The following is a 47,810-nucleotide window of genomic DNA, read 5'->3' as shown; positions in this document are numbered from 1 at the left end:
GTCGGCCGTGTCGCAGAAGAAGAAGGGTCGCCACGGGACCACCCTATGACCTGGCCCCCGAGCCGGGCCGTCGACAGATCGGCTCAGGTGGCGTCGATGGTGCCGGTCAGCAGCAGGGCCAGGACCAGGGTGCCCAGCGCGACCCGGTACAGCACGAAGACGTACAGGGTGTGGTGGGCGACGTAACGCAGCAGCCAGGCGATGGCCGCGTACCCGATGCCGAACGCGATGAGGGTGGCCACGATCGTCTGAGCCACTGTGGGCACCGACGTGCCCGGGGCGGACGGTTCGAAGACGTCCCCGAGACTGAACACGCCGGACATCACCACCGCCGGGATGGCCAGCAGGAACGAGTACCGTGCCGCCGCCTCCCGGGTCAGGTTGAGCAGCAGGCCGGCGGTGAGCGTGCCGCCGGAGCGGGACACCCCGGGGACCAGCGCCATGGCCTGGGCGAAGCCCATCACGATGCCGTCCTTCATCCGGAAGTTCTCCAGGGTGCGGGTCTGCCGCCCCCAGTACTCGGCGAAGGCCAACACGAAGGCGAACACGATCAGCGTGGTCGCCACCACCCACAGGTTGCGCCCGGCGGTCTTGATCTGGTCCTTGAACACGAAACCGAACAGCCCGATCGGGATCGAGCCGACGATCACGTACCAGCCCATGCGGTAGTCGAGGCTGGAGCGGACCGACTTGTCCCGGATGCCCACCAGCCAGGTCCGGGTGATCCGCCAGATGTCCTTGGCGAAGTAGATCAGCACGGCCGCTTCGGTGCCGAGCTGGGTGACCGCTGTGAACGACGCGCCGGCGTCCCGGTCGAAGAAGATCGCCGAGGTGATCCGCAGATGCCCCGACGAGCTGACCGGAAGGAACTCGGTCAGTCCCTGGACGATGCCCAGGACGATGGCCTCGACCCAGGTCACTCGCCGACTCCCGAGAGGTCGAGAGCCTCGGCGACGGTACGCAGGGTCTGCACACCGCTGTCCCGGTCGGCAACGAAGAGGGTCACCGACAGCGTGGTGACGCCGGCCGCCGCATACTCCCGCATCCGCTCGGCGATGCGCTCCTTCGGGCCGAGCAGCGAGGTGCGGTCGATGAACTCCATGGGTACGGCGGCGGCGGCGTCGCGCTGCCGCTTGGCCAGGTACAGGTCCTGCACCTCGCGGGCGGCGTCGCCGTAGCCCATCCGGGTGGCGAGCTGGTTGTAGAAGTTCTGCTGCCGGCTGCCCATGCCGCCCACGTAGAGCGCGGCGTACCAGCGGACGAGTTCGGCGCAGGAGGCCACGTCGTCGCCGATCACCACGGGCACCGACGGCACCACGTCGAACCCGGCCAGCTCCTTGCCGACCTTGGCCCGCCCGGCGCGCACCGAGGCCAGCTGCTCCTCGGCGAACTCCGGGGCGTAGAACACTGCCAGCCAGCCGTCGGCGATCTCGCCGGCCAGCTCCAGGTTCTTCGGGCCGACAGCGGCGAGGTAGATCGGTATGTGCTCGCGGGGTGGGTGGAAGCCCAGACGCAGGGCCTTGCCCGGGCCGTCCGGCAGCGGCAGCGTGTAGTGCTCGCCGTCGTACGCCACCTCCTTGCGGGCGATGGCCAGCTTGACGATGTCGACGAACTCGCGGGTCCGGGCGAGCGGCTTGGCGAAACGCACGCCGTGCCAGCCCTCGGACACCTGCGGGCCGGAGACACCCAGGCCGAGCCGGAACCGGCCGCCGGAGAGCGCGTCGATCGTGGCGGCGGTCATGGCGGTGGCCGCCGGCGTACGGGCGGGGATCTGCATCACCGCGGCGCCGACGTCGATCCGTTCGGTCTGCCCGGCCATCCAGGCGAGCATGCTGGGCGAGTCGGAGCCGTATGCCTCCGCCGCCCACACCACCGAATAGCCCAGCCGGTCCGCCTCCTGGGCCAGCGCCAGGTGGTCGGCCGGTGTGCTCCACGCCGTCTGGTATCCGAGACTGAGCCCGAGTCGCACTGGTCCTCCCCCATCCGTGGCACAGGTCGCCCCAGGTTACGCAATGCCGATAACGGACTCGATCACCGGCTCGACACCTTTGGTCCCCCCTCCATCGGGGCAGCCCGGGGCGGCGGAACCGGCAGAACCGGCAGAGATACGGGAGCGAGGATATCGGTGGCGGCAGGTTCGAAATAAGGTTCACCCATGCAACAGCGACCGCTCGGCCGAAGCGGGCTGGCGGTTTCGCGGCTCGCGCTCGGCACCATGACCTGGGGCCGGGACACCGACGCCGACGATGCGGCCGCTCAGCTGAAGAGTTACCTCGACGCGGGCGGCAACCTGATCGACACCGCCGACGTGTACGGCGACGGCGACGCCGAGTCGGTGATCGGCTCGCTGCTGGGTTCCCTCGTGCCCCGCGAGGATCTGCTGATCGCCACCAAGGCCGGTTTGCGCCCCGGCAGTGGCCGCCGTCGGGACGGCTCCCGGGGGCATCTGCTGCGCACGTTGGACGCGTCGCTGCGCCGGCTCGGCACCGACCACGTCGACCTGTTCCAGGTGCACGGGTACGACCCGGACACCCCGCTGGAGGAGACCCTGGCCGCCCTGGACCACGCGGTGGCCAGCGGCAAGGTCCGCTACGTCGGCGTGTCGAACTTCTCCGGCTGGCAGACCGCGCGGGCCGCCGCCTGGCAGACCGCCTGGCCGGGGCGGGCGCCAGTGGTCGCGTCCCAGGTGGAGTACTCGCTGCTGGAGCGCGGGGTGGAGCGGGAGGTGCTGCCCGCGTGCGACGCGCTCGGCCTCGGCGTGCTGCCCTGGTCGCCGCTGGGCCGGGGCGTGCTCACCGGCAAGTACCGGCACGGCCGCCCGGCCGACTCCCGGGCCGCGTCGCCGCACTTCGAACGGTTCGTCTCGACGTACCTGGAGCCGCGCTGCTCCAGCATCGTGGAGGCGGTGGCGACAGCGGCCGGTGGGCTGGGGGTGTCGCCGCTGGAGGTGGCGTTGGCCTGGATCCGGGACCGGCCGGGCGTGACCGCGCCGATCCTCGGTGCCCGCACGGTCGGGCAGCTGCTCGGCGCGCTCGCTGTGGAACGGATCACCCTGCCCGAGGAGATCACCACAGCGCTGGACGACGTGTCCGCGGTGCCGGTCGGCTACCCCGAACGCGACGGCTGACCGGCGCACCGGGCACGGCTGGCCGGCACGCCGGCCTGCTGCTGACCCGCTGGCCGGGTCACCGTTGAGCGGCGCCCCGGGTCACGGCGTCGGGCGCTGTCCGGGCAGGTCCTGGATGGCGGTCAGGAAGCGCGACTGGTCGTCGCGCAGCGCGGGCTGGGTGAGCCGGACCCACGAGCCGTCGTCGAAGACGATGGTGGAGGTGAGCTGCACCAGGCCGCTCGCCCCACGCTCGGAGTCGACCCGGGCCACCCGGTCGCGGCGCACACTCCACAGCACCCGCGGCTGACGGCGGTCGGGCCGGTCGGCGTCCGGGCGGGGGCCCATCCGCAGCAGGTGCAGGTGGGTGTCGGTCACCGCCAGCGGGGTGCCGCTGTAGCGCTCCAGGAAGAGCAGCAGGCTGCCGGCGAGGGTGGCGAGGTCGCCGCTGAAGACGTACCGGCGGCGGTAGGCGATCTCGGCGAGCTGGTCGGCCAGCGGACGGTACAGGCTCAGCCGGAACAGCGCGCGGAACGCCTCCTGCTCCTCGGTCAGTGGGATCGGCTCCCGCTGCGCGGGTTGGTGGGGCAGGCTCGGCTCCGGCGCGGCCAACTCCGGCACCCCGGCGGCGATGGCGCCCGCCTTGCCCGGCAGCAGCAGCACACCCGCGGCCAGCCGCACCGGCGCCAGCACCGCGTCGACCCAGACCACCGGGTTGACGATGTTGAGCAGCCCGAACAGCACCTTCGGGTCGAGCGCGTCGGCCAACTCGGCGCCGACCTCGTCGGCGAGCTGCCGACCGGCCTGGTGGGTCTGCGACAGGCGCACCGGCCCGAGCCCCACGTAGCGGAGGTCCTGCCCGGCCAGCAGCGGCGCCACCAGGGCGCGCTCCGGCTCGTCGCTGGTGCGGAACTCGTCCCGCAGCTCGCGGGCCTTGTCCCGGGCGGCCCGCGCGCCGCCGAGCACCGCGTCGGTGAACCGGCCCAGCCGACCCCGCTCCCCTGACATCACCCGTCGCCTCCTAGCGGCCCGCCGGCTGACCTGCCGGCGGCTGCCCGAAGACATTCTGGTCGATCCAGTCCGCGCCGCCCTGCACCGCCTGGTCGATCTGGTCACCGACCTGTTCGCTGCCCGGCACGGAGAGCCCGCTGGTCAACGCCACAGTCCCCCAGGTGACACCGTGGACGACGGAGTTCGGCACGTTCCACGGCAGGTGGGTCGCCCAGTCCCGGGCGATCACCCGGGCCCCGTCGGCGACCCCGTGCGCCCGCAGCGCGGCGGCCCGGTCGAGGGCGCCCATGTCGAACGGGGAACCGGACTTGCCCAGCTTGTAGGTGCCCTTGGACGGGTCGAGGAACTTGTGGTGCCACTTGTCGAGCTTGCCGGCGGCGCGGCGCTTGTCGGCGTACTTCTTGCCGGTGCGCAGCGCCTTCTGCATGTCGACCAGCTTGTCCAGGTGGGTGCGCAGCTTGCGCAGGTACAGCATGACCCGTTGCAGCAGCCGGATGACCTTCTGCAGGTGCACGGCGAGCGGCCGGATGACCTTCAACATCCGGGTGACCACGATCAGGCCCCTGGTGACGGCCACGCCCACGCCGGCAGCCCAGGACGCGCCCATGGTCACCGGCGCCATCAGCAACGCCGTCACCAGCGTCACCAGGAGGAAGTTCACGAACTCCACGCAGAGGTCCACCAGCACGTCGTGGACGGTCTGCAGGCCGTCGGCGACGCTGCGCAGGTACTCCGCGGTCGCGGCGAACTGCTCGGCGACGTCGAGGAGCTGCTGCTCCACCTCTGCCAACCGCTGGCCGTACGCCACACCGGACGGTGAGCGCCAGCCGGCCTGCGAGGACTCCCGGGTGCCGCGGTGCCCCTGGGCCAGGTCGCGCACCTGCGCGGCCAGCGCGTCCCACTCGGCGGCCTTCGCGCGCAGCACGGCGGGCTCGCCGTCGACCAGGTCGACGAGTTGGATCAGTGGCCACGCCAGGGTCCGGCAGACACTGTCGACGGCGTCCTGCACCCCGGAGAGCGCGCTGTCCAGGCCGTTCCACAGTTGGACGGCGCTGCCGGCCGGGCCGCTCATCCGGGCAACCCCGACTGGATGGCCTTGAACCCGGCGTCGAGGTCCCGTTCGTTGTGCTCGTACGCCTCGGCCGTGTCGGCCAGCGCCGTGGCGACCCGGCCGAACGCGGCGTTCGCCGCGGCGAACAACTCCTTGCCGCCGGTGACCTGCTCGGCGTACTTGTCGCGGAGCATGTCGCTGGCGAACGGCAGGTGGCCGAAGGCGTCCGACGGCACGTCGCCGGCCGAGACGATCTGCCCCTCCAGCGCGGCCAGCGAGCTGGCGACCTGCTTGGCGGCCGTCTCCAGTCGACGGACCGCCTGCACGTCGACATCGATATCCGGTGGCATGCCGTTCCTCCCCCATGAGTCGAGCGCACCGACGATACGATCTCCCGGCCACCGGGCACCACCCGGTCGCACGATCCACGGGGAGGAATCTCATGACGGACCCGACGTCCGCGTTCGACGCGCTCGCCGGGCGGATCGCCGACATCGAACGCCGGTTCGCGGGCCTCCGCGACGACCTGGCCGAGCTGTCCGGCACCGCGGCCGACGAGAGCGGGCTGGTCTCGGCGACAGTCGACGCCACCGGCGCGCTGATCGGGCTCACCCTCGCGCCCGCCGCCCTGCGGATCGGCACGGAGGGGGTGGCCGAGCTGGTGCTCGACGCGTACCGGCGGGCTCGCGAGGTCGCCTCCGGGCACGTCGACGAGCACACCGAGGGGTTGGACGTCGCGCTCGGCGCGGGGCTCGGCGACCTGTTCGGCACGCCGGGGGACTTCTCGGCGCTGGGCCGGCTGGAGGAGACCGTGGCCAAGCTCGGGCGGCTGGACGACCGCCTGCCGGGCGCGCCGGCGTGACGTCGCCGTCGCCGACCTGGCCGGAGATCGCCGCTCGGCTGCGGGACACCGTCGCCCGCTGCGACCGGGACACCGACCTGGAGCTCTCCGCCGGTCCGCGCGAGATCCGGCTGCTGGTGCGCCGCCAGGTGGTGCGGGTGATCTGCCCCGGCCACGACGAGGCACGCCTGGCCGCGCTCGGCTGGCACCGCCCGACCGCCGACGAGGGCTGGTGGTACGAGGCGGCGCGCACTCCGGAGCAGGTGGAGCGGCTCAGTGTGTTCGTGACCCGTACCGCCGCCGAGGTGTTGACCGACGAGCCCGGCACGCTCTCCTGCCGGGCGCTGCCGCCGGCCGCGCGCCCCGGCCCGGCGGCGGTGCCGGCCGCGCGCCCTGGACCGGCGGTGCCGGCTGCTCGGCCTGGGCCGGCGGTGCCGGCTGCGCATCCTGGGCCGGCGGTGCCGGCTGCGCGACCTGGATCGGCGCCAGCCGTGGACGCGGAGCCGGCGGTGGTGGCGGTGCTCGCGGCGGCCGTCGACCGGCGTGACCTGCCCGGCTACCTCGGAGTGCTGGCCGGCGCCACCGTGTGCGTCCCCCTCTCCGGGGAACCGACGCCGGATGCCGACTTTCCGTGGACGGTGGTCGGCGACGCGACCGGCGCGCCGCTGCTGCCGGTCTTCACCTCGCCGGGCGCGCTCACCGCGTTCACCGGGGACGGGGTGCCGTTCGTCGCGCTGCCCTGCGCCGAACTGTTCGAGGACTGGCCGGACAAGTCCTGGGGGCTGGCTGTCGACCCGGGCAGCGCCCGAGCGGTCGCCCTGGCCGCGCCAGCCCTAGCCGCCCTGCTGACAGCAAACGTCCCCACAGCCTGACGCCCTACCCAGCCGGGCCGCGACGACGCCCCGCCCTTTCTCCCGCGATCTTGCACTTGCTGTCGCGACATAAGGGGCATGCCACTCATTTCGGCGACAGAAACCGCAAGATCGGCGCGACGGGGCGCGACGGGGGCACGGGGGACGCGGCGGGACGGTGGCGTCGTTGGTCACTCCGGAGGGGGTGGCGAACGGCCGCTGGGCTGGGCAGCATGGAGGACATGGACTACGAGTACGCGCCACTGCGGCTGCCGCCGAACGTCGACCGGTTGACCGCCGCGGCGCAGTTGGCGATCCAGGCGGAGTTCTCCGGATGGGAGTTGGCCCGGGTGCGGCTGTACCGGGACGGCACGCGGCAGGTGGTGCTGCGTCGTCGGCGGGTCAACCAGCCGCAGCCGGGTCTGTCGTACTGACGACCGGGCGGTGCCGCCCGAGGCCGGAGTCGGCCCCGGGCGGCACCCGGCCTAGTGCTGGTGCCCGGCGTGGTCGTGGTCGTCGTCGAGCTCCAGGAACGGGTGCTCGTCGAGCCGACCGACCAGCCGGTCGTCGGCAGCCGGCTGGAACGGGCCGACCGCGTCGTCGTCGTCGAACGACTCCAGGTCGACAGGGGTGCCCACCTCGCTGACCATGACCACCCCGTCGAGCGGTTCCAGCTCGGGGACGTCCAGCGCGCCGAGCGAGCCGTCACCGCTCTGCAGCAGCTCCAGCACCGCCTCGCCGACGCCCTCCACCGGCGCGGGCTCGTCGTCCTCCGGGGTGCCCTCGCGGCGGGCCGCCTCGGCCACCCGCAGCAGCGCGGCGACGCTCGGCACCCGGTAGTCACGACGCTGACGCACCGAGATCACCCGGGGGTGCGGGTCGCTGGCCTCGGCTCCCTCGCCGCCGCCGAAACGCTCGTCGGCCTCGTCCGGGTCGATCGAGTCGACATCCCACGGCGTCACCTCGCCGAAGGCGTCGAGCAGTCGCTCGTCGTACGCGAAGGAGGCGTTGTTCAACGCCACGTACGCCTGCCAGACGTCGTCGTCGTCGACGCGGCCCTGTGCGGCGCGTACGGCGGCCAGGTGGTGGCGGGCCGCTTCGATCACCCGCTCGAGAGCGGCGTCCAGCTCACCATGCTGGTCGGTCATGTGGGGCAGTCCCTTCACGATGGGGAGGTTGCGCGCCGGCGGGCACCGCCGGACACGACTAGGAGGTGCGGAGGAACCGGTCGAGAACCCGCACGCCGAACTGTAGTCCGTCGACCGGAACGCGCTCGTCGATGCCGTGGAACAACGCCGAGAAGTTCAGGTCGGCGGGCAGCCGCAGCGGGGCGAACCCGAAGCAGCGGATGCCGAGCTGCGAGAACGCCTTGGCGTCGGTGCCACCGGAGAGCATGTACGGGACGGGCCGCGCCCCCGGGTCCTCAGCGCGCAGGGCCGCCGACATGGCCTCGACCAGGTCACCGTCGAAGGTGGTCTCCAGCGCCGGCTGCCGCTGGACGTACTCGATCGCGATGTCCGGGCCGACCAGCTCGCGCAGCTGTCGCTCCAGCAGCTCGGACTGGCCGGGCAGGCTGCGGCAGTCGATGGTGGCGGTGGCCCGGCCGGGGATGACGTTGTCCTTGTAGCCGGCGCTCAACCGGGTCGGGTTGGCGGTGTTGCGGATGGTCGCGCCGATGATGTTGGCGATGGGGCCGAGCTTCGCGATGGCCGTCTCCGGGTCGTCCGGGTCCAACTCGATGCCGAGCAGGTCGGAGACCTCGGTCAGGAAGGCCCGCACGGTGTCGGTGACGACCACCGGGAAGCGGTGCCGGCCGATCCGGGCGACCGCCTCGGCGAGCGCGGTGACGGCGTTGTCGTCGTGCATCATCGAGCCGTGCCCGGGGCGGCCCTTGGCGTGCAGCCGCAGCCAGTCGATGCCCTTCTCGGCGGTCTCGATGAGGTAGAGCCGCTGGTTGTCGTTGACCGAGTAGGAGAAGCCACCGACCTCACCGATCGCCTCGGTGCAGCCGTCGAAGAGGCCCCGGTGGTTGTCGACCAGGAAACGCGCGCCGTAGTCGCTGCCCGCCTCCTCGTCGGCGGTGTACGCCAGCACGATGTCGCGCGGGGGGCGCACGCCGGTGCGCTGCCAGTGCCGCACCACGGCGAGCACCATCGCGTCGAAGTCCTTCATGTCGATCGCGCCCCGGCCCCAGAGGTAGCCGTCGCGCAGCTCGCCGGAGAACGGGTCCACCGACCACTCGTCGGCGTCGGCGGGCACCACGTCCAGGTGGCCGTGCACCAGCAGCGCGCCCCGGCTCGGGTCGGTGCCCGGGATGCGGGCCACCACGTTCGCCCGGCCCGGAGCGGACTCGTGCAGGACGGACTCCACGCCCACCTCGGCGAGCTTCTCCGCCACGTACTCGGCCGCGCGGCGCTCGCCGACGCTGGTGTCGTTGTCACCCGTGTTGGTGGTGTCGATGCGCAGCAGGTCGCGGCAGAGGTCCACGACCTCTGCGGTGGGGTCGGGTCGGGCGGAGGCGGCATCGCTCGTCATCGCCTCTTCATACCAGCCCGGGCTGCTCGACAGGCCGGCGCGGGGGGACGCATCGACGGCTCGGTTTCGCCGTGGCCGCGTTCGGGTACCGCCGCCCACGACCGTACGTCCCTGCCGGAGCTTCCGCCCGCCAGTCGAGGAGGGCACCATGTCCGCTGTTCCCCTGCCGCCGCTGCCGCCCGCGCCCGCACCCGAGGAGGGCTACCGACCCGCTGGTCGCAGCATCGCCGACATCGTCGACCGGGAGCACAAGCAGCTGCTGGCGCTACTGGACCAGCTTTCCGGCCCGGGCACCACGCCGCAGGAGGGGCTGGCGGTGCTGACCGCCGCGCTGTCGCGGCACCTGTCCGCCGAGGAGCAGTACCTGCTGCCGGCGGTCCGCGCGGCGCTGCCGGCGGCCACCGAGCGGGTGGACGCGGAGATCAACGCCGATGCGGCCCTGCTGAGCGCCCTGAAGGGGCTGACGGACGAGGCGCTGACCGGTGTCGCCGAGCGGGTCCGCCGGCACGTCGACGGGGTGGGTGCGCTGGTCACCGAGCTGCGCGCTGTCGCGACCGAGGAGGAGCTGATCCGGCTCGGCAACCGGTTGGAGATCGCCGAGGAGGCCGCTCCGACCCGACCGCACCCGGGCACGCCGGCCACCCCTCCGTGGAACCGGATCGTGGAGCCGGCGGTCGGCGTGGTGGACAAGGTCCTCGACGCGGTGACCCGCCGGCCGACGTACCTGGCGGACCTGCCGGAGCCACCGCGCGACCGGTGACCCGGCGACCACCGGCAATGCATTCATTATCACCGATCCGCTTGGGCTATTCCGCCAGCAGACGCGTAGTCCTACCGTCACCCTATGAACCTGGAGCTGCGTCACCTGCGGGTGGTCTGCGCGATCGCGGAGACGGGAAGTGTGACGAAGGCGGCCTCGGCGCTCGGCCTGGCCCAACCGGCGCTCACCGCCCAGCTCCAACGCATCGAACGGACGCTGGGCGGCCCGCTGTTCGACCGGGACCGGCGCGGGGCTCGGCCCACCGCGCTCGGTGAGCTGGTGCTGGCCCGCGCCCGGGTGCTGCTGCCGGCGATGAAGGGCCTGCAGGACGAGGCCGCTCGACTGGCCGGGGCGGGCGACACGTTGCCGTCCTACCGCTTCGGCGGGGTGAACAGCCCGATCCTGGGTCGGCTGGTGCACCGGTTGGCGGCCGAGCAGCCGCCCGCCCAGATCACCACGTACGCGTCCTGGTCGGTCGACGAGTTGGCGCAGTTGGTGGCCGGCGGTCGACTGGACTTCGCGCTGGCCGGTGTGTGCGGCGACGCCAGCCCGTCGGCCGGGTTCGGGTTGAGCTGGCAGGAGGTGGCCGTCGACCCGGTGCTGGTGCTGCTGCCGGAGACTCATCCCCTCGCGGCGCAGGACGAGGTGCGCCTGGCCGACCTGCGCCACGAGCAGTGGGTCGCCGCGCCGGGCGACGGCTGCTTCGCCGACTGCTTCGCCGCCGCCTGCGCCCGCGCCGGCTTCACCCCCCGCAAGGTGTACGAGACCGACATCCGCGGCTGCGTCGACCTGGTGGAGGCCGGCGTGGCGGTGGCCCTGTGCCAGGCGACGTTCCGCCCGGTGAGCGGTCTGGTCACCCGTCAACTCGCCGGGACGCCGCTGCGCTGGCGGCTGCTGCTCGGCTGGCATCCGGACTCCCCCGCCGCCCAGGGCGCGGAGCTGGTGCTGGAGACGGCCAAGGCGGCGTACGTCGACTCGTTGGCGCCGCATCCGGCGTACCTGGCCTGGCTGCCCCGCAACCCGGGTTTCGGCGTCCGGCAGCCCACCGGGGTCCGGCCGGGCTGAGCTGCCGGTATTCCCGGCCGCTGGCGGTGCGAACCGCCGTGGGCCGGGTATCTGGCGGACATGACCGACCTCTACCCGCCCGCCGACGACCGCGAACTGCTGCGCCAGGCGGCTGCCGCGCACACCGCCGCCACCCGCGAGGTGGAGGCGTTCCTGCGCCGCCTGCCGACGGTGCCCGATCCGGCCGACGTGACCGAGTACGCGAACCTGCTCACCCGGGAGGACCAGACCCGCGGCGACCGGGACGCCGCCGCCGACGCGGCGGGCCTGACCATCGCAAGCCTGGAGCCCGACCAGGGCCAGTAGTGCGCCGCGACGGTGCCGTCCCGGGTTCGGGACGGCACCGTCGCGGGTGAACCTCGCTCAGAGTTCGACGAGCGGGTCGTGACCCAGGTCCAGCAGGGAGTGCCGCCAGCTGTCGTCGGCGTTGCCGCGCGACGGCTTGGCGTCCATCAGCTCGCGGATCCGCTCGACCGCCTCCCGCATCACCTCGATGTCCTCCGGGGTGAGGTCCACCTTGCGCTTGTTGAGCACCTTGAGGATCTCCCGGCCGGGCTGGGGCAGGTCCAGGTTCGGGTTCGGGCTGAACGACTCCTCCCCCGAACCCCGGGTCAGCAGCCAGGTCCGCAGCTGCTCGGACGGGACGTTGACCTCGGCGTGGAAGTCCTCCCAGAGCACTTCCACCTCGGGGTCGAGCCGCGCTTCGCGTACCATCAGGTCTCCTCTCCGGGCGGCGGCCCGGACGTCTCCGGGTCGTCCTGGTCGGTCTTCGGATGCAGGCCCTCCGCGGGCACCCGCGTGCGGCGGGGGTTGGCGGTGGGCGGCGCCAGGATCGGGTCGGGATGGTCGTCCTCGTCCCGGGGTTTCCCGGACTCCGCGGGCTGGTGCGGGTCCTCGTGGTCGTCCCTTCGCGCCGACCCGCTCATCGCGGGTGTGTTGTCGTGGCGGCGGTGTACCCCCGCTCGCCCGCTGTCACGTCGAAGGTGAGAGCGCCGTCGCGGACGTCCACAGTGACCTTCTGCCCCGGCGAGATCGCCGACTCCAGCAGCATCCGGGACAGGTGGTTGTCCACCTCCCGCTGGATCACCCGCCGCAGCGGGCGGGCGCCGAACTCCGGCTGGTAGCCGTGCTCGGCGAGCCAGTCGATGCCGGCGGTGGTGAACTCGACCTGGAGGTCCTGGGCGTGCATCCGGCGGCGGGTCTCCTCCAGCAGCAGCGCGGTGATGTCGCGCAGCTGCTCGGCCTCCAGCCGGCGGAAGATGATCACCTCGTCGATGCGGTTGAGGAACTCCGGGCGGAAGTTCTCCTGGAGGCGGCGCATGAGCCTTTCCCGCAGCTCGTTGCTCTCCTGCTCGCTGCCCACGTCCCCGGTGCCGAAGCCGACCGAGCGCTGGGCGCCGGTGATCAGCTCGGAGCCGAGGTTGCTCGTCATGATCAGGACGGTGTTCTTGAAGTTCACAGTGCGACCCTGGCTGTCGGTGAGCCGCCCGTCGTCGAGCACCTGGAGCAGGATGTTGAACACGTCCGGGTGGGCCTTCTCGATCTCGTCGAGCAGCACCACCGCGTACGGGCGGCGACGCACCGCCTCGGTGAGCTGACCGGCCTCCTCGTAACCGACGTATCCGGGCGGAGCGCCGACCAACCGGCTGACGGTGTGCCGCTCCTGGAACTCGCTCATGTCCACCCGGACCATCCGGTCCGCCTCGCCGAACAACGCCTCGGCCAGGGCCCGCGCCAACTCGGTCTTGCCGACGCCGGTCGGGCCGAGGAAGAGGAAGCTGCCCATCGGTCGCTCCGGGTCGGCCAGCCCGGCACGGGAACGGCGCACGGCCTCGGCGACAGCGGTGACCGCGTCGTCCTGACCGACCACCTTCTGGTGCAGGTGACCCTCCAGGCGCAGCAGTCGGTCGCGCTCCTCCTCGGTGAGCTGGCTGACCGGGATGCCGGTGGCCCGGGAGACCACCTCGGCGATCTCCTTGGGGCCCACCTCGGGCACCTGGGATCCGGACGAGCCGTCCTCGCCGTTCGCGCGTCGGATGTCCTCCTCCAACTCGGAGATCCGGTCCCGCAGCGCGGAGGCCCGCTCGTACTGCTCGTCGGTGACGGCCTGTTCCTTGTCCCGGCGTACCTCGTCGAGTTCCTGCTCCAGCTCCCGCACGTCGGACGCGGGGGTGCGGGTCCGCAACCGCACCCGGGCGCCGGCCTGGTCGATGAGGTCGATCGCCTTGTCCGGCAGGAACCGGTCGGTGACGTACCGGTCGGACAGCTCGGCGGCCGAGACCAGCGCCTCGTCGGTGAAGCGCACCTGGTGGTGGGCCTCGTACCGGTCGCGCAGCCCGCGCAGGATGGCGATGGTGTCGTCGACGCTGGGCTCGGGCACCAGCACCGGCTGGAAGCGCCGGGCCAGGGCGGCGTCCTTCTCGATGCTCTTGCGGTACTCGTCCAGCGTCGTCGCGCCGATCACCCGCAGCTCGCCCCGGGCGAGGGCGGGTTTGAGCATGTTGGACGCGTCCATTCCGCCCTCGCTGCCGGCGCCACCGGCGCCGACCAGCGTGTGGATCTCGTCCATGAAGATGATCAGCTCGTCCCGGTGCGCCCGGATTTCGTCGATCACCTTCTTTAGCCGTTCCTCGAAGTCGCCCCGGTAACGGGTGCCGGCGACCAGGCCGGCCAGGTCGAGTTGGACGACCCGTTTGCCGAGCAGGGTCTGCGGCACGTCGCCGTCGCAGATCCGTTCGGCCAGCCCCTCGACGATGGCGGTCTTGCCGACGCCCGCCTCACCGATCAGCACCGGGTTGTTCTTGGTACGCCGGGACAGGATCTCGATGGCCTGCTCGATTTCGTCGGCGCGTCCGACCACCGGGTCGATCTGGTCCATCCGCGCCAGTTCGGTGAGGTCCTGCCCGTACTGGTCCAGGGTGGGCGTGCCGCGATCGGGCTTGGGCCCGGTCATCGGCCCGCGCTCGGCGTTGGCGGCCTGCAACGACTCGGGTTGGATCCGGCCGGCGGCGAGCATCCGACCGGCCGGCGACTCCGGGTTGAGCGGCAACGCCATCAGGATGTGCTCGGGGCCGATGTAGTTGGCGCCCATCGCCCGGGACAACTGGTGGGCGTCGAGCAGCGCCCGCTTGGCCGCCGGGGTCAACGACAGGTTGGGCGGCACCTCGCCGCGCGGCGCGCCGTCGCCCTTCCCGCCGAGGGCGTTGAGCAGGGTGTCCGGGTCGGCGCCGGCCCGGCGTACCAGGTCACGAAGCGGTTCGCGTTGCAGCGCCGCCCAGAGCAGGTGGTCGGTGTCCAGGTCGCTGCTGTGGCGTTGCGCGGCCCGCCGGGCCGCGTCGGCCAGCATCTCCCGGGCGTCGGCCGTCATCAGGCGGGTGATGTCGACCCGGTGCGGCGGTCGGCGTCCTCCCTCGCCCCGACCGAAGTATCTGGCCAGGAATTCGTCCCACGGGTCGGAGCCGGTGTCACCGGGTCCCATCATGTCTGTCCTCCGCAGTAGGGCGCGGCACGGTCGGCAGGGGCTACCCGGCGCGCGGCCCGACAAACGCCGCAGGTGGCGGAGGACCGGCATTCCGGGAGTGGCGTCGGGTCAGGGCCGGCCGATGGTGGCAGGCTGACGGAATGGATGAGACCCCGCTGCTGATCGTGGATGGCGCCAACGTGGTGGGCTCGCGCCCGAACGGCTGGTGGCGTGACCGTGCCGGGGCCGCGGCCCGGTTGCGCGACTCGCTCGCCCCGGTGGCGAGCGTCGGGTTGCCGGCCCGGCTGACCGCCCCGGTGGAGGTGGTCCTGGTGGTCGAGGGGGCCGCGCGGGACGTGCCGGGCACCGAGGGCGTCCGGGTGGTCTCCGCCGCCGGCTCCGGCGACGACACCGTGGTCGAGCTGGTGGAGGGCGCGCCGCGGCGTCGGCGGCTGGTGGTCACCGCCGACCGGGAGTTGCGCGGGCGGGTGACGGCGCTGGGCGCCGAGGTGTACGGCCCGCGGTGGCTCCGGGAGAACCCGACCAGCAACTGAGAAATTCTCGCACTGGGACTCCCACAGATCGGACTCCCGGCACTTGCGAGGGCCTTCCGGACAGGCGGGCAGGAACACCGACAGGGCGGATGTTCTTTAGGAACCGCCGATAGGCTCTAATGGAGATCTCCCCGCCCCCAGGAGGTTCCGCCGTGGCGAGCGTCGCCGAGCTGAAGGCTGCCATCGATGTCGCCCTCCAACAGATCGGGGACGGGCAGACAGCCGTGCAGGCGGCCGGCGAAAAACTGTCCGAGGCGCAGCAGACACTGGCCGGGGCGCTGGAGGGCAGCGGGCACGAGACGGTGGAGGCGGCCCAGGCGTCGCTGACCCAGGCCAGCCAGGAGCTGGAGGAGTGTCTCGCCGCGACACTTGTCGCGGTGGAGCAGGCGCAGCTCTACGTCTCCACCCTGTAGGCCGCCATGTCCATCATCGAGGACGTCGGCGGGCAGGTCCGTGCCGCCACCGAAGAGTTCCCGGTGGCCCTGCTCGGGCAGGCGCTGGAGAAGTTCGGCCTGGCCGCGGAGCGCCTGCGCTGGGTCCGACAGGAGTCGGCCAACCCGATGGGGGTGCCCGAGCTGTCCGCCGCCACCGAGCACGCCGAGAGCGCCGGCTACGCGCTGCGGGTGGCACAGGAACAGCTGTCGTCCTACCTGACGGCGATCGGGCTCGGCGCGGACGGCGCCCCGGTGCCCCGCCCTGAACAACGCGCTCCCCGACACGACACACCACCGGCGTCCGGGGACACCGCGGTCACGCCGGAGCCGGCCGAGCAGGTGCGGATGCGCCGCTGGTGGTCGGTGCGGGTGGCCGAGCTGACCGGCGGGCGCGAGGGCGCCGACGACGAGCCCGACGAGCGGGTGGACGACTCCCAGGAGTTGCTGCGCCGGGTGGTGGGTGGTGTCCGCTCCGGCGACCGGGACCGGCTCCGCAAGGAGCTGCGCCGGGCCCCGGCCGACGTGGGGCTGGGCATGGCCGCGCTGGCGCCGCCGCTGCTGCGTGAGCTGGCCGGTGAGCTGCTCGGGCACCCGCCGCGCGCCACCGACCTCGGGCGGCTGCGCGGCGAGTTGGACGGGCGGGTCCGCGACCTGCTGCCCGGGCTGCCGCCGCCGGTGCTGGAGACGCTGCTGACCCGGATGTGCCGGATGCCGCCGCCGCGCGCCTCCGGGGAGCCACCGCACGCCGCCGACTCCGCGGTGACCGCCGGGGTGGCGACCGGGCTGCTACTCGCCCGCCTCGGCCGGGACCTGCCGGCCGGCGGTGCGAGAGAACCGGCGGGCGCCAGAGAACCGGCGGGCGCGGGGCAATCGGCGCGGGCCGGGCAACCGGCGGGTGCGCAGCAACCGGGCGGGACCGGGCGACCGGGCGCGGTTCCCCGCGCCGGCGGTGCGGCCCAGCGGCCGGGCAGCGCCGCAGCGCAGCGCTCCGGTGGCCTGCCGCCGCGCGCGGATGGGCCGCTGCCGCGCCCCGGTGGGCTGCCCCCGCGCTCGGGCAGCCCCTGGCGGGACGCGCCGACGCGTCGGGGCTCCGATGGCTGACCGGCGCGGTCAGCTGGCCAGCCGGGTCCGGGACACCCTCGCCGAGGCGTTGGGCGCCACCCGTACCCGGCTGTCCGCCGCCCAGGCCGACCTGACCGCCGGGCGGGAACGACTGGCCCGCGTGCAGCGGGCGGCCGCCGCCGTACCGGCGCGGGTGGGCGCCCAACGAGACCGCCGTATCGCCGAGATCGACGGCCGCTACTCCACCCGGATCGCCGAGCTGGCCCGGCTGGCTGCCGACGCGGCCCGCCAGGAGGCGCCCGGCTGCGCGGGAGCCGACTGGGCCGGATGGACGCCGACGCCCGCGCGCCGGGCCGAGCCGCCCGGTGCGCTGCGGGTCGGCACGGTCCGGATCGACGGCGTCGACCCGGTGCCCGCGCTGGTGCCGCTGCTCGACGCCGGGCACGTCCACCTCTCCGGAGACGACCGCGCCGGCTGCGACGCTGTGGTGTCCGCGTTGCTGCTGCGGGCCGCCGGCCGCGCCGACCCCGGGGCGGTACGACTGATCGGGTACGACCCGGATCAGCTCGGCGGCGGGCTGGCCGGGTTCGCCCCGTTGGGCACGGCGGGGCTGCTCACCTTCGTCGGCCCGGGCGGGCTGGGCCCGCTGCTCGACGACCTGGTGGAGCAGATCCGCCGGATCAACGAGACGGTCCTCGCCGGCGAGTACGCGTCGCTGCGCGAACTGGCGGCGGCGACCGGCCGGCGACCCGAGCCGTGGCGGGTGGCGGTGCTGCTCGGTGGTGAGGAGCTCAACCGGCACGAGCGCGGGCAACTGGACCGGGTGGTGCGGGCGGGCGCGGCCTGCGGCGTACACCTGGTGGTGCTCGGTGTGCCGTTGCCGGAGGATCCGACGGTGACCCGGGTGGTGGCCGGGGTCTCCGGCGCGCGGATCGGCGGCTCGGCCGGGCTGCCGGTCCGGCTGGACCCACCGCCACCGGCGTCGCTGGTCACCGAGACCTGCCGGGACGTCGCCGCCCGGGTGAACGCGGGCCCCCCGCCGACTCCCTTCACCGACCTGCTGCCCCCGCCCGAGCTGATGTGGCGCGAGGACTCCGCCGACGGGCTGACCGCGCCGATCGGTGAGGGCCCACAGGGCCGGCCGGTGCGGTTGACGCTGGGCGACTATCCACCGCACGCGCTGATCGGCGGGCCGTCCGGCACCGGCAAGACCAACCTGATCTTCGCGTGGATCGGCGCCCTTGCCGCCCGCTACTCCCCCGCCGAGCTGGAGTTCTACCTGCTGGACTTCAAGGAGGGGGTCTCCTTCGCGCGGTTCGCGCAGGGCCGGCGCGACCCGAGTTGGCTGCCGCACATGCGGCTGGTCGGCATCAACGTCAACACCGACCGGGAGTTCGGGTTGGCGCTGCTGCGCTTCCTCACCGAGGAGCTGCGCCGACGCGCCGACGCAGCCAAGAAACACGAGGTGACCAAGCTGGCCGAACTGCGGGCGGTCGACCCGACCGGGCACTGGCCACGCATCGTCGCCGTGGTGGACGAGTTCCAGATGTTGCTGGCCGGCCGGGACGTGGTCGCCCGGGAGGCGGCCGACCTGCTGGAGGATCTGGCCCGCCGCGGCCGGTCCCAGGGCATCCACCTGGTCCTGGCCTCGCAGGACGTGCGGGGCATCGAGGCGCTGTGGGGCCGCCCCGCGCTGGTCGCCCAGTTCACCCTGCGCATCGCGTTGCCCAAGGCGCTGCGCATCCTCGCCGAGCGCAACGACGCGGCGCAGTCGCTGCCGCGCTGGCACGCTGTCGTCAACGCCGAGTCGGGCATGGTGGAGGGCAACGAGGTCGCCCGCATCCCGTCGGCCAGCGACTGGGAGACGTGGAGCGGGTTGCAGCACCGGCTGTGGCGGATGCGCGCCCCCGACGCGGCGCCCGCCCGGCTCTTCGACGGCGACGCGATCCCCCGGCTGGCGGACGCCCCGGACTTCCGGGCGCTCGCCGTACCCCCGGACGGGACCGCGCCGCGCAACCCGGTGGCGCTGCTCGGGGAGATCATCGACGTGCAGTCCCGCTCGGCGTCGCTGCGGCTGCCGCGCGCCCCGGGCCGCAACCTCGCGGTGCTCGGCACCCGCGTGGACGAGGCGTGCGCGGTGCTGGACGCGGCGGCCCGGTCGCTGGCCCGCCAGCACCCGCCGGGCACCGCACGGTTCTCCATCGCCTGCCTCGACCCGGACGCCGACCCGATCGCCCGCGCCCTCTACGACGACCTGGCCGACGACGCCGCCTGGTACGACGAGGAGACCGTCGGCGAGTTGATGGCCGAGACGGCCGACGGGCTCAGCGGCCCGGGGAGCCCGCACTACCTGCTGCTGTTCGCTGTCGACGCGGCAGCGGGTGCGCTGGCCGCCCGCGCGGGTCGGCGTACCGGCCTGGAGCAGCTGCGCCGGATCATGCACGACGGGCCGGAACGACGCACGCACGTGCTGGCCTGGTGGCGGGGTGTGGCCCGGATGCGCGCCGATCTCGGTGGGCCGGCCGCCCGTACCGACCAGATCGGCGCCTGGGTGGCCCTGGACGCGCACGGCGGCGAGCTGGGCTCGTCGCTGTACCCGGGCACCGGCGGCCCGGACTGGTATCCCCGCCCCTGGCGGGGGCTCTTCTTCGACCGGGCGGTCCACCGCACCGGACAGGTGATCATCCCGTATGGACCCACACGATGAACGAACCGGTGACCAGCGAGACGTACGCGGCGCAGTTGCGGCGGCTGGCCGACCTCACCGCGCGGATGCGCGAGCAGCGCGCCGAGGCGCACACCTGGCACGAGCGGCAGTGCGCTGCCGCCGAGCGGGCCGTCGCCGACGCGGCCGAGCAGCTCCAGAGCGCCGAGGAGGAGCTGGTCGCCGCCCGTGAGCAGCAGGAACGGGTCGACGCCGAGGTGGCCCACCTGTGGCAGCAGGTCCGCTCGCGCCTCGGCGCCCGCCGCCTCGGTGGCCCGCCCGCCCCGGCGAACGGCGTCGGGGCCACCGACCCGGTGCTGCTGCTCGCCAAGGCCCGTGACCTGCTCGACCGGGCCGGGCAGCCGGGCGAGTTGCCGGGCTCGGTCAACCCGCTGCTGGCGCTCTGCGGGGTGGCCGGCGGTGTGCTGGCGTACGCGCTGGGTGCCGGTGCCCGGGCGCTCGGCGTCGGGTACGGCGGCGACCTGGCGGTCGGCCTGCCGGTGCTGGCGCTGGTGGTGACGCTGCTCGGGCCCCTGGTCGGCCTGGTGCCGGCCCGGGTGCTGGCCGACCGCCGACACGCGGTGCTCGGCCCCCGACCGATCACCGTGGTCCTCGGCGCCGGTCTGCTGACCACCGTGCTGCTGCTGATCCTCGGCCGCTGACCCCGCGCGGCGCGGCCCCCAGCCGTGCGCCGGGCCGTGCGCCGGGCCGTGCGCCGGGCTGCGCGCCGGGCCATGCGCCGGGCCATGCGCCGGGCCGTGCGCCGGGCCGTGATCGACTCGGCTTCCTGGAAACCGCGCGTTCCCGGCCTCGCGGACACCGCGGCTTCCTGAAAACCGAGTCGATCAGCGCCGACCGGGCTCAGGCCGGGACGAGCACGGCCTCGCGGAGCAGCCGGCGGGCCAGGGTGACCCGGTCGGCGTCGTCGGGCAGCCCCGGCAGGTCGCCGACCCGGGTGACAGTGCCGTCGAGCATTGCACGGGCGGCCGGCTCGCAGCTCCCCGGCAGGGTGATGGTGCGGTCGAAGAGCCGCAGCGCCACAGTGTCCGCGTCGTGCGGCACCAACTGCCAGCGCAGGCCGGGCCGCACTGTGACCCGGGAGTCGGCGTCCAGGGTGGCCAGCGCGTCGGCCTGGGCGAGCGGTCGGATCGGCGCCGGGCGAGCGGCCGGCCAGGCCCGCTGCCGCAGTCGCGCGGCGACGGCGCCCGGGTCGGCGCGCAGCAGCCAGTCCCGCAACGCCTCCACGGTCTCGGTCAGCTCCGGTTCGATGGCGTCCGGGTCGGCGACGTCGGTGCCGAACGGCAGGCTGGCCCGCAACCGCTGATCCTCGGCGGCCAGCGCCAACAGCTCCTCGACCAGGGCGTAGCGGGTGAGCGCGCGGATGCCCACTGTCAGGTGCAGCGAGCTGGCGTCCTGTGCCTGCGCGCTGTGCAGCCACCCCCGGGGCAGGTAGAGGGCGTCGCCGGGGGCGAGCACCACGTCCAACGCGGCCGGACCCTGCGCGGTGGCACCGACCTCGTCGGCGCGCCCACCCCACGGCTGCTTCTCCAGCGGGTCGGGCAGCACCGGTGGGTGGATCCGCCAGTGCTTGCGGCCGTCGACCTGGAGCACGAACACGTCGTGGGTGTCGTAGTGGGTGGCGAAGCCCTGGCTGCCGGCCGGGGTCAGGTAGGCGTTGATCTGCAACGGCTGGTTGAGCGCGAGGCCCAGGTCGCGGGCGAAGTCGACGAGCGGCGGCCAGATCCGGTGCAGACCCTGCAACACCAGGGTGGCCCCCGCCGCGTACTGCTCCAGGACCCGCTCGTCGAGCACCTGGTCGCCGATCTCGGCGCCCGCGCCGCCGCCGCCGGTCCAGCGCGACGCCGCGACCAACTGGCCGTCCCTGGCGACGCGCAGGAACGGGGTACGCAGACCGCGCCGGCTCAGCAGCTCGTCGGCGTCGGCGGGGCTGAGCAGGTCGGTGAAGCCGGCCGGGTCGGGCAGTTCGGCGGCGCGGGACAGCAGCGGGGTGTGCCCCCAGTGCGCGGCGGCGAACTTGGCCGGTTCGACCGAGACGCAGCGGGCCAGCGCCGCGGTGGCCTCGGCGGACGGAACCGCCGGGCGGCCGTCGTGGCCGCCCGGCGGGTCGAGGTAGGTCATGGCGTGCCGCTACCGGGCGCTGCCGTCAGCGCCACCGTCCTGCTGGCCCGGGGTGGCGCCACCGTCGGCGGGGCCTTCCGCGCCGCCATCGGCGCCACCGTCGTGCTGACCCGGGGTGGCACCGCCGTCGGCGGGGCCTTCCGCGCTGCCGTCAGCGCCACCGTCGTGCTGACCCGGGGTGGCACCGCCGTCGGCGGGGCCTTCCGCGCCGCCATCGGCGCCACCGTCGTGCTGACCGGGGGTCGCGCCGCCGTCGGCCGGACCCTCCGCGCCGCCGCCGCCGGTGGTCTGCATGTCGTCATCGTTGAGTGCCATCGGTACTCCCTCGGGTGTGCCGCCCCGCCGTACGCCGGGGTCCGTCATGCTGCGGGTGGTACCCCACGCGCGATCTTCTCTAACCCTCACCGTAGACGCCGAACCGGGGCGACACGAGCAGTTCGCGAGCGGCGGCGGAGAGTGCCAGGATGGGGTGGTGATCCTGGTGGGCACGTCCGGCTGGCAGTACCGGGACTGGCGCGGCCGCTTCTATCCGCAGCGGCTGCCGCAGCGGCTCTGGCTGGAGCACTTCGCGGCCGGATTCGCCACGGTGGAGGTCAACAACGCCTTCTACCGGCTGCCCGGACGGGACACCTTCGCCGCCTGGCGGGCGCGCACCCCGGCGGACTTCTGCGTGGCGGTGAAGATGAGCCGCTACCTCACCCACATCAAGCGGCTGCGTGACCCGGAGGAGCCGGTGGCCCGGTTCCTCGGCCGCGCCACGGCGCTCGGTGACCGGCTCGGCCCGGTGCTGCTGCAACTGCCACCGAACCTGCGGGCGGACGTCGAGGCGCTGGACGCGACGCTGCGGCTGTTCCCGGCGCAGGTGCGGGTCGCGGTCGAACCCCGGCACCCCTCCTGGTGGACCGACGCCACCCGGGCGGTGCTGGAACGGCGTCGGGCCGCGCTGGTCTGGGCGGACCGACTCGGGCGCCCGGTCGCTCCCCGCTGGCGCACCACCGACTTCGGCTACCTGCGGCTGCACGAGGGGCGGGCGCGGCCCTGGCCCCGCTACGGTCGGGCCGCGCTGCGGTCCTGGGTGGGTCGGCTGACCGACGCCTTCGGCGCGGACGAGCCGACGTACGTCTACTTCAACAACGATCCGGGCGGCGCCGCGATCGTGGACGCTCTGGCGTTCGCCGCGCTGGCCCGGCAGGCCGGACACCCGGTGTCGCGGGTGCCCACCACCGCCGAGGCCGCCGACGACTGAGCCCGCCCGACAACTGTCGGACGGGCTCGCGGCGTCAGGCCGTCACGGCATCATCGTCGCGAGGTCCTTCGGCATGGTGTCCTTCACGTCCTGCCACTCACCCTGGGTGACGTGGCGGCGCAGCGTGTCCAGCACCACCTGCGTCACCCGCTCCGGACCACCCTCCGCGTCGTACGGGAAGCCCTGCCGGACCTCGTAGAGGAAGTCGTCACGGTTGAGCTTGATCGGCACGTCGGACGGCACCCAGCCGTCGAAGTAGATGCCCCGCACCAGCACCGGCAACTGCTGGGCGAACTCCACGCTCTCGTCCACCGGCAGCCGGTCGCGCAGCAGGTGCAGCACAGTGCGCAGGGCCGCGTAGGACTGGTTGCGCCGATCCTTCGGCCAGCCGTAGGCGTTCTCGATGTCCTTGAGAATGAGGTTCGTCTTGTCCAGCGAGGACTCGAACGCTGAGATCATCGAGTCAGCCATCGGTCGACCCCCGTTCCGTGACGTCCCACCGTCGGTCGTCGGCGCGGCGCGGCGGCCCCACCGGGCCACCTCTGGCGCGCACCGGGCTGCCCTGCGGAGCCCGCCGGGCGTTGTCGGCAGTGCCGACCACGTGCAGTACGGCACCACGCCGTCGATCCGTCACCACTCGAACCGTCATCCCCGTCACCTCCGTGTCGTCTCCGGCGTCGGCCGTCCACGGGGCGGCCGAACCCACCGCGTCCACCCTTCCCGGAGGGCGGGTGAGGCGGCCCCACCCGGATCGGGTGAGGTCAGCCGGCGTCGAGGAGACCCGCGAGGGTCTTCGCGTTGGTCTGCGCGTAGTCGCGGTAGCAGTTGTTCATGAGCACGTGGGTCTGCCCCGCTTCGTCGGCCAGCTCGCGCAGCTTCGGCGCCCAGTCGGCCAACTCCCGCTTGGAGTAGTGGTAGCCGAACTTCTCGTGGATGTCCTTGCTGGTCCACTTGTCGCTGTGTCCGTGGAAGCGCACGACCGCGAGGTCCGCCGTGGCGGCCAGCACCGGGGGCAGCGACGAGCGGTGGCCCTGCGGCATGTCCACGCAGACGTAGGGCAGTTTGTGCTCGCGCAGGAAGGCCAGGGTCTCGTCGGCGTTGTCGCCGTCGAACCAGGAGGCGTGCCGGAACTCGTACACCGGGCGCAGCGGCGCGCAGCGCTTCGCCACCTCCAGCAGGTACTGCTTGTTGGCCCGCTTGATGGTGAACCAGGGTGGGAACTGGAACAGCAGCGCGCCCAGCTTGCCGGCCTCGACCAGCGGGTCCAGCGCGGACAGGAACCGCGTCCACACCTCCTCGTACGACTGCGCGGGCAGGTCGTCGGGGTAGACGTTCTTCTTGTCGGTCTCCGGGCGCAGGTCCTTGTAGAGCGCGCTGACCCGGGTGGGGTGCCCGGTCAGCAGGCTGAACGCCTTGATGTTGAAGGTGAAGCCGGCCGGGGTGCGCTCGGCCCACAGCCGCGCGGTCGCCTCGGCGGGCGGCGAGTAGTAGGTGGCGTCCACCTCGACCAGCGGGAACTGCCGGGCGTAGTAGGCCAGCCGCTTCTCCGGGGTGTCGGCGGTCTGCGGGTACCACCCCGAGTCCAGCAGAGTGCGGTCGGTCCAGGACGCGGTGCCCACGAGGATCTCACCCATTGTGGAAGTCCATCGCGTCGCGGACCGACCGGCAACTGCTGGAGTGGCTCAGGCCGCCCGCCGCTCGCGCGTCTGCTTGCACGTCACACAGGTGGTGGCCGCCGGGAAGATCTCCAACCGCTCCACCGGGATCGCCGCCGAGCAGCCCTCGCACCAACCGTAGGTGCCCTCTTCGAGCCGGCCGAGGGCGTGCTCGTACTGGGCGCGGCGGTCCAGGATGGTGCGCAACAGGGACTGGGCGGTGTCCCGCTCGGCCGTCTTGGTGCCGCTGTCGGCCTGGTCGTCGCCGGCGGTGTCGCCGACCTCCACCAGCCGCAGAACCTGGCTCTGGAGCACCGCCTGGTCGTACTCCGAGGTCAGCTCGTCGTAGCGCGCCTGGAGCGACTGTCGGATCTGATCGATCTCCGTCTGGGACCGGGTCGTACCGACCGTGTCGTGGACGAGCATCGCTGCCTGCCTTTCCTGGGCCTGTGGCTCAAGGTGAACCGGGTGCCGGCGGCGTGGGGCCCCGGTCACTGTCGCGTTCGGTGCGCGGGCGGTCACCCGCGCTCTGTGAGCCGGGCGAGTACCCGCCGGATCCACCGTGCAAACCGACAAATTCTCGGTTGTTGTCAGTCGTTGCCGCCGGGCTCGACGAGCGCCGGTCGGCGGGGGTCGTCGGCGCGTACCACGACGTCGGCGAAGCTCGCCGGAACGACCTCCTCGGCGTACCTGTCGAAGGCCGGCAGCGCCCACTGCTGGGCCGGCTCGGTGCGCCGGCGCAGCGCTGCCGGGGACAGCTCCAGGTGGACTGTCACGTCGAAGGGCAGGCCGCCGCCGAGCAGCAGCGAGCCGCTGACCAGGACGACGCCGCCGGGTGCCAGGTCGACGTAGCGGGCGCGGCTGGCCCGGTCGGCGTCGGCGTCCCACAGCGACGGGAGCAGCCGGCCGCTGCCGCCGGGACCGGCCGGGTCGAGCACCTCCCGGTGCAGCCCGGCCTCGTCGACCCAGGCCTCGTAGAAGGAGTCCGGGTTGGTGCGCCCCAACTCGAAGCGCAGCGACGCGGGGCGGAGGAAGTCGGTGGCGCGGACGTGCAGCACCGGGTGGCCCTGGGCGCGCAGCGGGTCGACCAGCGCCGCGGCCAGGTCGTCGGCGCCGGCGGCGGGGGCGCCGTCCACTGCCACCCGCAGCCGCGCGGGCCCGGCGGCGGCGCTGGCGGCACGGGTCGCCGCGTCGGCCAGCCGGGCGGTCAGCTCGGTGACGAGCAGGTCGGGCGAGATGGGGCGGATGCGCACCGGACCATCCTGCCCCGCGCCGGGTACGTCGGTGCCGCCGGTCAGCCGCTGCGGTCGATGGTCACCCGGGCGTCGTCGGCCAGTCGGTAGCCCACGCCGTAGACGGTGGTGACCAGCGGGACGTCCACGCCGACCTTGCCGCGCAGTCGACGCACGTGCACGTCGACGGTGCGTACGCCGGCGTGCTCGTAGCCCCAGACGGCGTTGAGCAGTTGCAGCCGGGTGAACACCCGGCGCGGGTGGGCGACCAGGTGCAGGAGCAGGTCGAACTCCAGCCGGGTCAGCGGCAGCGGCTCCTCGTCGCGCAGCACCGAGCGCGACGAGGCGAGGATGTGCAGGGCGGGAATGGTCGGGCTGATCGGGCGGGCCGGCGACCGGCTGGCGGGCGTCTGGTCGGGGCGGCGTTCGGCCGGAACCGAGCCGATGATCACGCCTTCGCCCCGCTCCAGCATCTCGCGAGCGGCCTCCAACAGCCGACGTGCCGCCGGGGTCAGCGACTCCTCACAGGCGAGCGGGATGGACAGCGTCACGGTGAGCACGGGCGCGGCGGTGTTCGCCGGGCGACGCTGCCCGCCGGGAGGTCGCCCGGGCACCGCGGGTTGGGACGTATGCCATCCGGCGCGCGACGAGGCGGGGCTGACCGACATGGTCCTCCTTGGGCTGGTCCGGGTATCTCCCCACGGCCCGGGACGCCGCTTCATCGATGCTTCCCGGCGCCTGGGCGAGGGTCAAGAGGCGGCTGCGTTGCATGAATGTGACAATTGACGAACACATCGGAGCCAGATGCTCGCTCTGCGTACGAGGCCTGATGATTACAGCAGAGTCGTCGAGATGCCCCGTTACGGGGGTCCCCGACCGGTTCACCAGGCGGTCACATCGCCGCCGGACCAGGGCTCAGCTGCTGTGATCCACGCTGATCGGGGCCTCGTCGGCCAGTCGGTAACCGACGCCGTAGACGGTGGTGACCACCTCCGAGCCGGCCAGCTTGGCGCGCAGCCGGCGGACGTGCACGTCCACCGTCCGGGCCACCGCGTGCTCGTAACCCCAGACGCTGGAGAGCAGTTGCAGGCGGGTGAACACCCGGCGGGGCCGCTCGGCCAGGAACAGCAGCAGCTCGTACTCGATGCGGGTCAGGGCGATGACCCGGTCGCCCTGGCGGACCATCCGCGAGCCGGCCAGGATGCGGACGTGGTCCGCCTCGGCGGGCGGGGCGGCGGGGCGCGGGGCCGGTCGCGGCCCCGACGTGGCGTCCTCCACCGCACGCAGTTGACCCTCCCCCGATTCGGCCAGCTCGCCGAGCAGCTGCACCAGCCGGGCCAGCCGGGGGCTCAACGGCCCGGGGACGAGGTCGAGGGTGATGGTCAGGGTGGGGCCGGTGCGCGGACGGGCCGGCGGACGCACACCGGGGTGGCGGCGCGTGGGGATGGCGACGACGGACATGGTGCCTCCTGAGTGGCGGTACGCCCGCCACGCCGGGTGTGGCGTGACGGTCAGTGGCGCGCCCAGCCGGCGTTGACCGGGGACGCGAGGGGAGAGGGGTGGTGCAGTGGGGTCGGGCCGAGGGCCGGCAGGCCGGCGATCCGCCAGGCCGCGAAGCCACCGACCACGTCGGTGGCCCGGTGCAGGCCGACGTCCTGCAACGCGGCGGCGGCCAGCGACGAGGTGTAGCCCTCCTGGCAGAGGATCACCAACGGCACGTCGTAGTCGACGGCCTGCGGCAGGCGGGCCGGGCAGCGGGGGTCGAAGCGCCACTCCAGCACGTTGCGTTCGACGATGAGCGAGCCCGGCACCACGCCGTGCGCGGCCCGCTGCGCGGCCGGGCGGATGTCGACCAGCAACGCTCCGCTCCGGTACGCCAGGTGGGCCCGCTCCGGGTCCAGCCGGCGCAGCCGGGTCCGCGCGGCGGCCAGGATCTCGTCGATGCCCCGGGAGCCCGGTGGCGGCACGGGGGCGGGACAGTGCTCGGCGGTTATCTGCATTCTCGGATTCCTTCCGGTGACAGGGGTTCTCGGTGCGCGCGGGCTACCAGGACCGGCCGGCCTCGGCGACCTCGGCGACCCGCAGCCGCCCGTCGAGGAGGTGATAGCGGGTCATCCGCAGCAGCGCCGGCCGGTAGACGTGCACGCTGACCGCCGGCGCCGAGCCCTGGTTGGTCACCTGGTGCACGTGCCGGGGGCCGAAGCGGCGGCCCGTGCCGGCCGGCAGCAGTCGGGGGCGCAGTCGACCGGCGCTGACCGTCTCCTCGGTGAGCGCGCCGCTGACCACCCGGAACGCTCCGGAGGAGCCGCCGTGGTCGTGCAGGTCGGTGCCCTGCCCGGGCAGCCAGCTCAGCGCCCACACCTCGTGCTCGTCGCTGACGGCGAGGCGGGCGTACCAGCGCTCGGCGGGATCGAAGCGCAGCGCGACCGGCCAACCGCCCGGGTCGGCCCACCCGGCGGCAACGGTGAGCAGGTCGGGCTCCGGGCGGTGGTGCGTCATGGCGGTTCCTCGCGGGTCGTTCGGCGGGGTGCTCTCGTACTCTAGACGGCAAAGCCTATAGGTTTAGTAGGTAATTCCGCCTGGTGGGACACGGGTCACCCGCACGGGTGAATCAGCGCAGCACCGGCGGGTCCGCGCGGTAGCCCGGCAGCGAGGGCCACCGCACTGTCAACACCACCGACGAGCGCTCGGCGAACCAGGAGTGGTCGACCCCACGAGCCCACACCACGTAGTCGCCCGGCACGGCCAGCCGTACCGTCCGGTCCGGCAACTCCACCCGGAAACACCCCTCGACGAGTACGAGCAGAGTGGTGCGCACCTCGCCGGTCGCCCACCGCGAACGGGCCTCCCCGGGCGGGTGCACGCCCCACTTCACCTCGACGTCGGTGCTGTGCCGGATCTCCCCCGACGGCGCGAAGTGCCCGAGCAGCCAACCCGCGTTGGTGGCGCCGTCGACGCCCGCGTTGCCCACGTACACCGTCTCATCCATCGGACCCCTCCCCCAGCGCGCCGGCCGAGCAACCTATCAGGACCCTTCCGACTAATCTGGAGCGGTGACCGAGGACCTCGACGCCGAGACGCTGGCGTTCGCACACCGGATGTTCGACCTGGCCCGAGCCGGCGCCACCGACGAGCTGGCGGCGCAGATCGACGCCGGCCTGCCGGTCAACCTCACCAACGACAAGGGCGACACGCTGCTCATCCTGGCCGCGTACCATTCCCACCCGGACACTGTGGCCGCCCTGCTCAGCCGCGGCGCCGACCACACCCGGGCCAACGACCGGGGTCAGACCGCGTTGGCCGCGGCGGTCTTCCGCAGCAGCACCGAAGCGGTCCGCGCGCTCCTCGCCGCCGGCGCGGACCCTGCACACGGCAACCCGTCGGCGATCGAGACCGCCAGCTTCTTCGACCTGCCGGAGATGACGGAGCTGCTGCGCGTCGGCTGACACCGGCACGGACGGCCGGTATACAGGGTCGGTGGAAGATCCTCTGCCGGAGCAGATGCGGGCCGCCGGCACCGCGCTGCTGACCGCGCTCGACCCCGCCGCCCGTGAGAGCGCCGTGCACTCGTTCGACGACGAGGCGGCCCGACGCTGGCTGGAGTACCGGCCCCGACCCCGACCGGGCGTCTGCCTCGCCGAGCTCGACGTCACCGCCCGCAAGGCCGCGCACCGGTTGCTGGCCACCGCGCTCAGCCCCTCGGCGTACGCACAGGCGATGGCGATCATCTCGCTGGAGGAGGTGCTGGACCGGGCCGAGGGCTGGCAGCGCGGGCGGCACAGCGCCGACTACTGGGTGGCCGTGTTCGGCGACCCGGCGCGCGACGACCGCTGGGCGTGGCGGCTCGAAGGGCACCACCTGTCGGTCAACATGACAGTGGTGGACGGTCAGGTCTCCCCCGCGCCGATCTTCTTCGGCGCCAACCCGGCAGCGGTCCGCTACGCCGGCCGGCCGGTCTCCCGGCCACTCGGTGTCGAGGAGGACCTGGCCCGCGCCCTGCTCGACGCGCTGGGCCCGGCCGAGCGGGCCGCCGCGATCATCGCCGACGAGGCGCCGGCGGACATCATCAGCGCCACCCGTGGGCGGGTCGACGCGCCACTGGAACCACTCGGCGTACCGGCGGAGCGCCTGGGACCGACCGGCCGCGCGCTGCTCGACCAGGTGGTCGCCCTCTACCTCGACCGGCTGCCGCCCGAGCTGGCCATCCGGGAGGCGGCCCGACTGGACGCCGGCCCGCTGCACTTCGCCTGGGCCGGCCCGACCCACCCCGGCCGGCGTCACTACTACCGGGTGCAGGGCGACGACCTGCTGATCGAGTACGACAACACCACGGCGGACGGCAACCACGCACACACGGTGCTGCGCCGCCCCGCCAGTGACTTCGGCGCCGACGTGCTAGCCACCCACCACCAGACCCACCCCCACTAACGCCATTCCCGCCCTAGCCCTAGCCCTCGCCCCCACCTCGTCGATCTTGCAGTTTGTGTGTGCGAATTGCCCCGGTGTACGGCTTTCGCGGGTGCCGAAAGTGCAAGATCGGCGGGTGGCTGTGTCCGTCAGGGGCGGGTGGCCTCGATGAGGAAGCGTTGGGCGTGGGCGACGAAGGGGCCCTCGTCGACGATGCGGTGGTGCAGGCCGCGCAGTGGTGCGCGGTAGCGCTCGACAGTGAACCCGGGCACCGTCCAGATCACCTTGCGCAGGAACCAGACCACCGCGCCGATGTCGGCGAAGGTCGCCCGCAGGGTGGCCCGACGCAGGTCGACCACCCGCAGGCCGGCGGCTTCGGCGGCGGCGACCGCGTGCTCGGGGTGCCGCTGGGTCGGCGGCGGCAACGGCCCGAGGATCGCCTCACTCAGCTCCCGCATCGTGCCGGCCCCGATCTGCTGCGACAGGAACGTCCCGCCCGGCCGCAGCACCCGCGCCGTCTGAACCCAGTCAGTACGTACCGGATGCCGACTGACCACCAGGTCGAACGAGGCGTCGCGAAACGGCAGCGGCCCGTCCGGCGCGACCGCGACCACCGACGCGCCGACCCGACGCAGGGTGCGTCGGGCGACCTCCACGTTCGGCGGCCACGCCTCGGTCGCCGTCAGCAGCTTCGGTGGACGCGGCACCTCGGCGAGCACCTCACCGCCGCCGGTGTCCACGTCGAGAGCCGCGTCGGCGTGCGTCATCCGGTCGGCGACCAGCCGGGCGTAACCCCAGGGCGGACGCTCCTCGGTGGCCCGGCCGGCCAGCCAGCCGAAGCCCCAACCATCGACCGGCGCGGCGGCGGCGTCCGCGATCAGGTCCTCGGCGTCACGCTCAGGGGTCATGCCGGTCAGCCTCGCGGCCGGTCACCCGGCCGGCAACTGATTTGCCGCCGCCCGGCCGGGGCGCGGGTGGTGGATCTCAGCCGAGGCCGAGCCCGTGCTCCTCGAGGGCGGCCTGGAGGATTCCGATCGCCTTCGGGCCCATGCCGTGCAGCTTGCCCAGATCCGCCCGGGGGACGCCAGCGAGCTGGCGCAGCGCGGTGTAGCCGGCACCGTGCAGGGCCCGGGTGGCGGGCGCGCCGATCTTCGGCAGCGTGTCCAGTGAGGAGGTCATCCGGGGATGGTAGACCGACCAGTCGCGCGGATGCCGGCCCCGCGCGCCAGGCCCGCCGGCCGGCCGAGCGCCCGACTCGCGGGTCGAGCGTGACTGGCCCGGCGGGTCGGCTCAGAGGCGAACCCATCGGACAGGTCGGCTCAGGGACGAGCCCGGCGGGCAGGTCGGCTCAGGGACGGGCCCGGCGGGCAGGTCGGCTCAGGGACGGGCCCGGCGGGTCAGGGGCGGGCGATCTCGCCGGTGGAGCCGGCGAGCGCGTCGAGGCCGTCTGGCTCGGCGCGGCCGCTGTCGAACTGACGCATCAGCCGGGCGCCCAGGTGCACACCGACCCCGCCGACGGCCAGCGCGACCAGCTCGGTGACCAGGATCGCGACCGACGCGCCGCGCTGCGGGGAGTGTGACCGGACCAGGCAGGTGAGCAGGAACATCGCGGCCATCACCGCGTTCACCAGGTTGAAGGCGACGGCGGTGCGGCGGGTACGGTCGCCCGGCACGTCCCACAGGTCGACCATGCCGGCCACGGCGGTCAGCGCGGCGGCGACGAGGGCGGCGACGCCGGTCCAGTAGCCGACCTCGCCGAGGAACGCAGGGCCGCCGATCACATCGGTGAGGTCGAAGACGGTGGCGCTGACGAAGAGCCCGAGCGGAAACGTCACCAGCATCGGTTGGATCGGCTGCCCCTGCACCCGTAGCCGGCTCTGCATCGGTCCTCCCCCGGGTCGGCGCAGCTCACCTGAACCAGAGTGCTACCCGGGGCCGGTCGAGGCGAAACGATGCCGCCCGACTCGCCGGCAGCAGGGAGAACGGGCACCGTGGCCGCCGATCACCGAGGCCGAACGGCCAGACCGGCGGGTGATCGACTCGGGTTTCAGGAAGTCGGGGCGTCCACCGGCCTGTTACACCCCGAGTTCCAGGAACCCGAGTCGATCACCCCGGCCGACACGGGCCCGAGCGGCCTGAGCCGCCGGGGTCAGTTGTCGCGTTGGCGGGAGACCGTTCGGACCAGACGCTCGGCCACCTCGCGCAGCGGGATGTCCAGCGACGAGGCGGCGGTACGCAGCACGTCGAGGGCTTCGGCCGGCAGACACCCGCGCTGCGTCATGATCACGCCGACGGCCTGGCCCACCACCCCGTCCTGCAGGAGTGAGGCGTCCCGTTCACCGGCGAGGGTGAGCTGTCGGCCGCGGTCGCGAACGGCGGCGAGCAGCAGACCGGCGTGCTCGGCGAGCAGCATGGCGGTCAGCTGGTGTTGCGGGGTCAGCAGGTCCGGCGCGGCGGCGTACAGGTTGATCGCCCCGATCACCTGGTCGTCGATGTCGACCGGCGCGGAGATCACCCCGCGGACGCCGAGGTCGTGGGCGTGCGCCGTCCAGGCCGGCCAGCGGGGCTCAACGGCCAGGTCGGCGGCGAGGATCATCTCGCGGCGGTGGATCGCGCTCATCGCCGGCGTGTCCGGCCCGTGTCGCAGGTCGTCCAGCCCGGCCAGCCCCTCGTCCGAGGCGGCCACCCCGGCCGGCTCGCCGGCCCGCAGGGCGGTGAATCCGCACCATCGCACCCCGGCGACGGCGTCCCGGGTGACCCGGACCAGGGCCAGCAGCGCCTCGTCAAAGTCGGTCAGGGCGATCAGCCCGGCGGTCAGCTCCCGTAACAGTGCTGCTGCTTCCAGGACGCCGAGGGTCTGCACCACCGGTTCCCGCGTGTCGAGGTTCACCGGTTCGCAGCCTCCGTGCCGTCGCGCGCCTGTCCGGTCAGCATCGTCACCTGTGTCATCGTCTGCTCTCTTCCCGACTCGACCGACCAGCCCTACTACCCTGGGAAACCTGGGTCGAAACGGCGTAAATCGGGGCCCCGGTCGCGCGCGGAGGCGCGATCGGGGCCCCGACGGCCGGTACGTCAGCGCGAGGCGCCGCTGAGCCGCCGCCCGATCGACGCGATCAGTCGGTCGAGCTCGGACCCGAACGGGTTGTCGTGCACCAGGTACGTCCAGGTCGCGGTGGGCCGGACCAGGGTGCCGTCGTCGGGCTGCCAGTCCTCATCGAATTCGGTCTCGGTGAAGGTGGCGATGGTGCGGGCCTCGATCTCCGGGATCAGGTCGTTGAACGCCGGCACGGCGGCCCGGTGGAACTCGTCCAGCGGGTCGAGCCGGCCCAGCGCGCGCAGGTGCACGCCCTCGCGGACCTCCGACAGCTCGGCCAGGTGCTCGGCCCAGAGCCGGTCCAGGTGGAAGAGCGCGATCGACCGGGCGGCACGGGCGAGCAGGTCCTCGTCCATCTCGCCGGCCTTCTCGGGCTCCTTCTCCAGCAGCATGACGGCGGCCACGTCGCTGGTCAGCAGCCGTTCGCGGCGCGCGGCGAGGGCCTTGCGCTGCTGCTCGATCACCACGCTGTAGCGCCAGGTGTTGCGGTGGATCTCGTGGTTGACGCCCTCGGCGACCCGCTGGGCGTGCTCCACCGCGTAGTCGACCTGCTCGTCGGTCACCAGGCCGTCGGCGTTCATCCGCGGCGACGCCGGCACCGAGTCGGCGGCGTGCCGGACGACCAGGTCGTCCTCCAGGCTGACGAGGAAGACCGAGCCGCCCGGGTCGCCCTGCCGCCCGGCGCGACCACGCAACTGGTCGTCCACCCGGCGGCTGTCGTGCCGGCCGCTGCCGATCACGTAGAGGCCGCCCAGCTCGGCGACCCGCTCCTGGTCACTCTGGTCGCTGCCACCGAGCCGGATGTCGACGCCGCGACCGGCCATCTGGGTGGAGACGGTCACCGCGCCGTACGCGCCGGCCTCGGCGATGATCGCCGCCTCCTCGTCGTCGTTCTTGGCGTTCAGCACGACGCAGGGCACCCCGGCGGCGTTGAGACCGGCGGCCAACCCCTCGGACTCCTTGACGTCCAGGGTGCCGATCAGCATCGGCCGCCCCTTGGCGTGCCAGCGCTGGATCTCGTCGATCAGCGCCTCGTCCTTCTCGGCCCGGGTGGCGTAGATGCGGTCCGGCTCGTCCTCGCGGATGCACGGGGTGTTGGGCGGGATCACCGCGACCTCGAGACCGAAGAACTCCCGCAGCTGGTCGCCGACCAGCACCGCCGTGGCGGTCATCCCGCAGACCTTCGGGTAGAGCGCGATGTACGCCTGCATGGCGATGGTGCCGAGCACCTCGCCCTCGGCGGTGGCGTCCAGCCCCTCCTTGGCCTCGACAGCGGCCTGGAGGCCGTCCGGCCAGCGGCGGCGCTGGGCCACCCGGCCGCGCATCTCGTCGACCAGCTCGACCGAGCCGTCCCGGACGATGTAGTCCACGTCACGGTGCAGCAGGGCGTGCGCGTGCAGCGCCACGTTGACAGCGGAGAGCTGCGCGACGTGCTCCTCGTCGTACAGGTCGATGCCGAGCTTGGCCTCGATGGCGGCCAGGCCGGCGGAGGTGAACGCCACGCTCCGCCCGTCCTCGGCGACCGTGTAGTGCTTGACCTTGCGCAGGCCACGGACCAGCGCGGCAGCGGCGTGCACCGGGTCCTGCTCGCCCGGCACCGCGCCGGCCAGGACCATCGGCACCCGGGCCTCGTCGATCATGATCGAGTCGGCCTCGTCGACGATGGCGGTGGTCAGCGCGGGCTGCACCCGGTCTTCCACGTCGGTGACCAGCTGGTCGCGCAGGTAGTCGAAGCCCGCCTCGCTGACGGAGACGTAGGTGACGTCGCAGCCGTACGCGTCGCGCCGCTCCTGCGGGGTGGAGGCCTCGTTGACCCAGCCGACGGTCAGGCCGAGCAGGGTGTAGACCGGCTCCATCCACTGAGCGTCGCGGCGGGCCAGGTAGTCGTTGATGGTGAGCACGTGCACCGGGCCGTTGCCGAGCCGGACGTGCCCGTACGCGGCGATCGTGGCGGTCAGTGTCTTGCCCTCACCGGTGGCCATCTCGGCGACCTTGCCGGAGAGCAGCGACATCGCGCCGAGCAGCTGCACGTCGTACGGCCGCTGGTCGAGGCCACGGCGGGCGGCCTCGCGGCCGACGGCGCAGATCTCCTCGTAGCCGGCGGCGGCGCCAGCGGCCGCGGTCAGCTCGGCGTCGTCGAGCGCGGTGAGGTCAGCCTCGCGCGCCTCGATCGCCGGGAGCAGTTTCTCCAGCGGAGCAAGATCCACGGTCGAGCCGGGGCGCTGGAGGAACCGCCGGAACTTGCTCTTGAACCGTTGCGACACACCCATGAGCGGCAACGGTACGCGATTCCGGGCGGCACGCGCGGCCCGGCCGCCCGGCAAGTCTGCCTTCCTGGGGCGCAGTCAGCCGACCAGCAGCTGGTGGCTGGCGAGTTCCCGGTACAGCGGGTCGGTGGCGGTCAGTTCGGCGTGGGTGCCCACGGCCGCCACCCGGCCGCCGTCGAGGACGACGATCTGGTCGGCGTCGACAACTGTGGCGAGCCGGTGCGCCACGATCAACAGGGTCCGGCGGACGGCCACGGCGTCGATGGCGCGGCGCAGCGCGACCTCGTTGCGGGAGTCGAGGTTGCTGGTCGGCTCGTCGAGCAGCAGCACGGGCGGGCCGGCGAGCAGCGCGCGGGCGATGGCCAGCCGCTGCCGCTCACCTCCGGAGAGCAGCACGCCGCCCTCCCCCACCTGCACGTCGAGGCCCAGCGGGGTGCGCTGCGCCAGGTGGCCCAGGTTGACCTCGTCCAGGACGTCGCGCAACCGGTCGTCGGTGGCGTCCGGGGTGGTGATCAGCAGGTTCTCCCGCAGCGTGCCGGCCAGCACGGGGGCCTCCTGCTCGACGTAGCCGAGCCGGGCCCGCAGCGCGTCGCGGGGCAGGTCCCGTACGTCGGTGCCGTCGAGTCGGATCGCGCCGGCGCTCACCTCGTAGAAGCGCTCGACCAGGGCCAGCAGTGTGGACTTCCCGGCGCCGGACGGGCCGACCAGGGCGGTCCGGGTGCCGGCGGGGACCGCGAAACTGACCTCGTGCAGCACCGGCTCGCCGCCCGGGTAGCCGAAGCCCACCCGGTCGAACTCGATCATCGGGGTCGACCGGCGCGGGGTCGCCGTCGCGGCGGCCGTCGCCGGCCGGTCGTCCGCGCCCTCGGCGGGTACGGCCAGGATCTCCTCGATCCGCTGGAGGGCGCCCAGGCCGGACTGCAACTGGGTGTAGGCCCGCAGCACCTGACCCAGCGGCAGCGCCAGCAGGAACAGGTACATGACGAACGCGACCAGGTCGCCGACGGAGATCGCCCCGGCGGCTACCCGCGCCCCACCGATGCCGAGCACCAGCAGGAACGCGCCCTGCACGGTGACCGAGCCGATCGGGCCGACCAGCGCCTGCACCCGGGCCACCCGCAGCCCCGCCTCGTACGCCTCCCGCGCGCTACCGGTGACGGCCTCCGTCTCCCGGGTCTCGGCGCGGCTGGCCCGGATGGTCCGGGCCGCCGAAATGGCCCGCTCCACCGCGGAGGTCATCTCGCCGATCCGCTCCTGGGCGACCCGGGCCAGCGCCCGGACCCGGCGGGCGAAGGTGGCGGCGAAGACCAGCCCCAGCGCCACGCCGAGCAGGGTGACGCCGAACAGCAGCGGGTCGAGCAGCACCATGGCCGTGCCGGCGCCGACCACCGTCACCGCCCCGGTGACCGTCTCGAAGAGCCCGGAGGTGACGACCGCCCGCAGCAGCGTGGTGTCCGAGCCGACCCGGGAGAGCAGGTCGCCGGTACGTCGGCGGTCGTACTCGGCGATGGTCAGCCGCAGCAGGTGACCGGCGAGCCGGCGCCGGGTGCCCAGCACCACTCCCTCGGCGGTGCGTTGCAGCAGGTAGTCGCGCAGCCCGCCGATCGCCGCGCCGAGCACCACGAGGGCCACCAGCACCGCCACCAGCCGGGACACGCTCTGCTCGGCGCCGATCCGCTCGAGCACCGACCGGGTCAGCAGCGGCTGTGCCAGCGACGCCGCCGAGCCGATCAGCGACAGCGCGCCCACCACGACCAGGGTGCCGCGGTGCTCCCGCAGGTACGGCAGCAACGCGGCCAGGCCGACCGGCCGGCCCGTCGGGCTGCCGTCGACCGGCCGGTCGGTCGAGGTGTCGCCGGGAACCGGCCGGTCCTGCACGGTGCTCATGTCGCGAACGGTAGCCGCCCCGGGCACGCGGCGAAGGCGGGTCAGGTGGCGAGCACCACCTGAAGCTCCTGGCGGCGACGGTCGGCCAGGTCGGTGAGGAGGGCGGGCGCCTCGTCGAACGGCACCACCGCCGAGACGAGGTGCTTGCGGATCGCGTCGCCGTACGTCCTGAGCAGGTCGACGGTCTCGGCGGAGAGCCGTTCGCGGTCCCAGGTGGGCGCGAGCCCCCGCGGCACCCGGCCGATCTGGGCGCAGCGCAGCGACAGGCCGTTGTGGTGGAACTCCTCACCGAGGCGGACCGCGTCCGCGCCGCCCTGGTAGAAGGCGAGGTCGATCACGGTGCCCTGGGGCCGCAGCAGCCGCAGGGCGAGGTGCAGCGCCCACGCCTGCCCCCGGCACTGGAACACCACGTCGGCGCCCCGGTCGCCGGCGGTGTGCGCCCAGCGGGTCTTGAGCACCACGGCCGGGTCGTCCGCGTCGGGGTCGAGGGTTTCCAGACCGAGCGCCTCGGCGACCTGGCGGCGGTGCGGGGTGGGGTCGAGCACCACCACCGACGCGGCGCCGTTGCGGCGGGCGAACAACGCCGTCAGCAGCGCCACGACACCGGCGCCGACGACGGCTACCCGTCGGCCGCGTACCCCGTCGCCGAGCGTCCGGACGTCGGTGCCGTGCAGGTCGGCGGCGGCGTGCAGCAGACCGTTGGCGCAGATCGGGCCCATGTGGGCGACGTAGACGCCGAGCAGCGGGTCCAGGTCGTCGGGCAGCGCCACGAACCGTTCGGCGACCGGGTCGGCCAGCCAGCCGGTGCGGTGCCCGTACGTCATCGCGCCGACAGTGCCCACCTCGATGGCCGGCGTTTCGCTCTCCACCACCCGGCCGACCTGCATGTAGCCGAGTCGGGTGACCGGGTAGGGCGTGCTGGCCGCACCCGGTTGGAACAGCCCCAGGTCGGCGTTCCAGGTGACGTTCAGGTAGGGGTTCGTGCCCTTGACGTAGCTCAGCTCGGTGCCGGCGGAGACACCGCTGAACAGCGTCTCGACCCGGAACGTGCCGGGGCGCAGCGGGGCGGCGTCCTGCTCGATGAGGTCGACCCGGCCGGGGCCGGTGACCACCACGACCTTGTCACGCATCGACTGTCACCCCGCTGCCGAGCACCGCCGGGGCGGTCGCGGTGGCGAGCCGCACTGTGGTGCCGGTCCGGGCCGAGTCGGCCACCGCGAGGGCCAGGCGCTGGGTCGCGAGGGCCTCGGCGTACGGGACGCGCACGTCGTCGCCGATGCCACGGACGGCGTCGACGAAGGCGCGGTCCACCGCCACCCGGGCCGCTTCCGGGTCGGCGGGGACGTGTCGTTCGCCGTCGGCGTCGCGGATCGACAGCCCCTCCTCGGTGATGGCGAGGGCCAGCCCGTCGGCGAGGATCTCCAGGCCGGCGCGGTGCTTCCAGCCGAGGACGCAGGCGGCGCTGAGCGTGCCGACCGCGCCGTCGGCGAAGCGCAGCGCGGCGGTGGTCACCGAGTCGATGTCGGCGCCGTCGACCGGCGGTGGGGTGCCGTTGCCGTACGCGGTGACCTCGGTCACCTCGCCGGCCAGCACACGGATCAGGTCGAGCACGTGGGCGGCCTGCTCGACCACCGGCCCGCCGGAGCGGTCCCGCCGCGACCACCACGCCACCGGGGGCACCTTGTCCAGCCAGGCGCCGCTGACCATCCGCACCGGACGGTCGGCGAGCAGGTCGCGGGCCTGGTCGAGCAGGCTCAGGTAGCGCCAGTGGTGGCCGACGGCGGTGCGCAGCCCACGCCGCGCGACCAGGTCGGCGATCCGCTCGGCGGTGCTCAGGTCGACAGCGACGGGCTTCTCCACGAACATCGGCACCCCCGCCTCGATCACCGCCTCCTCGGCGGGACCGTGGGCGAACGGTGGCACGCAGACGTACACGGCGTCCAGCTCGGTGGCCAGCAGCTCGGCGACGTCGGCGCAGGCCCGCCCGCCGTGCTGTGCGGCCAGCGCGGCCGCGGCCTCCGGCGCGACGTCCGTGACGCCGACCAGTTCGACGTCGTCGAAGCCGGCCAGCACCCGGGCGTGACGTTGTGCCACTCCCCCGGCTCCGATCAGACCCACCCGGCATTCCTGCATTCGGCACCCCTTTGAAGACCTTTCATGAGCGATGGGAGCAGTCCCCTGGCATGTGCGCAATCAAACGTTCATCCCCCGGGAACGCGGAGATGTCACCGTTGTGATCAAGCTGTTGCCGAGAAAGCGGTTAGCGCGTGGTGAGGAATGGGAATAACCAAATTCGGTTTTTCCACGCACGAACGGAGGGGTGCCCGTGCGGGATATGACATCGAGCGTGTCGCCGGTGGTGGAGGCATGGGCCACGTACCGGACGACGTCGGCGGCCGACTGGCCGACCCGTCGGCTGATGCGTGCCAAAGGTGAGACCCGGGTCAGCGTGGTGCTGCCGGCGCGCAACGAGGAGGCCACCGTCGGCGCGATCGTGTCGACCATCCGGGAGCACCTGATGGATCGGGTGGCCCTGGTCGACGAGCTGATCGTTGTGGATTCCCGCTCGACGGACCGGACCGCGCAGGTGGCCCGCGCCGCCGGCGCGGAGGTGGTCAGTCAGGACGCGATGACCCGGGGGCTGCCCCGGCTCACCGGCAAGGGCGACGCGCTCTGGGCCGGGCTGGCCGCCGCCGAGGGCGACGTGGTGGCGTTCATCGACGCCGACCTGCGGGAGTTCCGGCCGCACTTCGTGAGCGGGCTGCTCGGCCCGCTGTTGACCGACCCGTCGGTCGACTTCGTGAAGGGCTTCTACCACCGACCCCTGGTGGGCACCGCCAGCGTGGAGCAGGACGGCGGGGGGCGGGTGACCGAGTTGATGGCCCGGCCGCTGCTCAACCTCTTCTGGCCGGAGCTGGCCGGCTTCGTGCAGCCGCTCGCCGGCGAGTACGCGGCCCGCCGGGACGTGCTGGCCCAGGTGCCGTTCGTCTCCGGCTACGGGGTGGAGACGGCCATGATGATCGACCTGCTCGACCTGGTCGGCCTGGACGCGCTCGCGCAGGTCGACCTCGGTGAGCGCAAGCACCGCCATCAGGACACCGCCGCCCTGGGCCGGATGTCCGCGCAGATCATGTTGACCGCCTGGTCCCGGCTGCAACGGCGCGGCTGGGCGACCCCCGGGTTTTCGCCGGAGGCGTTGCTGACCCAGTTCCGTCGCGGTGGCTCGGACACCCTGCCGAACCTGGACCGCGAGATCGTGGTCAGCGACGTGTCGATCGAGGAGCGCCCGCCGTTGGCCGAACTGCGCCACCGGGTGCCGCGCCGCCGGGTGGCCGCCGCGTGAGCCCGACGAGCCTCACCGTGCTGATGAACGCCGGCCCGTGGCTGTCGGTGCCACCGCCCGGGTACGGCGGCATCGAGAACGTCATCGCCACGCTGGTGCCGGAGCTGCGGCGACTCGGCGTACGGGTGGTGCTCGCCTCGGTGGGCAGCAGCACGCTGCCGGTGGACGAGCAGATCTCGGTTTTCGCCGACGGGCAGTTCGCCGCGTTGCAGCGGCCGTACAACCAGGTCTGCGGGATCGCCCAGGCGCACCTGGCTGGCGTGGTCCGGGAGCTGCACTCCCGCGACGACATCGACCTGGTGCACGATCACGTCGAGGCGGTCGGTCTGGCCACCCTCGCCGCGATGGGGCCGGCCGGTCCGCCGACCCTGCACACCCTTCACTGGGACCTGGCCAAGCACCCGGCTCTCTACGGCAGCCTGGACGGCGGCGACCGGGTCCGGGTCAACGGTGTCTCCGCGTCGCAGCTGGCCCGCGCCCCGCTGGCGCTGCGGGAGCACTCGGTGGGGCACGTGCACCTGTCCACGCCGCTCGCCGTCGACGCCGACCGGCAGCCCCTTCCGGACAAGGGCGAGCACCTGCTCATCCTGGGCCGGATCAACCCGGGCAAGGGCCAGGACGTGGGTGCCCGGCTCGCGCACCGGGTCGGTGTTCCGCTGGTGCTGGCCGGGCCCGTGGGCCCGTACCATCGGCCGGCCGACCTGGCCGCGGCCGGCGACGAGGCCCGACAGAACCCGGACGTGCGGTTCTTCCTCGACGAGGTGGCACCGCACGTCGACGGTGACCTGGTCCGCTGGGTCGGCACCGTGGCCGGCCAGGAGCGCGACGACCTGCTCGCCAGCGCCCGCGCGTCGCTGTTCCCGCTGCGGTGGGAGGAGCCGGGCGGCACGGCGGTCGTCGAGTCGCTCGCCCTGGGCACGCCGGTGGTGGCCACCGCCCGGGGTTGCCTGCCGGAGCTGATCGAGCACGGCCGGACCGGGCTGCTCACCACCGACGAGGAGGAACTGGACGACCTCGTCCTCGCCGCCGAGTTGCTCGACCCCGACGAGTGCCGGCGGGTGGCCGCGCAGCGCTTCACGCCCGCGGTGATGGCGCAGCGTTACGTCGAGCTGTACGAGCGGGTCCGGCAGTCGGCGAGCGCGCCGAGGTTGCTGCCGGCCTGACCGACGGCGGGGCCGGCCGGTTTGCCGGTCGCGCCAGCGGGTAGCCGGCAGCGCTCATGCCCGCCGCACGACGAGGAGCCGGGAATGGTCGGACCGATGGCGCACTCCCGGGCCCGACCCAACCCGGCCGACGGCAAACCGCCGGTCCGTCGCGCGGCGGCCACGGCGGGGGTGCTGTTCCTGCTGGTCGGCGTGCTCGGCTTCGTGCCGGGGATCACCACCGGGATGGACACGCTGCGCTTCGCCGGCCACGACTCGGGCGCGTACCTGTTCGGTGTCTTCCAGGTGTCGGTGCTGCACAACCTGGTGCACCTGGCGTACGGGGTGGTGGGTCTGCTGTTGGCCCGGACGGTCACCGGCGCTCGGGCGTTCCTGATCGGCGGCGGCGCGGTCTACCTGGTGCTCTGGCTCTACGGGCTGGCGGTGGACCACGACACCGGGGCGAACGTGCTGCCCGTCAACGACGCCGACGGCTGGCTGCACCTGGGGCTCGGCGTCGGCCTGGTCGCGCTGGGCGTCCTGACCGGTCGGCCCCGTCGCTGACCTGGGGTTGCGGGACGTGACCTGCCTCGCCCCGCCGTGGGGTCCGGTTTGATCGGGAACGGCCTCGGGTAGTTGGCAGATCCCGACCCAGCAGCGAATTGAGGCGCCCGATGTCCAGCCGGATCACCTGCGAGGTGCGCACCACGGCACCGGTGGCGGTCGTCCGGCTCGCCGGCCCGCTGCACCTGGGCACGATGCGCTCGGTGCACCAGGCGCTCAGCGACGCGCTCGTCGATCAGCCGGAGGCCCTGGTGGTCGACATGGCCGGGGTGAACGTGGAGGACCGGTTGGCGCTGTCCGTGTTCGCCGCGACCGCCCGCCGGGCCGAGGAGTGGCCGGCAGTGCCGGTGCTGCTCTGCTCCCCGTCGCCGATCGCCGCACGATGGCTGGCCGAGTCGACAACGTGCCGAGTGCTCCCGGTCTCCGCGGACTGCGCGGAGGCGACCCGGTTGGCCGGCACGACGTCCACGTTGCGAATGCGGGCCCGGCTGGAGCCGGTCGCCGGGGCCTGCCGGCGGGCCCGGGAGCTGGTCACCGAGGCGTGTGCGCGGTGGAACCTGCCCGACGCGTCCGGCCCGGCCGCGTTGGTGCTCAGTGAGCTGGTCGGCAACGTGGTGCGCCACGCCGGCACGCCGATGCAGGTGACGGTGACCCTGCGCCGGCCGTATCTGCACCTGGCGGTGGTGGACGGCAGCAGCGCCCAGGCCCGGGCGGGCGGGACGGACCTGCACGCCGAGGGTGGGCGGGGGTTGATGCTGGTCCGGGAGCTGACCCAGCGGTGGGGCAGCGTGCCGGCGGGGCCGGGCAAGGCCGTCTGGGCGATGCTGCCGGCAACCTGAGCGTTCGAGGCGCTTGCGCCCGGTACCAGCGTTCTGACCGAAATTACCGCTCTGGCCTGGTTAAGTGGTGCGAGGGCCGGGTAGGCACGCCCGTCCTTTCTGCCGTCACGACGGGGTGAGCAGCCATGCCCAAGCGGGTAACCACGGAACCCGGTCGCGATCGGGGCCCGGCGATCCTGGCACCGGCCCGTTTCGGGGGGTTCCCGGGAGCGGTACGAGCGCCGGTCCCCGGCAACTCCCTGATCAAGTTCCTCGCCACTACCGACCACAAGCAGATCGGCCTGCTGTATCTGCTGACCTCCTTCGGGTTCTTCCTGCTGGCCGGGCTCCAGGCGATGCTGATGCGCGCCGAGCTGGCCCGCCCGGGGATGCAGTTCCTCTCCTCCGAGCAGTACAACCAGCTCTTCACCTCTCACGGCGCGGTGATGCTGCTGCTGTTCGCCACGCCCGGCGCGTTCGGGTTCGCCAACTACATAGTGCCGATCCAGATCGGCGCACCGGACGTGTCGTTCCCCCGCCTCAACGCGCTCGCCTACTGGCTGTACCTCTTCGGCGGCCTCATGGTGGTCGGTGGCTTCCTCGCCCCGGGTGGCTCGGCGGACTTCGGCTGGACCGCGTACAGCCCGCTCAGCAGCGTCGAGAACAGCCCCGGTGTGGGCGCGAACATGTGGGTGCTCGGGCTGGTCGTCTCCGGGCTCGGCACCATCCTCGGCGCGGTCAACCTGATCACCACGATCCTCACCCTGCGCGCGCCCGGCATGACCATGTTCCGGATGCCGATCTTCACCTGGAACATGCTGTTCACCAGCGTGCTGGTGATCCTGGTCTTCCCGCTGCTGGCCGCCGCGCTGCTGGCGCTCTCGGCCGACCGGTTGCTCAACGCGCACGTGTACGACGCGGCCACCGGTGGCCCGATGCTCTGGCAGCACCTGTTCTGGTTCTTCGGCCATCCCGAGGTCTACATCATCGCGTTGCCGTTCTTCGGCATCATCACCGAGATCATTCCGGTCTTCTCCCGCAAGCCGCTCTTCGGCTACACCGGCATCGTGCTGGCCACCATCGCCATCACCGTGCTGTCCATGACGGTCTGGGCGCACCACATGTTCGCCACCGGCCAGGTGCTGCTGCCGTTCTTCAGCATCCTGAGCTACCTGATCGCGGTGCCCACCGGTGTGAAGTTCTTCAACTGGATCGGCACCATGTGGAAGGGCCAGCTCACCTTCGAGACGCCGATGCTGTTCGCCATCGGCTTCCTGGTCACCTTCCTGCTCGGCGGCCTCACCGGCGTCCTGTTGGCCAGCCCGCCGGTCGACTGGCACACCCACGACAGCTACTTCGTGGTGGCGCACTTCCACTACGTGGTGTTCGGCACTGTGGTCTTCGCCCTCTTCGGCGGCTACTACTTCTGGTGGCCGAAGATGACCGGGCGACTGCTCGACGAGCGGCTCGGCAAGGCGCACTTCTGGACCATGTTCATCGGCTTCCACGGCACCTTCCTGGTGCACCACTGGCTGGGCGCCGAGGGCATGCCCCGCCGGTACGCCGACTACCTGCCCACCGACGGCTTCACCACCCTGAACACGATCTCCAGCATCTTCGCGTTCATCCTCGGCCTGTCCACCCTCTTCTTCATCTACAACGCCTGGAAGTCCTGGCGCTACGGGGCGGTGGTGACGGTGGACGACCCCTGGGGCTTCGGCAACTCCCTCGAATGGGCCACCAGCTGCCCGCCGCCGCTGCGCAACTTCGACCGGATGCCCCGGATCCGCTCCGAGCGCCCCGCCTTCGACCTGAAGTACGGCCCACTCGTCGCCGACCTGGGCCGCGACCTGCCGCAGCGCACCACCAAGCCGCCGCAGCAGTTTGCCGAGGAGCTGCGGACGGAGCACCACGTCCCGGAGTCGCCGTCCGCCGAGGGCGCGCACGGCGCCCGCGACGCTGTCGACTACCAGCCGGCGCCGCGCTCCGGCGCCCGGCCGGTGGACGTGCCCGAGCCCGAGGGCGTCCGCCGGCCGAGCTTCGAGCAGTCCGACCCGCCGCAGGACGCCGAGGACGCGCCGAAGCCGCACGAGCGCTGGCGGCACCCGCACAGCGACGGCAACCCCGACGAGCGCTGACCAGGGGTACGCGCGGAAGGGCCGACACCCGGCGGGGTGTCGGCCCTTCGTTCGTCAGTGTGCGGTCAGTCCCTGGCCGGCGACAGGCCGGCGGCGGTGAGCGAGCGGCGTACCGCGGGCTGGACCCGGGTCAGCCGCAACGGCACCCCGGTCCGCTCCGCCGCGTCCCGGCCGGCCATCAGCGCGGCGATCCCACCGGCGTCGAAACCACCGGCGCCGACCAGGTCGACGACGACCTCGCTGGGCTGGCCGGTGACCGCCTCCAGCATGGCCCGGCGCAGCTGGTCCGCGCCGTCACGGTCGATCTCGCCGCCGACCTCGACCACCACCGAGTCGCCGTCCTGCTTGACCGAGATCCGGGTCTTGCCCGGGTCGGGTTCGGCGGCGCCGTTCTGCCACGGCGGCGGCGCGTCGGCGAGCATCGCCTGGCGCAACCAGGTGAGCGCCCGCGACAGCAGCCGGGACACGTGCATCTGCGAGATGCCGAACCGGGCGGCGATCTCCGCCTGGGTCTGGTTGCCGTAGAAGCGCATCGCGAGGATCCGTCGCTCACGCCAGGGCAGTCGGTGCAGCAGACCGCTCACCGTCACCCGGTCGTCGACCGACTCCAACGCGTTGTCGGACTCGCCGACGAGGTCTCCGAACTCGGCGGAGCTCTCCCCACCCACCGGCGCGTTCAGCGAGGCCGGACTGTAGCCGGCGGCCGACTCCAGGGCGGCGAGGATCTCCTCCTGCGGGGTCTCCAGCCGGGCCGACAGCTCGGCCACCGACGGGGCCCGGGACAGCTCGCTGGTGAGTGCGGCGGTGGCCTGCCCCACCTCGAGGATCAGGTCCCGCAGCCGGCGGGGCACGTGGACGCCCCAGGTGCGGTCCCGGAAGTGCCGTTTGATCTCGCCCACGATGGTGATCGCGGCGTACGCGGTGAACGAGCCCCGTTCCGGGTCATAGCGGTCGACGGCGTTGACCAGCCCCAGCCGGGCCACCTGCTCCAGGTCCTCCAGCGGCTCCCCCCGCCCCCGGTACCGGCGGGCCAGCCGGCCGGCGAACGGCAGCGCGAAGCGCACCAGGTCGTCCCGGGCCTCCCCCCGCCGCTCCGGCGGCAGCCCGGCGATCCGGGCCGCGTACGCCATCGCCGCCGCGTCGAGATCCTCCAGACCGCGTTCGGTGGGTGGTGGTGTGGTCGTGGTCGTGCTCGTCTGTCCGAACATCCGCGCCTCCCTCAGGAAGGTCCCCCGCCCGGATCGGGAAACCGGTCGTGCGCGTGGTCGAGCCACGCACCGGGCCGGAAAGTGGGTCAGTGACTGGGATGCCAGCGGGCGACACCGCCTCTACGCAGCGCAATCAGGCCGTCGCAGCCAGCGATGTTCCCGCTCCGTAGGTACTCAATCACGGGACCCCGGGTTCGCGAGGATGTTTCGGCGTGCTCCGTCTCAGGAGACCAACAACCCCTGGTGGCCGCCGCTGTCGCGGAGCATGGCCAGCGCCTCGGCGACCCCCAGCGGGGGCGGCGTGGGCAGGTCGTACGGCTGGGCGCGCAGCACCTCGGTGGCTCGGCGGGTGGGCACCGAGGTGACCGGGTAGCCCCGGGCGGTGGTGCGGTCCAGCGCCCGACGCCGCCGGCCGAATCCGGCGACGGCCAGCCACTGCGGCAGCCCGGCCAGCGCTGGCGAGCGCACCCCGGGCGGCTCGGGCAACACGTCCACCGAGCTGAACGCCTCGCTGCCGGCGAGCCACCACTCGGCCTCGTCGACACTGCGGCGGGTGGCGTTCTCACACCAGTACGGCACCAGCCCCGCCCGCACCACCTGCCACGGGTCGAGCAGTCGACCGCATTCCACGACCAACCGGTCACCGGTCTTGCCGGCGCGCCGCAGCCACCGTCGGTACAGGTCGGCCACTGCCGCGCTCAGCGCCGCCGGCCGGGGTACCAACACCCGGTGCAGCGGGTGCTGGTGGCGGGTGGACCAGTCCCCAGCGGCCAACTCGAAGCCCGGGTCGACGCCGTGCTCGGCGTACGCGGACGGTACTGACACCTCCGGCGGCGCCCACCGGGTCGCGTCGCCGCCGGCGGAGCGCAGCACCTGCCGCAACGCGTGGCTGTCCGGGTGGAAGTCCACCGGGTCCAGCCCGCTGCCCGGGCAGCCGACCTGGAAGCTGTGCCCCGGTCCGCGCTCCAGCACCGGCCAGGTGCGCGCGTCGCGGACCAGCAGCACGGGGGCACCCGGCACCAGCCGGTCGGCCAGGAACTGCGCGTACGCGGCCGGTAGGGCCCTCCACGCGGCGGTCAGCGACACGGTCGCCCCGGTCAGGGCGCCACGACTGGCCGGGCAGTGCACCTGGCGCAGGTGCAGGTCGGCGTTGCCGGCGAGCAACCGGGTGGCGAGTGCCGCGCCATGCTCCGCGGCGTCCGCCGGGCGGTCCACCCCGCCGTCGGACCAGTGCAC

Annotated in this window: 52 protein-coding genes (1 of these 52 cut by a window edge); 20 read left to right on the top strand and 32 right to left on the bottom strand. The window is 73.3% G+C overall.

All coding sequences use genetic code 11. The features are described 5' to 3' along the window. Positions 1–83: 83 nt before the first annotated feature. Both NIE79_RS14925 and NIE79_RS14920 read right to left on the bottom strand, forming a co-directional pair. Complete coding sequence (locus tag NIE79_RS14925; protein WP_112587410.1) at positions 84–920, bottom strand: undecaprenyl-diphosphate phosphatase; 837 nt, start codon at positions 918–920, stop codon at positions 84–86. Beyond that, positions 917–1,969, bottom strand: a complete 1,053-nt coding sequence (locus tag NIE79_RS14920; RefSeq protein ID WP_030332780.1) for an LLM class F420-dependent oxidoreductase — start codon at positions 1,967–1,969, stop codon at positions 917–919. Before NIE79_RS14920 ends, NIE79_RS14925 begins: the two co-directional genes overlap by 4 nt. Positions 1,970–2,155: 186 nt before the next feature. Between NIE79_RS14920 and NIE79_RS14915 the strand changes: the two genes are divergently transcribed. Further along, positions 2,156–3,127, top strand: a complete 972-nt coding sequence (locus NIE79_RS14915) for an aldo/keto reductase (RefSeq protein WP_091408467.1) — start codon at positions 2,156–2,158, stop codon at positions 3,125–3,127. A gap of 81 nt (positions 3,128–3,208) precedes the next feature. Here NIE79_RS14915 and NIE79_RS14910 read toward each other — a convergent pair whose 3' ends face one another. From NIE79_RS14910 to NIE79_RS14900, 3 genes are read right to left on the bottom strand one after another with little or no spacing between them, the layout of a single operon-like run. Then, positions 3,209–4,117: a hypothetical protein gene (locus NIE79_RS14910; RefSeq protein WP_238679134.1), complete on the bottom strand. Its 909-nt coding sequence runs from the start codon at positions 4,115–4,117 to the stop codon at positions 3,209–3,211. A gap of 10 nt (positions 4,118–4,127) precedes the next feature. Continuing rightward, on the bottom strand, positions 4,128–5,189 hold the full coding sequence (locus NIE79_RS14905) for a WXG100 family type VII secretion target (RefSeq protein ID WP_238679133.1): 1,062 nt from the start codon (positions 5,187–5,189) through the stop codon (positions 4,128–4,130). Then, the gene (locus tag NIE79_RS14900; RefSeq protein WP_124822552.1) at positions 5,186–5,518 is read right to left on the bottom strand and encodes a hypothetical protein; all 333 of its coding nucleotides are present in this window, start codon (positions 5,516–5,518) and stop codon (positions 5,186–5,188) included. Before NIE79_RS14900 ends, NIE79_RS14905 begins: the two co-directional genes overlap by 4 nt. A gap of 92 nt (positions 5,519–5,610) precedes the next feature. On the opposite strand from NIE79_RS14900, the gene NIE79_RS14895 reads away from it, so the two are divergent. The 3 genes from NIE79_RS14895 (at position 5,611) to NIE79_RS14885 (ending at position 7,294) form a co-directional block, all read left to right on the top strand. After that, complete coding sequence (locus NIE79_RS14895; RefSeq protein WP_238679132.1) at positions 5,611–6,030, top strand: YbaB/EbfC family nucleoid-associated protein; 420 nt, start codon at positions 5,611–5,613, stop codon at positions 6,028–6,030. Then, on the top strand, positions 6,027–6,881 hold the full coding sequence (locus NIE79_RS14890) for an SseB family protein (RefSeq protein ID WP_308193179.1): 855 nt from the start codon (positions 6,027–6,029) through the stop codon (positions 6,879–6,881). Before NIE79_RS14895 ends, NIE79_RS14890 begins: the two co-directional genes overlap by 4 nt. Before the next feature lie 221 nt (positions 6,882–7,102). After that, positions 7,103–7,294 carry a DUF5703 family protein gene (locus NIE79_RS14885; protein WP_013734349.1) on the top strand — a complete coding sequence of 64 codons (192 nt, stop codon included), beginning with the start codon at positions 7,103–7,105 and terminating at the stop codon, positions 7,292–7,294. Positions 7,295–7,345: 51 nt separating this feature from the next. On the opposite strand, the gene NIE79_RS14880 is transcribed toward NIE79_RS14885, so the two are convergent. Both NIE79_RS14880 and NIE79_RS14875 read right to left on the bottom strand, forming a co-directional pair. Continuing rightward, on the bottom strand, positions 7,346–8,008 hold the full coding sequence (locus NIE79_RS14880) for a hypothetical protein (RefSeq protein WP_091408864.1): 663 nt from the start codon (positions 8,006–8,008) through the stop codon (positions 7,346–7,348). A gap of 58 nt (positions 8,009–8,066) precedes the next feature. Beyond that, entirely contained in the window at positions 8,067–9,395 is a 1,329-nt protein-coding gene (locus NIE79_RS14875) for a M20/M25/M40 family metallo-hydrolase (RefSeq protein WP_238679130.1), read from the bottom strand. 148 nt (positions 9,396–9,543) lie between these two features. Between NIE79_RS14875 and NIE79_RS14870 the strand changes: the two genes are divergently transcribed. The 3 genes from NIE79_RS14870 (at position 9,544) to NIE79_RS14860 (ending at position 11,526) form a co-directional block, all read left to right on the top strand. After that, positions 9,544–10,155, top strand: a complete 612-nt coding sequence (locus tag NIE79_RS14870; protein ID WP_238679129.1) for a hemerythrin domain-containing protein — start codon at positions 9,544–9,546, stop codon at positions 10,153–10,155. An 84-nt stretch (positions 10,156–10,239) separates the two neighbouring features. After that, positions 10,240–11,220 (top strand): LysR family transcriptional regulator, encoded by a 981-nt coding sequence (locus tag NIE79_RS14865; RefSeq protein ID WP_238679128.1) that lies wholly within the window; start codon positions 10,240–10,242, stop codon positions 11,218–11,220. A 60-nt stretch (positions 11,221–11,280) separates the two neighbouring features. Further along, complete coding sequence (locus tag NIE79_RS14860; protein WP_238646958.1) at positions 11,281–11,526, top strand: hypothetical protein; 246 nt, start codon at positions 11,281–11,283, stop codon at positions 11,524–11,526. Positions 11,527–11,583: 57 nt separating this feature from the next. Here NIE79_RS14860 and NIE79_RS14855 read toward each other — a convergent pair whose 3' ends face one another. From NIE79_RS14855 to NIE79_RS14845, 3 genes are read right to left on the bottom strand one after another with little or no spacing between them, the layout of a single operon-like run. Further along, on the bottom strand, positions 11,584–11,934 hold the full coding sequence (locus NIE79_RS14855) for a DUF3140 domain-containing protein (protein ID WP_238672160.1): 351 nt from the start codon (positions 11,932–11,934) through the stop codon (positions 11,584–11,586). Then, complete coding sequence (locus NIE79_RS14850; RefSeq protein WP_238679127.1) at positions 11,934–12,146, bottom strand: hypothetical protein; 213 nt, start codon at positions 12,144–12,146, stop codon at positions 11,934–11,936. Before NIE79_RS14850 ends, NIE79_RS14855 begins: the two co-directional genes overlap by 1 nt. Further along, the gene (locus tag NIE79_RS14845; protein ID WP_238679126.1) at positions 12,143–14,701 is read right to left on the bottom strand and encodes an ATP-dependent Clp protease ATP-binding subunit; all 2,559 of its coding nucleotides are present in this window, start codon (positions 14,699–14,701) and stop codon (positions 12,143–12,145) included. Before NIE79_RS14845 ends, NIE79_RS14850 begins: the two co-directional genes overlap by 4 nt. 140 nt (positions 14,702–14,841) lie before the next feature. On the opposite strand from NIE79_RS14845, the gene NIE79_RS14840 reads away from it, so the two are divergent. The 5 genes from NIE79_RS14840 (at position 14,842) to NIE79_RS14820 (ending at position 20,096) form a co-directional block, all read left to right on the top strand. After that, positions 14,842–15,234, top strand: a complete 393-nt coding sequence (locus NIE79_RS14840; RefSeq protein ID WP_238679125.1) for a PIN domain-containing protein — start codon at positions 14,842–14,844, stop codon at positions 15,232–15,234. A gap of 152 nt (positions 15,235–15,386) precedes the next feature. After that, positions 15,387–15,647 (top strand): hypothetical protein, encoded by a 261-nt coding sequence (locus NIE79_RS14835; protein WP_030332749.1) that lies wholly within the window; start codon positions 15,387–15,389, stop codon positions 15,645–15,647. Between the two features lie 6 nt (positions 15,648–15,653). Beyond that, on the top strand, positions 15,654–16,769 hold the full coding sequence (locus NIE79_RS14830) for a TrbL/VirB6 family protein (RefSeq protein ID WP_238679124.1): 1,116 nt from the start codon (positions 15,654–15,656) through the stop codon (positions 16,767–16,769). Beyond that, positions 16,762–19,437, top strand: a complete 2,676-nt coding sequence (locus NIE79_RS14825) for an FtsK/SpoIIIE domain-containing protein (protein WP_238679123.1) — start codon at positions 16,762–16,764, stop codon at positions 19,435–19,437. The genes NIE79_RS14830 and NIE79_RS14825 overlap by 8 nt, the downstream gene beginning before the upstream one ends. Next, positions 19,434–20,096, top strand: a complete 663-nt coding sequence (locus NIE79_RS14820; RefSeq protein ID WP_238679122.1) for a hypothetical protein — start codon at positions 19,434–19,436, stop codon at positions 20,094–20,096. The genes NIE79_RS14825 and NIE79_RS14820 overlap by 4 nt, the downstream gene beginning before the upstream one ends. Positions 20,097–20,295: 199 nt before the next feature. Here NIE79_RS14820 and NIE79_RS14815 read toward each other — a convergent pair whose 3' ends face one another. Both NIE79_RS14815 and NIE79_RS14810 read right to left on the bottom strand, forming a co-directional pair. Then, a complete protein-coding gene (locus NIE79_RS14815; RefSeq protein ID WP_238679121.1) occupies positions 20,296–21,573 on the bottom strand; it encodes a cupin domain-containing protein in 1,278 nt (425 codons plus the stop codon). A 9-nt stretch (positions 21,574–21,582) separates the two neighbouring features. Continuing rightward, the gene (locus NIE79_RS14810) at positions 21,583–21,888 is read right to left on the bottom strand and encodes a hypothetical protein (RefSeq protein WP_091408405.1); all 306 of its coding nucleotides are present in this window, start codon (positions 21,886–21,888) and stop codon (positions 21,583–21,585) included. A 157-nt stretch (positions 21,889–22,045) separates the two neighbouring features. Between NIE79_RS14810 and NIE79_RS14805 the strand changes: the two genes are divergently transcribed. Then, positions 22,046–22,819 carry a DUF72 domain-containing protein gene (locus tag NIE79_RS14805; RefSeq protein ID WP_238679120.1) on the top strand — a complete coding sequence of 258 codons (774 nt, stop codon included), beginning with the start codon at positions 22,046–22,048 and terminating at the stop codon, positions 22,817–22,819. A gap of 42 nt (positions 22,820–22,861) precedes the next feature. On the opposite strand, the gene NIE79_RS14800 is transcribed toward NIE79_RS14805, so the two are convergent. From NIE79_RS14800 to NIE79_RS14755, 10 genes are all read right to left on the bottom strand, one after another. Further along, the gene (locus tag NIE79_RS14800; RefSeq protein WP_238679119.1) at positions 22,862–23,290 is read right to left on the bottom strand and encodes a DUF2267 domain-containing protein; all 429 of its coding nucleotides are present in this window, start codon (positions 23,288–23,290) and stop codon (positions 22,862–22,864) included. Continuing rightward, complete coding sequence (locus tag NIE79_RS14795; protein ID WP_238679118.1) at positions 23,283–23,468, bottom strand: hypothetical protein; 186 nt, start codon at positions 23,466–23,468, stop codon at positions 23,283–23,285. Before NIE79_RS14795 ends, NIE79_RS14800 begins: the two co-directional genes overlap by 8 nt. 112 nt (positions 23,469–23,580) lie before the next feature. Further along, entirely contained in the window at positions 23,581–24,453 is an 873-nt protein-coding gene (locus tag NIE79_RS14790; protein WP_238679117.1) for a DUF72 domain-containing protein, read from the bottom strand. Between the two features lie 48 nt (positions 24,454–24,501). Next, positions 24,502–24,900, bottom strand: a complete 399-nt coding sequence (locus NIE79_RS14785) for a TraR/DksA family transcriptional regulator (protein WP_238679116.1) — start codon at positions 24,898–24,900, stop codon at positions 24,502–24,504. Positions 24,901–25,064: 164 nt separating this feature from the next. After that, positions 25,065–25,727: a nucleoside/nucleotide kinase family protein gene (locus NIE79_RS14780; protein WP_238679115.1), complete on the bottom strand. Its 663-nt coding sequence runs from the start codon at positions 25,725–25,727 to the stop codon at positions 25,065–25,067. 41 nt (positions 25,728–25,768) lie between these two features. Further along, positions 25,769–26,374 (bottom strand): winged helix-turn-helix domain-containing protein, encoded by a 606-nt coding sequence (locus tag NIE79_RS14775; RefSeq protein ID WP_238679114.1) that lies wholly within the window; start codon positions 26,372–26,374, stop codon positions 25,769–25,771. Positions 26,375–26,621: 247 nt separating this feature from the next. Further along, positions 26,622–27,167, bottom strand: coding sequence for a winged helix-turn-helix domain-containing protein (locus NIE79_RS14770; RefSeq protein WP_238679113.1), 546 nt, complete (start codon positions 27,165–27,167; stop codon positions 26,622–26,624). Positions 27,168–27,217: 50 nt separating this feature from the next. After that, a complete protein-coding gene (locus NIE79_RS14765; RefSeq protein WP_238679112.1) occupies positions 27,218–27,706 on the bottom strand; it encodes a rhodanese-like domain-containing protein in 489 nt (162 codons plus the stop codon). A 43-nt stretch (positions 27,707–27,749) separates the two neighbouring features. Then, positions 27,750–28,205, bottom strand: a complete 456-nt coding sequence (locus NIE79_RS14760; protein ID WP_238679111.1) for a cysteine dioxygenase — start codon at positions 28,203–28,205, stop codon at positions 27,750–27,752. Positions 28,206–28,317: 112 nt separating this feature from the next. Continuing rightward, positions 28,318–28,695 carry a signal peptidase I gene (locus tag NIE79_RS14755; protein ID WP_238679110.1) on the bottom strand — a complete coding sequence of 126 codons (378 nt, stop codon included), beginning with the start codon at positions 28,693–28,695 and terminating at the stop codon, positions 28,318–28,320. Between the two features lie 64 nt (positions 28,696–28,759). Between NIE79_RS14755 and NIE79_RS14750 the strand changes: the two genes are divergently transcribed. Together NIE79_RS14750 and NIE79_RS14745 are read left to right on the top strand one after the other, a co-directional pair. Beyond that, a complete protein-coding gene (locus NIE79_RS14750) occupies positions 28,760–29,152 on the top strand; it encodes an ankyrin repeat domain-containing protein (protein ID WP_238679109.1) in 393 nt (130 codons plus the stop codon). A gap of 31 nt (positions 29,153–29,183) precedes the next feature. Further along, a complete protein-coding gene (locus tag NIE79_RS14745; RefSeq protein WP_238679108.1) occupies positions 29,184–30,134 on the top strand; it encodes a DUF3500 domain-containing protein in 951 nt (316 codons plus the stop codon). A gap of 128 nt (positions 30,135–30,262) precedes the next feature. On the opposite strand, the gene NIE79_RS14740 is transcribed toward NIE79_RS14745, so the two are convergent. The 8 genes from NIE79_RS14740 to NIE79_RS14705 form a co-directional block, all read right to left on the bottom strand. Continuing rightward, positions 30,263–31,021 (bottom strand): class I SAM-dependent methyltransferase, encoded by a 759-nt coding sequence (locus NIE79_RS14740; protein WP_238679107.1) that lies wholly within the window; start codon positions 31,019–31,021, stop codon positions 30,263–30,265. A gap of 76 nt (positions 31,022–31,097) precedes the next feature. Continuing rightward, positions 31,098–31,292, bottom strand: a complete 195-nt coding sequence (locus NIE79_RS14735; RefSeq protein WP_238679106.1) for a helix-hairpin-helix domain-containing protein — start codon at positions 31,290–31,292, stop codon at positions 31,098–31,100. A gap of 218 nt (positions 31,293–31,510) precedes the next feature. After that, positions 31,511–31,996, bottom strand: a complete 486-nt coding sequence (locus tag NIE79_RS14730; RefSeq protein ID WP_238679105.1) for a DUF2231 domain-containing protein — start codon at positions 31,994–31,996, stop codon at positions 31,511–31,513. Positions 31,997–32,262: 266 nt separating this feature from the next. Further along, entirely contained in the window at positions 32,263–33,003 is a 741-nt protein-coding gene (locus NIE79_RS14725; RefSeq protein ID WP_238679104.1) for a GAF and ANTAR domain-containing protein, read from the bottom strand. 182 nt (positions 33,004–33,185) lie between these two features. Beyond that, entirely contained in the window at positions 33,186–35,477 is a 2,292-nt protein-coding gene (gene secA2 / locus NIE79_RS14720; protein WP_238679103.1) for an accessory Sec system translocase SecA2, read from the bottom strand. 75 nt (positions 35,478–35,552) lie between these two features. Then, entirely contained in the window at positions 35,553–37,361 is a 1,809-nt protein-coding gene (locus tag NIE79_RS14715) for an ABC transporter ATP-binding protein (protein ID WP_238679102.1), read from the bottom strand. Positions 37,362–37,402: 41 nt separating this feature from the next. Beyond that, the gene (locus NIE79_RS14710; protein ID WP_238679101.1) at positions 37,403–38,491 is read right to left on the bottom strand and encodes a zinc-dependent alcohol dehydrogenase; all 1,089 of its coding nucleotides are present in this window, start codon (positions 38,489–38,491) and stop codon (positions 37,403–37,405) included. Then, positions 38,484–39,494, bottom strand: a complete 1,011-nt coding sequence (locus tag NIE79_RS14705; protein WP_238679100.1) for a Gfo/Idh/MocA family protein — start codon at positions 39,492–39,494, stop codon at positions 38,484–38,486. The genes NIE79_RS14710 and NIE79_RS14705 overlap by 8 nt, the downstream gene beginning before the upstream one ends. 202 nt (positions 39,495–39,696) lie before the next feature. On the opposite strand from NIE79_RS14705, the gene NIE79_RS14700 reads away from it, so the two are divergent. The 5 genes from NIE79_RS14700 (at position 39,697) to ctaD (ending at position 45,366) form a co-directional block, all read left to right on the top strand. After that, positions 39,697–40,704: a glucosyl-3-phosphoglycerate synthase gene (locus NIE79_RS14700; protein ID WP_274524116.1), complete on the top strand. Its 1,008-nt coding sequence runs from the start codon at positions 39,697–39,699 to the stop codon at positions 40,702–40,704. Positions 40,705–40,727: 23 nt separating this feature from the next. After that, a complete protein-coding gene (locus NIE79_RS14695; protein WP_238679143.1) occupies positions 40,728–41,867 on the top strand; it encodes a glycosyltransferase in 1,140 nt (379 codons plus the stop codon). Between the two features lie 84 nt (positions 41,868–41,951). Beyond that, positions 41,952–42,410: a DUF4383 domain-containing protein gene (locus NIE79_RS14690; RefSeq protein ID WP_372471548.1), complete on the top strand. Its 459-nt coding sequence runs from the start codon at positions 41,952–41,954 to the stop codon at positions 42,408–42,410. Between the two features lie 110 nt (positions 42,411–42,520). Continuing rightward, entirely contained in the window at positions 42,521–43,249 is a 729-nt protein-coding gene (locus tag NIE79_RS14685; protein ID WP_238679098.1) for an ATP-binding protein, read from the top strand. A 125-nt stretch (positions 43,250–43,374) separates the two neighbouring features. Then, positions 43,375–45,366 (top strand): aa3-type cytochrome oxidase subunit I, encoded by a 1,992-nt coding sequence (gene ctaD, locus NIE79_RS14680; protein ID WP_238679097.1) that lies wholly within the window; start codon positions 43,375–43,377, stop codon positions 45,364–45,366. Positions 45,367–45,431: 65 nt separating this feature from the next. On the opposite strand, the gene NIE79_RS14675 is transcribed toward ctaD, so the two are convergent. Beyond that, entirely contained in the window at positions 45,432–46,574 is a 1,143-nt protein-coding gene (locus tag NIE79_RS14675; RefSeq protein WP_238679096.1) for a SigB/SigF/SigG family RNA polymerase sigma factor, read from the bottom strand. A gap of 222 nt (positions 46,575–46,796) precedes the next feature. Next, positions 46,797–47,810 carry the 3' portion of a hypothetical protein gene (locus NIE79_RS14670; protein WP_238679095.1) on the bottom strand. 429 nt of this gene lie beyond the right edge of the window, so only the last 1,014 of its 1,443 coding nucleotides appear in the window; its start codon lies off the right edge, out of view — the gene reads right to left on this strand; it ends in the stop codon at positions 46,797–46,799.

The sequence above is a fragment of the Micromonospora trifolii genome (assembly GCF_022229005.1).
GTDB lineage: Bacteria > Actinomycetota > Actinomycetes > Mycobacteriales > Micromonosporaceae > Micromonospora > Micromonospora trifolii.
Note: the sequence above shows the minus strand (reverse complement) of the source record. Positions and strands in the feature narration are given on the sequence as shown.

Excerpts from the sequence above, each read along its gene's own strand:
- NIE79_RS14755 (WP_238679110.1), bottom strand. The coding sequence starts at position 28,695 with ATGGATGAGACGGTGTACGTGGGCAACGCGGGCGTCGACGGCGCCACC.
- NIE79_RS14875 (WP_238679130.1), bottom strand. The coding sequence starts at position 9,395 with ATGACGAGCGATGCCGCCTCCGCCCGACCCGACCCCACCGCAGAGGTC.
- secA2 (WP_238679103.1), bottom strand. The coding sequence starts at position 35,477 with ATGGGTGTGTCGCAACGGTTCAAGAGCAAGTTCCGGCGGTTCCTCCAG.
- NIE79_RS14740 (WP_238679107.1), bottom strand. The coding sequence starts at position 31,021 with ATGACCCCTGAGCGTGACGCCGAGGACCTGATCGCGGACGCCGCCGCC.
- NIE79_RS14865 (WP_238679128.1), top strand. The coding sequence starts at position 10,240 with ATGAACCTGGAGCTGCGTCACCTGCGGGTGGTCTGCGCGATCGCGGAG.
- NIE79_RS14735 (WP_238679106.1), bottom strand. The coding sequence starts at position 31,292 with ATGACCTCCTCACTGGACACGCTGCCGAAGATCGGCGCGCCCGCCACC.
- NIE79_RS14850 (WP_238679127.1), bottom strand. The coding sequence starts at position 12,146 with ATGAGCGGGTCGGCGCGAAGGGACGACCACGAGGACCCGCACCAGCCC.
- NIE79_RS14765 (WP_238679112.1), bottom strand. The coding sequence starts at position 27,706 with ATGCAGATAACCGCCGAGCACTGTCCCGCCCCCGTGCCGCCACCGGGC.
- NIE79_RS14685 (WP_238679098.1), top strand. The coding sequence starts at position 42,521 with ATGTCCAGCCGGATCACCTGCGAGGTGCGCACCACGGCACCGGTGGCG.
- NIE79_RS14795 (WP_238679118.1), bottom strand. The coding sequence starts at position 23,468 with ATGACGGTTCGAGTGGTGACGGATCGACGGCGTGGTGCCGTACTGCAC.
- NIE79_RS14825 (WP_238679123.1), top strand. The coding sequence starts at position 16,762 with ATGGCTGACCGGCGCGGTCAGCTGGCCAGCCGGGTCCGGGACACCCTC.
- NIE79_RS14885 (WP_013734349.1), top strand. The coding sequence starts at position 7,103 with ATGGACTACGAGTACGCGCCACTGCGGCTGCCGCCGAACGTCGACCGG.
- NIE79_RS14895 (WP_238679132.1), top strand. The coding sequence starts at position 5,611 with ATGACGGACCCGACGTCCGCGTTCGACGCGCTCGCCGGGCGGATCGCC.
- NIE79_RS14710 (WP_238679101.1), bottom strand. The coding sequence starts at position 38,491 with ATGCGTGACAAGGTCGTGGTGGTCACCGGCCCCGGCCGGGTCGACCTC.
- NIE79_RS14855 (WP_238672160.1), bottom strand. The coding sequence starts at position 11,934 with ATGGTACGCGAAGCGCGGCTCGACCCCGAGGTGGAAGTGCTCTGGGAG.
- NIE79_RS14690 (WP_372471548.1), top strand. The coding sequence starts at position 41,952 with ATGGTCGGACCGATGGCGCACTCCCGGGCCCGACCCAACCCGGCCGAC.
- NIE79_RS14830 (WP_238679124.1), top strand. The coding sequence starts at position 15,654 with ATGTCCATCATCGAGGACGTCGGCGGGCAGGTCCGTGCCGCCACCGAA.
- NIE79_RS14675 (WP_238679096.1), bottom strand. The coding sequence starts at position 46,574 with ATGTTCGGACAGACGAGCACGACCACGACCACACCACCACCCACCGAA.
- NIE79_RS14880 (WP_091408864.1), bottom strand. The coding sequence starts at position 8,008 with ATGACCGACCAGCATGGTGAGCTGGACGCCGCTCTCGAGCGGGTGATC.
- NIE79_RS14870 (WP_238679129.1), top strand. The coding sequence starts at position 9,544 with ATGTCCGCTGTTCCCCTGCCGCCGCTGCCGCCCGCGCCCGCACCCGAG.
- NIE79_RS14695 (WP_238679143.1), top strand. The coding sequence starts at position 40,728 with ATGAACGCCGGCCCGTGGCTGTCGGTGCCACCGCCCGGGTACGGCGGC.
- NIE79_RS14905 (WP_238679133.1), bottom strand. The coding sequence starts at position 5,189 with ATGAGCGGCCCGGCCGGCAGCGCCGTCCAACTGTGGAACGGCCTGGAC.
- ctaD (WP_238679097.1), top strand. The coding sequence starts at position 43,375 with ATGCCCAAGCGGGTAACCACGGAACCCGGTCGCGATCGGGGCCCGGCG.
- NIE79_RS14915 (WP_091408467.1), top strand. The coding sequence starts at position 2,156 with ATGCAACAGCGACCGCTCGGCCGAAGCGGGCTGGCGGTTTCGCGGCTC.
- NIE79_RS14775 (WP_238679114.1), bottom strand. The coding sequence starts at position 26,374 with ATGTCGGTCAGCCCCGCCTCGTCGCGCGCCGGATGGCATACGTCCCAA.
- NIE79_RS14845 (WP_238679126.1), bottom strand. The coding sequence starts at position 14,701 with ATGATGGGACCCGGTGACACCGGCTCCGACCCGTGGGACGAATTCCTG.
- NIE79_RS14860 (WP_238646958.1), top strand. The coding sequence starts at position 11,281 with ATGACCGACCTCTACCCGCCCGCCGACGACCGCGAACTGCTGCGCCAG.
- NIE79_RS14730 (WP_238679105.1), bottom strand. The coding sequence starts at position 31,996 with ATGCAGAGCCGGCTACGGGTGCAGGGGCAGCCGATCCAACCGATGCTG.
- NIE79_RS14800 (WP_238679119.1), bottom strand. The coding sequence starts at position 23,290 with ATGGCTGACTCGATGATCTCAGCGTTCGAGTCCTCGCTGGACAAGACG.
- NIE79_RS14790 (WP_238679117.1), bottom strand. The coding sequence starts at position 24,453 with ATGGGTGAGATCCTCGTGGGCACCGCGTCCTGGACCGACCGCACTCTG.
- NIE79_RS14820 (WP_238679122.1), top strand. The coding sequence starts at position 19,434 with ATGAACGAACCGGTGACCAGCGAGACGTACGCGGCGCAGTTGCGGCGG.
- NIE79_RS14785 (WP_238679116.1), bottom strand. The coding sequence starts at position 24,900 with ATGCTCGTCCACGACACGGTCGGTACGACCCGGTCCCAGACGGAGATC.
- NIE79_RS14715 (WP_238679102.1), bottom strand. The coding sequence starts at position 37,361 with ATGAGCACCGTGCAGGACCGGCCGGTTCCCGGCGACACCTCGACCGAC.
- NIE79_RS14900 (WP_124822552.1), bottom strand. The coding sequence starts at position 5,518 with ATGCCACCGGATATCGATGTCGACGTGCAGGCGGTCCGTCGACTGGAG.
- NIE79_RS14810 (WP_091408405.1), bottom strand. The coding sequence starts at position 21,888 with ATGGCACTCAACGATGACGACATGCAGACCACCGGCGGCGGCGGCGCG.
- NIE79_RS14760 (WP_238679111.1), bottom strand. The coding sequence starts at position 28,205 with ATGACGCACCACCGCCCGGAGCCCGACCTGCTCACCGTTGCCGCCGGG.
- NIE79_RS14770 (WP_238679113.1), bottom strand. The coding sequence starts at position 27,167 with ATGTCCGTCGTCGCCATCCCCACGCGCCGCCACCCCGGTGTGCGTCCG.
- NIE79_RS14840 (WP_238679125.1), top strand. The coding sequence starts at position 14,842 with ATGGATGAGACCCCGCTGCTGATCGTGGATGGCGCCAACGTGGTGGGC.
- NIE79_RS14705 (WP_238679100.1), bottom strand. The coding sequence starts at position 39,494 with ATGCAGGAATGCCGGGTGGGTCTGATCGGAGCCGGGGGAGTGGCACAA.
- NIE79_RS14815 (WP_238679121.1), bottom strand. The coding sequence starts at position 21,573 with ATGACCTACCTCGACCCGCCGGGCGGCCACGACGGCCGCCCGGCGGTT.
- NIE79_RS14700 (WP_274524116.1), top strand. The coding sequence starts at position 39,697 with ATGACATCGAGCGTGTCGCCGGTGGTGGAGGCATGGGCCACGTACCGG.